This window comes from Kitasatospora sp. MAA19 (assembly GCF_029894125.1).
In the GTDB taxonomy this organism is placed as follows: domain Bacteria; phylum Actinomycetota; class Actinomycetes; order Streptomycetales; family Streptomycetaceae; genus Kitasatospora.
Genome location: NZ_JARXYZ010000005.1, coordinates 56794 through 113016 on the forward strand (window position 1 = coordinate 56794; position 56223 = coordinate 113016).

Consider the following 56223-nt stretch of genomic DNA (forward strand, 5'->3'; position numbering starts at 1 on the left):
CAACGCTTGCCGTCAAGACCCCCGCCGACCTGGACAAGGCCCGCGCGCTCGTCGCGGAACATGGCGGTCAGGACCAGGAGAACCAGGCATGACGAAGCCACAGATCCGGCCCGCGACCGGGGCGCAGTTCTCGCGCATCCTGGGCGTGGGCGGCTACCGCCCGGTCCGGGTGATCCCCAACGCCGAGGTGCTGGAGTGGATCGACTCCTCGGACGAGTGGATCCGCACCCGCAGCGGGATCGCCGAGCGCCGCTGGGCCGGCCCGGAGGAGAGCGTCGCCGAGATGTCGGTGCAGGCCGCCGGCAAGGCCATCGCCCAGGCCGGGATCGCCCCGGACCAGATCGGCGGCGTGATCGTCGCGACCGTCTCGCACCTCAAGCAGACCCCGGCGATCGCCACCGAGATCGGCGAGCGGCTCGGCTGCGGCACCGCCCCGGCCTTCGACATCTCGGCCGCCTGCGCCGGCTTCGGCTACGGCCTGGGCCTGGCCGACGGCATGATCCGCGGCGGCAACGCCGAGTACGTGCTGGTGATCGGCGTCGAGCGGCTCAGCGACCTGACCGACCAGTCGGACCGCTCGACCGCCTTCATCTTCGGCGACGGCGCCGGCGCCGCGGTCGTCGGCCCGTCCGACACCCCCGGCATCGGCAAGCTGATCTGGGGCTCGGACGGCTCGCAGTCCGAGGTCATCACCCAGACCCAGGCCTGGGACACCGCGTTCGCCAAGCCCGGCGCCGTCAACGGCGTGGGCGAGGAGACGAAGTGGCCGGCCCTGCGGATGGACGGCCAGCCGGTCTTCCGCTGGGCGGTCTGGGAGATGGCCAAGGTCGCCCAGCAGGCGCTGGACGCCGCCGGGGTCACCGCCGACCAGCTCGGCGCGTTCATCCCGCACCAGGCCAACATGCGCATCACCGACGCCATGATCAAGGCGCTCAAGCTGCCCGACTCGGTGCCGGTCGCCCGCGACATCGCCGAGACCGGCAACACCTCCGCGGCCTCCATCCCGCTGGCGATGGAGCGCATGTTGGAGAGCGGCGAGGCCCGCAGCGGCGACCTCGCACTGATCATCGGGTTCGGGGCGGGTCTCGTGTACGCCGCAGCAGTCGTTACGCTCCCCTAGGCGCGTTTCGCCCCACTCATTCCGCAAACCTGCGTCCGGCCGCCGGTCGGACGCGTTCAACACCGAAGAGGAGCAGCCAGTATGGCTAAGGACAAGGCCGAGGTCCTGGAAGGTCTCGCCGAGATCGTCAACGAGATCGCCGGCATCCCGGTCGAGGACGTCGCGCTCGACAAGTCCTTCACGGACGACCTGGACGTCGACTCGCTGTCCATGGTCGAGGTCGTCGTGGCCGCCGAGGAGCGCTTCGACGTCAAGATCCCGGACGACGAGGTCAAGAACCTGAAGACCGTCGGCGACGCGGTGGACTACATCCTCACCAACGCCACCGTCTGACCGATCGATCCGTCCAGCACGTCCGGCGTTCCCCACGCCTCGGACGGCTGACTCGTCGACCCGGCTCCCCGAGAGCCGGGCCGACCCGCCGGCCGGGACGCCCCACCGGGCGCCCGGCCGGGCCCTTCCTCGGCTCGCCGCCGACCCCGCACAACGTGAGAGAAGAAGAAACCAGTGACCGCTGAAAACCGTACCGTGGTCGTCACGGGTATCGGCGCCTTCACGCCGCTGGGCGGCGACGCCGCCACCACCTGGGAGAACCTGGTGGCCGGGCGCTCCGGAGTGGCGGCCCTGACCGAGGAGTGGGCCGCCGAGCTGCCCGTCAAGATCGCCGCCCGCACCGCCGTGGAGCCGGGCGAGATCCTCCCCCGCCCGCTGGCCCGCAAGCTGGACCGCTCGGCCCAGTTCGCACTGATCGCCGCCCGGGAGGCGTGGGCCGACGCCGGCTACGAGACCCCGGCCACCGACGACTCCTCCAAGCTCGCCCCCGAGCGCCTGGGCGCGGTCATCGCCTCCGGCATCGGCGGCGTGACCACCCTGCTCGACCAGTACGACGTGCTGAAGGAGAAGGGCGCCCGCAAGGTCTCCCCGCACACCGTCCCGATGCTGATGCCCAACTCCCCGGCGGCCAACGTCGGCCTGGAGGTCGGCGCCCGCGCGGGTGTGCACACCCCCGTCTCCGCCTGCGCCTCCGGCGCCGAGGCGATCGGCTACGCGATCGAGATGATCCGCACCGGCCGCGCCGACGTCGTGGTGGCCGGCGGCACCGAGGCGGCGATCCACCCGCTGCCGATCGCCGCGTTCGCCAACATGATGGCGATGTCCAAGAGCAACGACGACCCCGAGCGAGCCTCCCGCCCGTACGACAAGGGCCGGGACGGCTTCGTGCTGGGCGAGGGCGCCGGCGTGGTCGTGCTGGAGTCGGTCGAGCACGCCGAGGCGCGCGGCGCCCGGATCTACTGCGAGGCCGTGGGCCAGGGCCTGTCCTCGGACGCCCACCACATCGCCCAGCCCGAGCCGACCGGCGCCGGCGTGGCCCGCGCGCTGGCCGACCTGTTCGAGCGCAACGACCTGGACAAGGCCGAGATCGTGCACGTCAACGCGCACGCCACCTCGACCCCGCAGGGTGACACCGCCGAGCTGAAGGCGCTGCGCAAGGAACTCGGCGACGACCTCGACCACATCGCCATCTCGGCGACCAAGTCGATGACCGGCCACCTGCTGGGCGGCGCCGGCGGCATCGAGACCGTCGCCACCGTGCTGGCCCTGTACAACCGGATCGCCCCGCCGACCATCAACGTCGACGAGCTGGACGACGACGTGGACGCGGACATCGTGCGCGGCGAGGCCCGCAGGCTGCCCGAGGGCCGGATCGCGGCGCTGAACAACTCGTTCGGCTTCGGCGGCCACAACGTGGTGCTGGCCTTCCGCACCCGCTGAGCCACCGCGCCGGACCGGCGCATCGAGAGGGGCCGGCGCTCGCCGTGAGCGCCGGCCCCTCTCGCACGTTCTGGGGAGGTCGGCTCAGACCACCTGGTGCAGCCAGCGCACCGGCGCCCCCTCGCCCGCGTACCGGAACGGCTCCAGCTCGTCGTCCCAGGGCTTGCCCAGCAGCCGGGAGATCTCGGCCTCCAGGTCGGCCCCCTCGCTGCGGGCCCGCAGCAGGACGGCGCGCAGCCGGTCCTCGGGGATCAGGATGTCGCCGTGGATGCCCGTGACGGCGTGGAAGATGCCGAGCGAGGGCGTGCTGCTGTACCGCTCCCCCTCCGCCGTGGCGCAGGGTTCGCTGGTGACCTCGTACCGCATCAGCTGCCAGCCGCGCAGCGCGGAGGCGACCTTCGAGGCCGTACCGGGCTCCCCCTGCCAGGAGAGCTCGGCGCGCCAGTGTCCGGGCGCGGCCGGCTGGCGGATCCAGTCCAGGCTCACCCGCACACCGAGCACCCCCGCGACGGCCCACTCGACGTGCGGGCACAGCGCGCGGGGCGCGGAGTGGATGTAGAGAACTCCACGTGTCGTCACCGGGACCTCCAGGCTGTGGACGAGGGTCGCCTTCCCCAGCTGCCTCGTGCCTGCAGTTGATCCGCAGTTACCCACGTTAGCCGACATTAAGCTACTAAATTGAGCAAAACGGACAGGCTTTCGCTCAATGCTAGTCGAATCCTCAACCAGGTCTACCCCTCGGCTGGATCTCTCCCCCGAACGGCCCCATCGCCAGGCGGGACCCACCGTACCGCGCCGCCCCGCACCATGGATGACGCACTTTCGGATCCGGCCGGAATGCGGTAGTGCGACCGATCCCCCTGCGCCCGTACGCAAACCGCCCCGCGCCCGGTGGGGCGGCGGGGCGGGTCAGCGGCTGACGCAGGATCAGCCGTCCAGGCGGACCACCATCTTGCCGGTGTTGACGCCGCGCAGCAGGTCGAGGAAGGCGTCCGCGGTGCGCTCGAAGCCGTCCACCACGGTCTCCTCGGAACGCAGTTCGCCGGACTTCAGCCAGCCGCTCACCTCGGCGACGAACTGCGGCTGCAGCGCCGCGTGGTCGCCGACCAGCATGCCCTCCAGGCGCAGCCGCTTGCCGATCGCGAGCGCCAGGTTGCGCGGGGCGGCGGGGGCGGTGGTCTCGTTGTACTGGGCGATCGCGCCGCAGAGCACGGCGCGGCCGTGCACGGTGAGCGCGCCGATCGCGGCCTCCAGGTGGTCGCCGCCGACGTTGTCGAAGTAGAGGTCGATGCCGTCCGGGGCGGCCTGCGCCAGCTGCTCGGCGACCGGGCCGTCCTTGTAGTTGAAGGCGGCGTCGTAGCCGTAGGCGTCCACCAGCTTGGCGACCTTCTCCGCCGAGCCGGCCGAACCGACCACCAGGGAGGCGCCCTTGAGCTTGGCGATCTGACCGACCATGCCGCCGACCGCGCCGGCCGCACCGGAGACGAAGACCTTGTCGCCCTCCTTGAGGCCGCCGACGGCGAGCAGCCCGGCGTAGGCGGTGAGGCCGGTCATGCCGAGCACGCCGAGGTAGGCGGAGAGCGGCGCGGCGGCGGGGTCGACCTTGACCGCGCGGCGGGCGTCCAGGGTGGCGTACTCGCGCCAGCCGAGGCCGTGCAGCACCGCGTCACCCGGGGCGAAGCCCTCGGCCTCGGAGGCGACCACGTAGCCGACGGCGCCGCCGTCCATGGCCTCGCCGAGCTTGAACGGCGGGACGTAGGAGCGCACGTCGTTCATCCGGCCTCGGATGTTGGCCTTCTGACGAACCCTATCGGAACGCGCCTGTCCCTCCGTGGCAGACTCGAACCCGTGATGCATACCGGCTTCCTCGGCACCGCGCCAGACGGCAGTACCACCCACTCCTTCCATGCAGAGCCCCCTGGGTGGTGCTGTGCGAACCACATCCTGGGGTTGCCGCTGGAGACGGTGAGGATTGGCGCGGCCGCGCACGAGGCGGGCCACTTGGTCGCTGACCTCGTTGTTGGCATTCACGTCACCGACGTGAAAATCACACCCCTCGTGGTCGACCTGGTCTGTGGCCAGGCCTTCGGCGCTTCTGGAGTTACACAGATCGGCCGCTTGAATGTCGGGAGGAACGACTACCTGACGATGCTCGCCGCAGGCGAGCAGGCAGAGCAGCGCTGGCTCCAGGAAGCCGGCCTGTGGACGCCAGCACGATCCTGGGCGGTGGAACGGGGTGCGCTGGATGATGTCGCCAAAGCCATCGAAAAGCTTCGAGAGCAGCACCCGGGACTCGTGGATGACGGATACCGTCAGCTCTTCTGGCGGTACCGCGATCATGCGGCAGCCCTTCTTGATGCCCACTGGAACCGCGTGCTGAACGTCGCGGAACGCCTGGCCGTCTCCGGATACCTGACTGGCGACGAGGCCGCCCTGTATGCAAACCTGCCCAACCCACCAGAGCCTGGCCCAGCGTCCGGCTGACGTACGGGTCGTCAGCCGGACAGGACCGGTCCGACTACTCCGGAAGCTCGATCAGCATCTTGCCGACGTTGTCGCCGCTGAGCAGGCCGAGGAAGGCGTCCACCGCGCTGTCGATGCCCTGAGTCACCGTCTCGCGGTACTTCAGCTCACCCGAGCGCACCCACGCGGAGACCTCCTTGACGAACTTCGGCTGGAGGTCGTAGTGGTCGCCGACGAGCAGTCCCTCCATGCGGAAGCGCTTGGCGATGATCTGCGCCAGGTTGCGTGGGGCCGGGGTGGGCTCGGTGGCGTTGTACTGCGAGATCATGCCGCACACTGCGATGCGCCCATGCAGGTTGATCGAGCCGATTGCCGCTTCGAGGTGCTCGCCGCCCACGTTGTCGAAGTACACGTCGATGCCGTCGGGAGCCGCCGCCTGAAGCTGCTCGGCGACCGGGCCGTTCTTGTAGTTGAAGGCGGCGTCGAAGCCGTACTCCTCCACGAGGAGCTTGACCTTCTCGTCGGAGCCGGCGGAGCCGATCACTCGCGCCGCGCCCTTCAGCTTGGCGATCTGGCCGACGATGCCACCCACGGCGCCGGCTGCGCCGGACACGAACACCACGTCGCCGGCCTTGATCTCCGCGATCCGCGTCAGACCCGCGTAGGCGGTCAGACCCGGCATGCCCAGCACACCCAGGTAGGTGGAGAGCGGCGCGGCGTTCGGGTCCACCTTGACGGACGTCTTGGCGTCGAACGTGGCGTACTCACGCCAGCCGTAGAAATGCAGGACGTAGTCACCCTCGGCGAAGCCCTCGGCCTGCGAGGCGACGACCTGGCCGACCGCCCCACCCAGCATCGGCTTGTCCAGTTCGTACGGTTCTGCGTACGACTTGCGCGCTGACATCCTGCCCCTCATGTAGGGATCGACCGAGAGGTAGGCGTTGCGGACCAGGATCTCGCCCGGACCCGGGGTCTGGACCGGGGCCTCGACCAGGGCGAAGTCGGTCGGCGTTGGCCAGCCCTGGGGTCGGGCGGCGAGGTGCCATTCACGGGCGGTGGCGGGTGTGGCCTGTTCTGCCATGGGAGCACTCCTTAGTGGTTCTGATACATGAAAGGTTGAGCCGATGAATCAATCCTGCACATGAAAGGTTAAGCCAGTCAAGCTTTCGTTGCACCCTACATGGAGGTCGGAATGATGGGGTGTTGACACAACATGACTGCTGGGGCAAGCTACGGGCATGCCAGAAGATCAACTACGTCGAGTCCTGCTTGCAAAGCGCATCTCCGACGACAAGGGGGAGACGTCAGAGTCGGTCGCAGACCAGGACAGGAAGCTCCGCGCCCGAGCCCATGAGGAGGGCGCCATCATTGCGGGCCATCCCGAAGACCTAAGCGTCTCCGGTGATGTCGACCCGTTTCATCGACCGAAGCTCGGCCCCTGGCTACAGGAGCACAACTTGGATCGGTGGGATGAGCTCTGGGTTACGACTCAGGACCGGCTAAGCCGCAGTGAGCCTCACGTGATGGCCCTGGTCTTCGAGGTGTTGAAGTGGGGCAAGCTCATAGTCGTCCTGGATGATCCCGAGTTCACTCGACAGATGCAGACCCCCGAGGGTCGGGCAATCTTGCATGTCAAGAGTCTGGGTCCGCACAAGGAGTTGGAGCGGATCAAACAGCGAGTGCAGGACTCACACGATCGACGCCGCTACACGACCAGGTGGCCCGGCGGGATCGCGCCGTTCGGCTACAAGATCGTCCATCGGTTCGAGGAGGGACGCACGGCTGCCTTCCTGGAGCTTGAAGAGACGGCCGTAGCAGAGCTGCACCAGATGCGTTCCCAAATGATCAACGATCGGAAGGTGACCTTCTCGAAGATTGCTCAACGGCTCAACACGGAAGGTGTCCTGACAGCTCGCGATCGTGCACGGGTAGCAAAGGGCAAGCCCGTGAAGGCCCGCGGCGGCGAGCCTGGCACCCGCGAACAGTGGTCGGAGACATCCATTCGGCTTCTTCTCACAGACGAGGCCTGCTTGGGCTACAAGAAGTACCGTAAGGAGGTCATACATGACGCCCAAGGCAACCCCATTGTGATGGCGCCGGCCATCTTCACCCAAGAGGAGTGGTCGACACTCCAAGCCGCCGTAGGCCGGCGTCGGAACACCACCGAGAGACGGGTTAACGCCACCGCGCCCATGTACGGGGTTGCGTACTGCGAGAACTGCGAGTCAAAGGCCGTTCACAAGGTGACCCACAAGACAACCAAGGCCGGAGGCGAGACCCAGTACCGCTACTACCAGTGCGGCGCCTGGCCGAAGGAGAAGCGGTGCCGGGGCTACACCTGTCGAGCTGAGATCGTCGAAGAGATGGTCGAGATCCACTTCCTCCAGCAGTACGGTCACACAGAGGTTACGAAGAGAGTCTGGATGCCCGGCAGTGACTCCAGCCAGGAGCTTGCCGAGGTCATCAAGCGCACGGATCGTCTTCGGCGTCAGGACGAAGAGGGCGACTGGGACAAGGACCGTGCGGGGTACCGGAGCCGGATGGACGGCTACAAGGCACGGAGAACTCACCTTGAAGCCATGCCCCATGTCCCAGCAGGGTGGGTTGAACAGGGGCAGGGACTGACCTACCTAGAGCAGTGGTCCCAGCTTGACCAGGACGGCAGGCGGCAACAGTTGATTGACTCCGGCTTCCGGATGTTGATCGGCCAGCAGACCGTTCGACTCGCCAAGGCCCCACTGCCTCAGGCCTAGAACGCAAGATGGCGGACCCTCGCAGGCCAATTGCGAGGGTCCGCCTTACTTGTTACTACCAAAGTACTACTTGTGACGCGACTTATGCCGGTTCGGCAGTCCAGCCGGGACCGGAGGCTCAGGAAGGGCCCCAAGGGCCCTGGAGCGGCCCAGGGGCTGCCCAGGGCCACCGAGGAGCCGATCGCCCCCTCTGGGGGCCCCTACGGCGCAGGACTGAATATCCCCGTCTCTGCTGTCAGTCCTCGTCTTCTGTTGCCGCCTCGGTCTCCCCCACCATCTCCAGCTCCCAGTAGCCGGCCGCCATGGCCTGAGCCAGGTCGTGAGGCACGCCGCTGCTGACAGCCCGGGTGTAGATCATCCCTGTGACTTCGGCCAGCTCCAGAACCTCCTTGGCCCGCTTTAGGCGCAGGGCTTCGGCGAACCGGTCCTCAATATCGCCCAGAAGCTCGTCGAAGCCGTCGGTCTCGGTGTTCTCACTCATTCGCAGTCCCCCACTCCGTTGTTCTCCGCACACAGCCAGCACAGGCCGGTTTCGGCGTCGTCCAGGTCATAGAGCCCCGACGCCTCGTAGTTCTGACACCACTCGCAGTCCTCCACCTCCAGGTCTGTTTCCTCGGTCAGTGCTTGCTCCCTTCCTTGTCGAGCACGCTCCCCCAACTCCTCTCTCCGATCTCGCCGTCTGCCGGCACTCGGACTCCGCGGACGGTGAATCCCATGATTTTGGCGGCCTTCTTGGTCAGCTCCTCGGCCCGCTCCTTGGGGAATGAGAAAACGATCTCGTCATGAATTACGAGGCGAATCCAGGGAGTGAACCCGGCCTTGTGCAGCTCCAGAATTCCCCTGACGGTGATATCCCGACTCCCGCTTTGGACGTAGTAGTTCTGGGCCGCGTACGCCCTTCCCCGGTCGACCGGCAGCTTCCGCCCAGTAGCGGTGAGAATGTGCCCGTTCTTCTGTGCCTGCTTGGATAGCTTGTCGGCCAGCTCCCCAACACGGACATAAGTCGAGTTGAAGGCGTCGAGGGTCCTCTTAGCCACCTCCAACGTGACGCCGGCCTGCTGAGCTAGGGCCTTGGGGCCTCCCCCGAACACGGTCAGGAAGTTCGCCATCTTGCCGATCTTCCGGGGTACCTCAGCAGCGTCCGCGGTGATCTGGTGCAAGTCCTTGTCGTGAAGGAATGCATCAATCATGACCGGATCTCCGGACTCTGCCGCCAGAAATCGAAGCTCCATATTTGCGTAGTCGACCGAGACCGTGACGTGTCCTTCTTCCGCAAGGAACATATGCCGTACGTATCCGTCCCCGGCAGGGAATGTCTGTGCCGCAATACTCCCGGAAATTGACATCCGGGCCGTCCTGGCCCCGACGGAATTGACCGACGCGTGCACCCGACCCTTTGAGTCCATCCCCTTGAGGGCGTTCTCAAACCAGGTTGCCCTCCACTTCCCGGCCTTCGAGGCCTTCTTGACTGCCTCGGCCAGTGGATGCGCGATCCCGTCCAGGACTTCCGCGTCCATGGCCAGGTTCCCCTTGGCGGTCCGCTTCGTCAACTTGACGCCGAACCCAGTGAATGCGTCGATAAGCTGCTGGTTCGAGTTGACGTTCTCGACTCCGAAGCCCCGAGCAACCTCCTTCCATTTCTCCTCTTCGGCCAGCAGTTCCGCTATTCGAGCCCTGGCATATGCCTCGTCTACCAGATATCCGGTTCGTTCCATCAGAGCCATGACGAAGGCGAGCCGGTGTTCCCAGCTGAAAAGTCCCTTGCGCTTAGACCGCAGAGGAATCAACGGGTAGAGAACGTGAAACAGTCGATAGGCAAGCACAGGGTCCATACCTGCATAAAGCAAATACTCTTCATCGAAGGTCCAGACCCGAGACCAAATCTCCTCCTTCTTGACCCGATAGCGTTTGGATATTTGGGTCATCGAGCCCTTGACCTCAGTGGCCAGCTCTGCGGAGATGTAGTGCTTGGTCAGCTCCTCCAGTTTCAGGCCCGGCCCTTGCTCCTTGACGGCCCGAGGATCCACAAGGTGGGCTGAGATCTTGGTGCACAGCAGTTTCGGCGAGAGCTCTTCAAGGGTGACCCCGAACGCGACCTCGGCCACGTGTGCATCAAAATTGGCGTTATGAGCGATGACCCGGTGAGCCTGCCGAAGGGCCCAGGCAGCGGCCTCGGCGAACTCCGGGTCAATCTCAACCGGCAGAACCCAGCTCTCCGTTGCGTTGCCGAACTGGGCGAGCCGGCATCGGAAGTCTCGATCCCAGTTCCACCAGTCCAAATTGGTCGTTTCGGTGTCGTACCCCAGGACCGGATTTTCTCGAACCCAGTCGATGAAATCCCAGAGATCCATCAGGGTCTCGGCAACGTTTATTCGGACCGTCTGCCGTTTGATACGGTAGGTGATTATCTGAATGGGTGTCTCCTAGGTTGGTTCCTCCTCGCAGGAGTGCAGTTCGCTTGCATTGATCAAGTCGGCCAGGGTCACGGAATTGTCTTCACAGCAGAAGCACCCACCTTCCCCAGCAAGGCCGTCACAGGGCGTGTGGACGATCACCACGCCGCCGTTGTCCAGGCCCTCCACTACGTACTCCTCAGCGACCATTCAGCGCTCCAGGAGGCAGCGAGTCGGCATGTCGCCGACGCGGGACCAGGACCACAGCGAGCAGGGCGCTTCGGCCCAGACCCAGAGCGAGGACATGAGTAGTGCCAGGACGGCCACGGTGGCGGCAAAGGCCTTAAGCAAGAGGCTCCTTAGGGGCATAGAAGAGGGGGCCGGGTAGAGACCCGGCCCCCGAGGTCACGGGGGAATCCCTCTTCCTACTTGGCCTTGAACGAGCCATCCGGCTGCTTCCACAGCGGCTCGCACTGTGCACCCTTCGGCTGGGCCTGGCAGAACATTGCCGACCAGGAACCCTTGTCGACCAGCTTCCGGCCGTGCTCGCACTGGTCGTCGTCCAGGCCGGCCGACGTCTTGCTGACCACCCGGCCGCCCTCGAACCGCTTCGGGCCCGTAGAGGGAGAACCGCCTCCGCCCTTGTACTGGTCGCGGGTGTACTGAGCCGCCTTCGAGGTGAGATCGATCAGGCCGACAGCCTTAAGTGCGGTCAGCAGCTCGGCACCGCGCTCCGCGGTCTCCTGGGCGGTGTGGCCCCACACGGTAGGAGTCAGCCACTCGGCCTGAAACTCGGAGCTGGCCTTGAGGGTGAATCCGATTTTGAACGGCGCGGGGTCGGCAACGAACTGGGCAGTGGTCAGGTTCTGGGTCACAGGCGCCTCCTGGGCGTTGGGGATGTGGGAGTTTGAGGCCGGGGACGATGGCTCGTCCCACGGGCTTCGCTCTTCGAACGGGTCGGGGTAGGTCACGGGTCTCCTAGAACGGGGCCGGGGTGGAGTACTCGGCTTCGCACAGCATTCGGTTCAGGGCCCGGACGTCCTCGGGCGCGAGAAGTACCTCCAGGACCCCGTTCAGGCTGGAGATCATGAGGTAGGTGTGACTGTCTGGCCGGTTGTCATAGATCACCTGAGCTGTCAGGGTGTCGTCCCCGGCGATCGTCCGGCTGTAGTGCTTGCGGGTCTCAGTCGTCAACAGGTGGCCCTCGCCTTGCTGCGGATGTGGGCGTTCATTGCGGTCGCCAGGGCGTCTACTGCGCGCTGGGCCGTCTTGGCCTCACCTGGCGAGCCCGGCGGTAGGCCGTAAATGTAGGTTCGGGCAACGGCATCGCGGTATTCGGGCTTAAGCTTTCGCAGCCCAGTCGTGGCGTCAATTCGTGCACTCGTGATGTTGTCTGAAATCCGGCACCGGCTTAGATCGTCCTTCCTGCCGATCATCTCGCCAAGCTCCTCATCGGTGTATATGAAAGACTTGAGTGTGGCTCTAACCTCATCCGGGGTATAGAAGTACTGGCCGTCCGCAAGGTCCTTTTGCTGCTGCTCTCGGGACGCGTAGGACTTCGCGGCCCGCCACGCCACCTGACGCAGGAAATCAAAGTCGCTGGCCAGCTTCTCCAGGTGACTCCGCTGTTCCATCATGTGAAGCATAATTTCTTGGTGGACGTCGTCCAGCTCGACCACGGGCCACTTTCGGGACAGCTCGCCGGCCACCTTTCGGGAGATCTCGTTGACCTTCTCCCAGTCCATTTCTGCCACTAGGCAGCCTCCCCTCCCTTTCGTGGTGCGAACTTCCCGCCCACTCGCTTGATTTCCCCATACCGCTCGCCCTCCACAACAAAGGACCCATCCCGCTCCACTGGGATGGCGTGCGGGGTGGCCCCGTACTTTCCGGCATAGAGGATCCCAAACCCCGACTGCCAGTTTGCAGGGCCGTTCTTCAAATACCCCGCCTGCCTCACGTCCATGAGGTGACCGACTTCAAATCCGTAGATCGTGGTCAGTCGCCCGTTGTGGCCGGTAGTGTGAGGCGAAATGGCGAGCCGGTGAGTGTGACCCATGATCACGCTCGTGCCGGCCTTCACGGCCTTGAGCCTGGCTGTGGCTCCCGGGACCTGGCTCATTCCGGGAGATTCGTGTCCGTGGATTGCCACCCATCCGGGAGCAACCGGATAGTACGGATCAACCTTCTCTACCCCGAATGACTGGAAGTCAAGCAGATTCTCGAACCTGTAGAACTGATCCTCTGCCGCCAACGCCGGCGCCCTACTCGCCAGATACTTCCGCGGCCTCTCGTCGTGGTTCCCTTCGAGCACCTTTACCGGGCCGTCGTAGACGTCTCGCAGAGGGTCGAGGAACACCCGCTTCGCGTACTCGGAGTCCCGAATCACGTTGCCTTCGAACTCGGCCTTGGTCCCTGCGCTCCATCGAGACGGGGCCGGGTAGTCCACGAGGTCACCAATTTGCAGGACCTCGTCAGGCTGGTACTCGCCGACGAAGTCGATCACGTTTCGAAGAGCCCGCTTGGACTCAAATGGGATCTGCGTGTCAGAGATTACTACGATTCGCCGCAAGCAGCCTCCTCCTTTTCTAGCTCTCGAATTGCATAGTCGAGGTACCACCGGGCCTTCCGGAGGTCTTCCAGCTTGTTTCCCTTTCGCCCCGCTCGCAGAACGTACTTAACGACGTTGCCGAGCAGAAAGCCCAGGTGCTTCGTGATCTCGATGACCTCAATGGGCAGCCACGTGTAGTGGCCCGGGTGATTAACCGGGTCGTTACTCACTCAGCCTCTAGTTCGTCATCCGCGTAGAAGAACGGCATCTGTTCCGGGTCGTCGTCCAACAGAACGGCAGTGAATGGGAGGTATGCCGCGTAGACCGGTAGGTGAATCTTTCCCAGCCACCCCTTAGTCTCATCGTCCGAGATCACACGCACTCGGGTGCCTTCGCTCCACTTACTGATCAAGTCCCAGCTTCTTTCGGTATGCGCCAACGCCCTTGGCCTGGATGAATGAATTGATGTCGAGACCATCCCCAAGGTAGATCGGGACACCGTTCGGAGTCTCGGCCGCCCGCTTCTCGGCCGCCTTGATGCCGGCCTCGTCGCCATCGGCAACATAGAAAACCTTCTCGTACCCAATCAGCGGCGGGAGGAAATGAGGCTTCCAGGCCCCAGTGCCCTGCGTACCGACGCACGGAACATCGGCCAGCTCCGAAGCCTGGGAGTCAAATTCCCCCTCGGAAACCGCAATGTGGGGGCTTGGCAGGATGAGAGACGGGGTGTTGTAGAGCCGAGGAACATCCCCAGGGAGGGACTGATATTTTCCATGCCCCTCGTGTCTCTCTTTTCGCTCCGGAGCGTAGTAGCTGCCGTTCTCGTCTTTCACGCACGAGTCCCGGATACACCGGAACCTGATGGTCGCTACCCCGTGTTCTCCGCCCGCTGGCCGCCGGTACGGGATGGCCAGCATGCCCCCATACTTCTCATGGCCAATTTGAGCCGAACCGACGAATCCCACTCCGAACTTGGGTGCTATCTCCGCCAGTCCACGGGCGGCCATGTAGGCCTCGGCGTGGCTTCCCCGGTACTGCTGGTGGTAGCTCTTCGCTGCCTCCACCGAACCGTTCACGTGCGAATTGACAGGCGTCCCTGAACCCAATACTCATTTCCCTCCGGATCACATCGATCCCGTCTTCCGAGATGTCACAGACGAAACACCCCCACCGCGCCTTCTCAGTGTTTGCCGAGGCACTTGGATGCGACTCTTCGTGCAGGGGGCAGAGGATTTTCTGCCAACCGGATCGGTCCTGAATCTGGATTCCGTAGAAGTGCGTCAACACGGCGCCGATCGACGGCTTCATTCCTCCCCCTCCTTGGTCTTGTCGAATGTGTACCTTGGCCCGAGTACTCGCCAGGCCGGAAAGTCTTCTAGGTAGTCGGCCGCCCGCCGCAGAACTTCCGGCCGGTCTCGTGCACCTCGGGCGAGGAGCTGGCTGTTGCAGCGGTTACAGAGCAAGCCTCGGATTGCCTCGGTCCGGTGGCAGTGATCAACAGCGAGGTTCCTCCGCCGGGTCTCCTGACAGATCGCGCACCGGCCGCCCTGGGCGGCCAGGAGGGCCGCATACTCCTCGGAGGTCAGACCGTAGGTGGCCACAAGGCGAGCACTTCGGGCCGCCGACCTCCGCCGCCCCTTCTTGCAGGTCGAACAGATTCGGCCTCGGGGACCGGTGAAGAACCGTTCCGCCCGACTCTTCGTACAAGCGGTGCACAGCCGGTAGCCCTTACGCGGTTCAGCCACGCCGCCGCAGCACGGCTTCAAGATGAAGCTGCTGCTGGAGATCGGTCAGGTCTCGGGCGAGGCCCTGGAGGTAGGTGAGCGGGACCACCGCCCAATCCCGTTCGCCCTGATGCCCGCGGATCGAGATCGCGGCGACCTGGAAGCCCTCGCCGAGGCGGAGCAGATCGCGGGCGAGCTTCCTCAGCCGCAGGCGGCGGCGATCCTCCACGGTGAGTACCACGGCGACCAGGCCCCCGCCGGCCTCCCGGATCGCCTCAGCGGTGATGGCCGGCTCTTGGTCCAGGAGCACGTCGACAATCTCCCGGTCGATGGTGTAGCCGCAGGTCATTCTTCCCCCCTCAGAAAGTGGCGTCGGCCGGCACGAGACGCAGGCTGACGCGGTCGAGTTCGTAACTGCTGTAGGTCTGGCCGGAGGAGTCCTCAAACCCCTCCCGGTTTTTGACGTCCGATACGTTCAGGGTTCTCCCGTCCATTCCGTCGATCTCCTTGAAAAGGGTGAGAATCAACGATGGAACCCGGCCGATCTTGCCCTTCACTCCGCTCAGCGGAATTGGCGCGTTGCCGTCCGAGTACTCACCCGTCACGTGGTGTAGACCAAGCACGTGAGCCCGCGTTTCCCTGGCCATCTCCGACAGGTACTCGCAGAGCCCTTCCAGCGAGAAGGTGAAGCTCTCCGCGTCGCCGATGTTCCCTACATCGACATTGGTCACGTTGTCGACCACGATTAGATGCGGGTAGCAGCCGAAAACTTCAAAGTACGCTGCCAGCGTCACTTCCAGGTCCGCCAACGAGGGCCGGGCATGGTAGACGAAGCGAACCCACCACCGCTGTGCGAGGGCTCCGGTGTACTCGTCGAAGTCACCTTCGAGGAGTTGCCGTTTGACCTCTCGCACATCGCTGCCCGTAATGATGGCCGTTGCCCTGCTGACCTGCGTTGCAGCCCCGGAGTCGGCCGAAAAATACAAGACCGGGATGTTGCCGTGGAGAGCCAGATTCAAAGCGAACAAGCTTTTGCCGGTGCCAGGTCCCGCAACCACGAGGGAGAACTCCCCGCGGCGAAACTCGACTTCAAGACGGCTGAGCCCCGTAAACGGGTGCGGAATCGGTTCCCCCGCCACCCCTCTGATGGCTACAGACTGCGCCAGAGAGTACATCGGGCACCTCCCATCACTAGACCCCCCGAATCAAGTTTCAGGCTAAAATTTTTTGCCTTCTCGGCGACGTGGAAGACACTACGGAAGTCGACCCCCCGAATCAAGTTTTTATCGAAAAAAAGAGCACTTGTGCTTCACGTCACAGAACCGGCAGAGAAACCCGGGCCTGGGCTCGAACTTCCCAGCCTTGACGCCAGCATCCATCTCCGCGTACTGCTCGCCTACCTGTTCCGCGGTGACCTGAGTGAGGTCGGCCGGCCTGGACAGGCCGCCTCGCTTCGCGAGGTACCAGTCTCCTCGGTTGACCGCGACACCGAACGCCTCGCGGACGGCAACCGCGTACGTCTCCAACTGGAACTTGCTCTTCATGGCGCCGGTCTTGAGGTCTCGGACCCTCACCGAGTTGTCGGCCTCTGCGATGAGCTGGTCTATGAACCCTCGCACCTGGACCCCACCGATCTCCACCTCGAAGTACAGCTCCAAAGCTTGCTTGCCCTCGCTGGTCTGCCAGATGGCCGGCTGGTGCTCCCGGGACCACACGACGTACTGGGCCGTTTGCTCCTGGCCGAGGGCATAGCGCCGCTCAATGTCGTCAGCGCCACTGCCCGAGGCTGACAACCACCGATCCGTGTTGGGCTCCTGATCCAGGGCCTTGTTCACCAGGGCGCTGTACTGGTCGCTGAAGAACGTCACGGCTTCCTCCTCGCTCATACGCCGACCACTGCGTTCGACAGCTTCGGCGGCACTGTGGAACGCCGTGCCATGGTGCGACCAGGCCGCCGGCAGCGGGGTCACGCGCTCCACGCGTTGGAGGAAATAGCGCCAACCACACTTGAACCACTGCTCAGCCTGGCTAACACTCCGGGGCATGCTTCGAATATCAGACATCAAGTGCAACTTTCGGGCAAAGTCGGACATATGTGTAGGAGGAGCTTGCAGGGAAAAGCGGGTGGGGCCTTGGCTCCTCAATCCGTTCAACCACGAGGTCCGCCAGGCGACTCCCCGTACGAACAAGGAGCCGTTCCTCTAGGTCCACGAGCTCCAGAATCTCAAGCTCGGAAAGGCAGTTGGCGTAGGAGATATCCCAGTACTCCCCCACCCCGCTTGCGATGTGATGGACCATCAGAAGGTGATCCGAACGCACCACGTTGACAGAGATCGTCTCGCTTCGAGCGATCTCGGCCGCAACTCCTGCCACGGTATTTGGCAGGCTGACGCCGACCATTGATCCCCTCCTAGTTTGAGCACCGAGAGTTACACAACCATCGCTGGCCGGCCATCAATTTATCGCACACACCTACGACAGACCCCCCGAATCAAGTGTGTCGTAAATCACAAGCCTCCTTCCATTGACAGTGGCTCCAGCGGAAAATTGTCGCGTACATAGCAGTAGGCCCCACGGAGCCCGCGGGGCCTAAATACTCGATTTCAACGAGCTAGTCAAGAAGTTCCGGGAGCATTAGGACCTCTAGATCGCGGCCGGAAGGCTTTTCAGCACTAGCAGGCCAGCGCAGCGCCAAGCGCCCATCCTCGGGGCGCCGCGGGACATAGGAGAAACCACTGTTCGGATCGTAATCCAGAACAGCCCCTTCCCGCCTCAAGCGCTTCTCAAAGTTTTCCGCTGTAATGCGCTGCCGATCGCTGAGCTGGTCATCCCCCAGCCTCAACCTAATCCAAGCCTTAAGCGATTGCGCAGGGAAGGTTTGATGATGCGACCCTGGCTCTCTTGTGGCCTGCACCTTCCAAGCCATAGCAATCAGGCTGTTGGCCTTGTTGATGATGGGCTCACGCATGATCCCGATCTTCTTCAGCCTAAAATGAACAGCCTGATGAGTCACTTCATAACGGTCAGCAATTTCTTGGTTGGTAAAACCGAGAACGTACAACCTTGAGAGCTCAGCGTCTCCAGGCAGGCTTGCCATAAGTAAGTCCCCTGACGCGTCGTGTGGAAGTTGAGAAGTAGCAATCTGCCTTGGATGCTACAGCCAGGAACCCCCCGCATCAAGTGCAGCCTACACGCCTGGGCCCGTTGCGCCTTCCGTAACGCCCTACGATGTGACCTGTGTCTCACTTCCATGGAATGTGTCCTGGGCCCTACCAGTGGGACACATACGTCTTTAGTGAGAGAACAAACAAGAGAACAAGTATCAAAACATACCAAGATCTTGGTAAAACTTCCCTGGCCTAAGTCAAGGGAACAGAAACCAACCAAACGCCCTGTTTTAGACCTCCCTGTTGAGACTCCAATCTCCGGGAGTGGGTCCAGGGATCGGCCCCGGCTGCCAGACCAGCATCCGGCCGGGGCCGCAAACTTCCAGGAGGTGACCATGCCCAGAGCCGCATCTATCTGCCTGGTGAGCGGGTGTACCTCCCCGACGGCCCGGGATGGTCGCTGCGGCGACCATCAGCTTCGTCGGTCCTGGGACCGGGTGTCGGCCCGCAATGCGAGCCGGCCGGCCGACTGGTCGTCCCGCCGGGTTCGGGTGCTCACCCGGGACCGCTGGCGTTGCCAGCGCTGCGGGGCCCGCTCGGAGTTGGAGGTTGATCACCTGGTCCCGGTGGCCCAGGGCGGAAGCTGGGAACCCGAAAACTTGTGGACGCTATGTCGAGGCTGCCACAGGATGAAGACGTACCGGGACCGTCTCAATGGTTCCGAGCAGACATAGCTCAATTGGTAGAGCAGCGGTCTCCAAAGCCGCGAGTTGGGGGTTCAAGTCCCTCCGTCTGTGCCATGCGGGTCGCTCCCGCAGGTTCCCGAACCTCCCCCGGCCAGGGGATGGACGGAACGGCGCTGGTCGTCTAGCGGTCTAGGACTCCTCCCGGGCAGGGAGACAACACCGGTTCGAATCCGGTCCAGCACACCACAGTCCAACTGCCCGCCCTGGTGGCGGGCTTCGTCGTATCCGGAGGTGGCCGATGACCCGAGGGCCACAGCCGAAGAGCAACGCCATCAGGCGGAACGCCCACCCTCACGCCCAGGAGCTGTCGGCTGGCATCCAGCCCGGCCGGGAACTCCCCCGCGGCCTCGGGATCAGCACCAGCGGCGCCAAGAGGTTCTGGCGGACCTGGGCGACCAGCCCACAGTCAGCGAATTGGGCTGAAACCGACTGGGCTGAGCTGGAGATTACGACTCGCCTGGTGGATGCCCTCTATCAGGGTGACCTCCGGTATGCCGGTGAGATCCGGCAGCGAACGAGCAAGTGGGGCGCCACGACCGAGGACAGGTCGAGGCTCCGGATGAAGATCGAGGACGACCAGGACCAGGAGCAAGCTGAGGACGCCGACCAGGCGCCGGCTGACCTGGACGAGGAGCTGTTCAAGCTCCTGAGCGAGGAACAGCAGAACAACTGACCGGGGGTGATCGGGTGCCGCAGACCGGCAACATACCCCCAGGTGTTCCGCACCCCTCCCGCTCCCTCGGCTACCAGATCATCCGGTGGGCCCAGAAGTACATCCTCCAGCCGGACGGCGAGACCGCCGGCCAACCATTCCGCTTCAGCCCCGAGCAACTTCGCTATGTGCTTTGGATGTATGCGATTGACGATCAGGGGAAGTGGCTCTACCGGTCCGCAGCGCTTCGACGCGCCAAGGGCTGGGGCAAGACGCCTCTCTTGGCCGCGTTGTGTATCGTCGAATTCATCGGTCCTTGCCGATTCTCGCACTTTGACGAGGCCGGTATGCCGGTTGGTAAGCGTGTCCCGCTTCCGCTGGTACAGATTGCCGCGACCTCGTTGGATCAGACGGCCAATACTCGGGACATGATCCGCGGCATGCTCGCGGAATCCCCTGCCGAGGCCGAATACGGCATCGAGATCGGCAAGGGTCTCATCCAGTTCAAGGATGGCCGTCCAGGCCGGATTGAGCCTGTTACGTCGTCTAGTCGCGGGCTTGAGGGGGCGAGGCCTACCTTTGTCTGGCCCCTAGCAGAAACGTTACTGCTGGGGGCCGGGCCATCTCTTCGTTGTTTGCGACGAGGTACACCACTGGATTGAATCAAATCAGGGCGTCTACGTCTGGGAGACCCTGGACCGCAACGTCCAGAAGACGGCGGGTGCCGGTTCTCGCCTGATCGAGACGACCAACGCCTACAATCCCAACGAGAACAGCATTGCCCAGCGGACGCATGAGGCCGTCCTCGCCGGTGCCGGACGACTTCTCTACGACTGCGTTGAGGCCCTTGGGGAAATCGATTTCAAGGACCGCGCCCAGGTCGTTGAGGCGGTGCGTGCCGCCTACGGTGATTCGTCCTGGGTCGACGTCGACGGGATCGCGGATGCGATTCAGGACCCGCGTACTCCTCCGGCGGTTGCCTACCGATTTTATCTGAATCGGATTCAGGAGAATGCTGACGGATGGATCTCCAAGGACGTCTGGTCTCTCTGCCTCTCCGAGGACGATCCTATTCGGCCCGGCGATCAGATTGCGATCGGGTTTGATGGGTCTCTCCGAGGCGATGCGACCGGGGCAATAGGGTGCCGCCTTCGGGACGGCAGGCTGTTTCCGATTCACCTCCAGGAGAATCCCCGAGATCCGAACAACCCGGATTGGGAAGTCGATGTTCTCGCGGTCGAGGCCGCTATCGGCCGGGCCTTTCGGGATTACCGGGTTGAGTGGATGTATTGCGATCCGCCGTACTGGCAGGAGGCCATTGGTCGCTGGTCGATTGAGTACGGCGACGACCGCGTCTATGAGTTCTGGACCAACCGGCCTACTCGGATGGTCCAGGCCACTGAGCGATTCCATTCCGCGGTTGCCGTTCAGGATATCTCCCACGACGGTGACGAGGATCTGACTCGCCACGTGTTGAATTCCGTAACCCGAGAAGTTCCGCAGGGGACTCTCATCACCAAGGATTCCCCTCGATCAAAAAAGAAGATCGACCTTGCCGTGTGCGCCGTGCTGGCCTTCGAGGCCCGCGCGGATGCCATTGCCGATGGCCGGCTCAAGAGGCGAAGGGGGCGCGTCGTCGGATTCTAATGCGAGGTTGAATGATTGTCCCCCCAGGTGGCTACAGTGCCATCGGTCCGCCTGAGAGCCCCGTTCAGTGGCTCGCTTACCTCGCCTCCAAGCTGCCGGGCCCGAACTCCCCGATGAAGGAGTACTCCAAGTACTACGAGGGCGAGCAGCAGAAGCTCGCTTTCTCGCAGATGCGGTACAAGGCGGCCTTTGCCTCGGTCTTCGAGCAGTGGCGGGATAACTTCTGCGGCATGATCGTGGATTCGGCGAATGAACGAATGCATGTTGACTCGTTCTCGCTTCCCGGAGAATCCGGGACGGACAAGGATGCCCGCGAGTTCTGGCAGCGGTCCAGCATGGATGCCCTGTCGACTGCGGTCCACCTGGACGCCATGATCCAGGGCACCGCGTATGTCAAGGTGTGGGAGAAGGCCGGCGAGCCCCTGATCACCCCGGCCTCTGCCGACAGCATGGCCGTGCAGTACCGGACCGGCAGTCTCACTGAGTTGGACGCCGCGGCCCACTTCACCACCGATGACTGGGGCCGGATCGGGGCAACGCTCTGGACACCCACGTACGTCTACGAGGTGCCGTTTGGGGTGACCGACTGGGAACAGGGGAACCGGACCAAGAACCCGCTCGGGGTCGTCCCGGTCGTTCCCTTCGACAACCGGGCCCGAATACAGGGCCGGCCGTTCTCGGACCTGGCGAACTGCATTCCGATCCAAGACGCCATCAATAAGACCGTCATGGACGCGCTGACCGCGTCTGAGATGGCGGCCTTCCCACAAAGGTTTGTCACTGGTCTGGAGATCCAGGAAGATGCTAACGGTCGACCGATCGAGCCCTTCCGGGTCGCAGTGGACAAGATCCTTCAGGCGGAAGACCCGGCGGCCAAGTTCGGCTCATTCCCGGCCGCCGATTTGGGGAACTACGTCACGCTGGTCAGTATGCTTCTCCAACACCTGAGCTCTGTGTCCAGGCTCCCCCATCACTATTTCCTGGTGAACGGTGGTTCTACACCCTCAGGTGAGTCGATCATCTCGGCCGAGGCCGGTCTCATCGCGAAGGTCCGAGAGAGGATGCTTCACTTCGGCGAGGCCTGGGAGCGAGTCATCCGGCTCTGTTTCGCCATCAAGCGCGACAAGCGCAAGGACGCCTTCGCTCTTGAAACGGTCTGGAAGGACCCGGAGTACCGGACCGAGGCCCAGCACATTGATGCACTCCTGAAGCTGCGACAGCTCAACGTGCCCGAGGAACAGCTCTGGTCCGATGCCGGGTACTCCTCCGCCCAGATCGAATCCTTCCGCGAAATGCGTAAGGAGGATGCCAAGGCGGCTGCGGAAGTCCAAAAGCTCGGCCCTCAGCCCCAACACGATCCGACTGCCCTGGCTGCCAAGAAGGCCGCCAGCAAACCACCGCAGGGAAACTCCGGAAACATCAACCGGAAGCTCCATGAAGCCAAGAAGTAAGGAGACTGGATGTCTGATGTCCCGGAGACCGAGCCCACCGACAAGCTTGCGGCGGACGATGCCGATCTGGCGGCGCAGGTCGAGAAGTGGAAGGCTCTGAGCCGCCAGAACGAGAGTCGTTGGAAGGAGACTTCCCGAGAGCTGGACCAACTGAAGCAGGGCCAGATGACCGAACACGAGAAGGCCCTTGAGGCCGCTCGCGCCGAAGGCCGACAGGCCAGCGCTACGGAGTTCGGCCGCTCCCTGATCAAGGCGGAGATCCAGCTTCAGGCCTCCGCCGCCGGCGTCTCTGTTCAGCCTGACTTCCTGGACTTCACGCTCTTCGCCGCCGAGGACGGTACGGCCGACCCGGAGAAGGTGAAGGCCTACATCAACGGCCTTCCGGTCGAGTCGGAGTTCGCTGACCTCCAGGGCGCGGGCTACCACCGCAACCCGGCGCCGTCGTTCACCAGCATGGACCCGAACGAGCTGGCCGACATGATCTCCGGCGGGCGTTTCGTCTAACCCTCTCCCCCCAACTTCCCACAGCCCCGAGGCGCTAGCTCGCCTCGGGGCTTCTCTTATGCCTTGGAGGCCTGCCTATGGCGCCAACTACGCATCACATCAACCTTGACCCGAAGCAGGTCACGATTGCCGCTCTCGGCCTGCTTGACCGACAGCTCACCCTTGGCGGGCTTCCGGCCCGGTATTCCGAGCTGTCGTTCACCGGCGGCCTGGGCGACGTCATCAACGTCAACCGCGAGTCGCGCGGCATTCCGGTGCAGTCGACCGGCATCACGACCCCGATCCAGAACCCGGTGAAGGGTGACAAGAACCTCCTGGCCGCCGCGTCGGATCGGCCGCTGCCGACCGACCCGCGTCTTGCCCCGCAGGGCTTCATCCGTGAGAGCCGGTTCCCGGTTCAGCTGACCACCCTGGCCCAGAACTCCACCGTCCTGAGCATGGAGCAGGTCGCCTTTGACCTCCGGGAGTTCGGTTCCCAGGTCCTTACCAAGCTCAGCCGTGGTTTCGCCGAATACTTCGACGACACCACCGCATCATTCATCAAGTCGAGCATCACCCGATCTGCTCTGACTGCCGCCCAGAAGAAGGCAGTTGGCGGCGACGTCACCGTGACCATCCCGGCCGCAGACGGCACCGGCACCAACATGACGGCGCGAGCCCTGGCACTCCGAACCGCCCTGGTGGATGCTCGCATGGCCATGAACCTTGCGAACGTGCCGACCTCGGAGCGCTACCTGATCGCCGGCCCCGAGGTTGAGGCGATCCTCCTCAAGGACCCCCAATTCGTGGCCGTCGACTACTCCGGCGACACCAACGCCCTCCGCCGGGCGACGATCGGCCGGATCTACGGGTTCGACATCGTGATCCACAACAGCTTCGGCCTTGAGGCCTACCTGTTTCACAAGAGCGCGATGCTCCTGGTGTCCGCCTGCCCAGCCATCCCGCTGGGCGCGGTGAACGGCGCCATCCAGAACGTCAACGGGATCGCCACCCGGATGCTCCTCGACTATGACTACGCCCGTAAGGCGGACACGATCGGCCTGGACACCATGTATGGCCTGGCCACCGTCAAGGAGGACCCGGACTATTCGGTGCGCGGCGTCTCCATCGGCGAGGCCTTCGTTCGAGGCCTCAAGATCTCCATCGCGGAGTCTGGTGCTCCGGCGGGCGGCTGATGAATCGTTTCGCCACTTCTGAGGACGTGGCTGCCCGCCTTGGGCGGCCCGTCCTGACGGACGAACAGCCTCGGGTCGATGCCCTTCTGGATGACGTCTCGGTTCTCATTGCCGCGTACTGCAACGGTAATTGGGACACGTCCGCTCCACCGGCCACGTTCAGGGTGGTTGCCTGTTACGAGGTGATTCGTTGGCTGTCGGTCACGCCCGGTGTGGTCATGGAGAGGACCGGCGAGTTGGAGGTGCAGTTTCAGGCCTCCGCCTCCGTTCTCGGTCTCTCCGAGGCTGCCAAGGCGTCCCTTCGCCGATACCGGCGTTCCCTCTCCTCAATCCCCCTGGCCCGGGAGGTGCAGCCCTGCCCCGATACTCCGAGCCCGTAGAGGTCTGGCGCGCCGCCCTGGTGGCGGACGCCTACACCAACCGGCGGGACTGGGACCACACAACGAAGGTCTGGTCAGGACTAGCCAGCGTCCAGCCTGGTAAGCCTTACACGGTTCGATCGCCTGAGCGGGAGACCACAGTTGATCGGCTGCTGATCTACCTCCCGCCATCCGCCGTCGTGGACTCTGCCGACCAAATTACCGTCCGTGGAGCGGTCTACCAGGTCGAGGACGAGCCCGCCCACTGGCGAGCCGGCGCCCTCAGCCACATCACGGTGAAGGCAGTGCGGGTGAGGCGATGAGCAAGTTCACCCTGCAGATGACGCCCGGGTGGGAGCGAGAGGTTCTGTCGGCTCCTCAGGCTCAGGCCATCGTGGAGTACCACACCGCCCGTATCGCCGAGTTGGCCATCAAGGCGGCTCCGAAGGCCTCGCACCGGTCCAACTGGAACTCGATCAAGCGGAACATCGAAGCCCTGATCACCCTCTATGACACCTGGTATGGCCAGGTGGTCGTGGAGTTCGATCACGACGTCCGCCACGCGATGCTCCAGGAGCGCGGTTACAAGGATCGGAAGGGCCGCCGCCACCCTGGCAGGTACTTCTTGAAGGAGGCCCTGGAACGAGCACGAATCGAATAGCGGATCCGGTCAATGTCGCCTGGATGTACCTGAGTTCGCTGCCTGACCTCCCCGCAGGTTCCGTCACCGGCGACATGGTCGGCCGGCAGGCCGGAGACACCACCATCTACCTCGCCCAGTCCGGGGGCCACCGGATGGTGCGGGACCGGATGGACCGTGCGGACATCGAGTACGACGTCTACCACCCGGACCGCGCCGAGGCCGCGCGTCTGGCCCACGTTGTCCGTCAACATCTCCTTGAGCAGCTGCCCGGCCGGGAAGTCGCCGGGGCCTTGGTGCTCGACGTCGCCGAGATCTCCATCCCCCGGTACTACCCGGACAGCACCAGCCGTGAGCACATGTACGGCGGCGAGATCTCCATTTTCTATATCGAGGCCTGAAAGCCTCTCCAACCAATTCTAGCTAAGCCCTGCGGCCTCACGGACGTGGGGCTTTTTTATGCCCGGAGGAAGCCTTTGACCGATGCCCAGAAGATTCGTTTCGCCCCCAATGGTGGCCTGCATATTGCCCCGGCACCAAATGGCCGTCCGGGCGGCACCCAGCTGCCGACCGATGTAGGTGACGGTAAGACCTCGCCCACCGGCTATAAGAGCCTGGGATACGTGGATGAGGGCGGCGTCACTATCACTCCTTCTATTGAAACCGACCCGATTAATGCCTGGCAGTCCGCGACCCCGGTTCTCTACGTGGTCAAGAGCGCGAGTATCCAGATCAAGGCAACGCTGATTGAGACCAATAATCTCACCACTGAGCTTTTTTGGGGTGCGCCGTGGATCGCTCTTAAGGATAAGGACGGAAAGGAGACGGGCACCTACCGCCTGGATCTCTCTTCGACCCCTGACCTCCAGGAAGTCACCGTGGTCACGGACTGGGCTCAGCGCGGCGTGCTCTACCGCTGTGTGATTCCGCGGGCCATGATTTCGGACCGTGGCGCTATCACCCTCCAGCGCAAGGAGGCCCAGAAGTACGAGCTCACAATCAGTGCTCTGGACACTGCTGGAAATCTCGGTTACGTGCTGACCAATGACGATATCAAGGGGACCAGCGGCGGGGTTGCTCCGCCTGCTCCTTTCTCCGCCTCGGTTGCCGTTCCGGGCTATTCCTCGAATGATTCCGCAAACGCCTCCTGGACCGCCCGTGTCACGGCCACCGGCATTACCAGCCCGGCCACGGTCAAGCTCCTGAACGGCGCCGGCTCCGCCTTCCAGCTCCAGACCACCCTTTCGGCAGACGGCACCTACGACGTGACCGTTCCGAAGGGTCAGGCCACTGCTGAAATCAAGGTGACTCACGTTGGAGTGGATTACTGCTACTCCGTGACCGACAAGCAGCAGATCGGCGTCTCTAAGACCTGCACGGTCGTTTCCGGCTAACGCCGAAGGCCCCTGCCGGGGAGGGCTCATAGTCCCCGGCCCCTTTCCTCTTCCCTAGATGCTGGAGTTCCCCATGCCTGCTGCCAAGACCACCCCGAAGTCGGCCGTCGAGGCCGAGGCCACCGAGACCCCGACCACCTTCGAACACGCCGGGCTGACGTTCACTGTCCCTCCGCCACTGGACCTGCCTCTCGATCTCCTGGACGCCGAGTCCGAGATGGAGGCCGTCCGTCTGATCGTGGGTGACGAGGTGTGGACCAAGTACCGGGCGACCCGGCCGACGATCCGTGACTTCCGGGCCCTGGCCAAGAAGGTCGACGAGGCTGGGGCCGACTCGGGAAACTGATCAACACCGTCCGCGTCGTCCGGGAACACTCAGAGGCCCTGGAGGCCGATCTCCTGGAGTTCTACCGGGTCGATCTTCTCGACCTGTGGCGCGGTCGGCTTTCCCTACGCCGGGTCGGCGTGTTGATCAACTCCCTAATGCACAAGCCGGGTCGGTCCGTGCTCCTGGCAGAGCTGGACGAGTCCACCCAATGGGGCAGCTCGGAACACCTGCTTGCCCGGGTAAGTGACGCTCTTGAACTTTCCAACTACCTCTTTATCAAAGCCAATTCGGACTCGTCGGCTGATCTTCCGATCCCTGAACCGGTTCCACGGCCGGGCATGTCGGCGCCCGAACCCCCGCCTCCTGAACCGCACTTCGCGGACGGTGCGGAGCTTGCTGGCTTCTTCTCGCGAATGAATCAACTCTGACCCTAGGAGGGCTGCATGGCTCCATCCTCTCGCGGCCCGATCAAGGTCGGCAGCGGCTACATCTCCGTCGTTCCACAGATTGATCCCGAGGGCGCCAAGAAGTTTAAGGCCCAGTTGATCAAGCAGATGGAGACCGCTGGCACGGAAGCCGGCAAGGCCTTCGGCGCCGCAGCCACCAAGGGTTTCGAGACCCTGCCGAAGGCCGCTGCCACGGCGGCCAAGAAGGCCAAGGCCGCCATCGAGGCTGAGGGCAAGGACTCCGCGGAGACGTTGGCTCGGATCGAACGAGAGCTCACCGCCCAGTTCGGGTCTGAGGCTGCTCGCCGGTTCAAGGAGGCCCGAAAGCTCGAAGTCGAGAAGCAGGCCCTCGCCGAGGAGACCAGCACGGTCACCCAGCGGGCTCTCCGTGCCACGGTGGCTCAGGAGACTGAGGCCGCAACTGCCCGCAGTCGTGCCACCCAGGCGACCGAACGGGAACGCGTGGCCAGCTTGCGCCGGCAGGCCGAGGCAGCTGCTCAGACTGCACGTGAGGAGCGCGCCAGCCGGCAGCGCGCCCTTGAGGACGAGGCCCGGATCGATCGGGAGATCGAGGCCACCCGGCTCCGCATGGAGCGGGAGACCCAGGCCGCGATCCGGGAGACTGCCCGGGTCCGCCAGCAGGCCCAGCAGCAGGCGATCCGCGGCGAGCTGGCCCAGGTGGCCGCCGTCCGTGACGGGCTCCGCCAGCAGCTTGCCGAGACCCGCACGACGCTCTCTCAGATCTCGGCCTCTCATACCTCTGTCGTAGCGACCATCGGCAAGGCGTGGAAAAAGGGCTTCGAAGGCGTTGAGAAATTTGGCACCGGGCTTTCTGAGGCCGGCCATCTGGTCACCAATAACCTAGTTGCCCCTCTCGGCCTGGCCGCTGCTGCTGCCACCGCCTTTGGCGTTAAAAGTGCCGACTCCATGATTTCAGCTCAGACCGGCCTCCGCGGGATGGGCGTTGAACTTAAGGATGTCAACTCACTTCTCACCGAGATGACCCAGTACGGCATTGAGACGCCATACAGCGTCAATGACATGCTCAAGTACGGTACTCGCTATACGAGGGCGAACGCCGCCCACAACAAGAAGTTTTCATCCTCCGACCCGCTGGAGCACGCGGAAGGTTCTCGGGAAGTAGCTCAGCGGTCTGTCGACATGGTCAAAATGATCGGCGACAGTGCGGCCTATGGCGGCGTCCTCGACCCCAAGATGGTCTCGGATGGCATGTATGCCCTTGAGGTCATTCAGGACATGGGTCGTACTCCATTGCGAAATCTCAAGCAGCTTGAACGCGCTACGGGCATTCCTGCCCAGCAGATTGCCAAGCTGGTCGGTTTCCATGACCGCGCTTTCACTCCGGCTGAACTTGAGGGCCGGAAGAAGATGGCCAAGGATGCGGGCGCCAACCTGGACCCGCCGACCACATATGAAGCCAGTGCCCAGCTCATGGATTTCATGGCGAATGCGAAGGACACCGGCGGCCTGTCCGGCGAACAGCTCATTGAAAAGCTGCTGGAGCACTGGCGCGACCCCAAGATGGGGATCATGGGCTCGGCCAAGCGCATGGGTGGCGCAACGGTCGGCAGTCGCATTGAGAATATGAAGGAGCAGGCCCAGTTCAAGCTTGGCCAGCTCTTTTACAGTGAGGGCGAGGACGGCTCTTACAACTACACCGGTCTTGGCCAGAAGATCATGGGCCACAAGGTCAGTGATAAGGATGGAACCCGCTTTGAGGGCGGGCTCCTTAATGACGTTCAGGACATCGGCAAGGACGTCTTTCCGACGCTCAAGCTGATGGTCGAAAAGTTTATCGACACCCTGTCCAGATTCACAAAGTGGATCAAGCAGGCAGCCGATTATCTGGAGGAACATCCGGCCCTTCGGGACCTGGTGCTCAAGGCCGCCGAACTCGGCGCCGTCCTCGGCCCGCTGGCGATCGGGGCCGGAATCCTGCTCAAGCTGGTGGGCAAGGCCGGCAAGCTGGCCGGCACCCTGACCTCAGTTGCAGCTGCCCCTGTCGTGGCCGCTGGCCGCGGAGTCCGGGGAGCGTCCCGGATCGTTCGACAGGCCCGTGCCGGCGTCCAGAGTCGCGGCGAGGGCGACGGCTTCTTGAGCGGCTACCGCCAGCGTCGAATCGAACTGACCGGCGGAACCTCCGGGGATGACCGCCGAGTCCGCAACGAGATTCAGGCCCTTGAGGCTCAGATCCGCCAGGCGGACGCCAGGACGGCGGAACTCCGCCGGGACCTCCAGGCAGTTAACAACACCCAACTCCGTACTCTTATCGGCGAGTTGTCCGGCAACGGCAACCGTAGTGTTGAAGGGGCCGCACAGGCGGCTCACACGGAGCTGACCCAGGCCCGCACTCAGGGCGTTGAGGCCCTGAACCGGGCCACGCTCAGTGGTCTCCAGCGGGAGCTGGGCGACAGTCGCCAGAAGGCGGCGCTCCTGGTCGCTGAGCTCCAGACCGCTCAGCGTGAGGTCGCCCAGCTCGATGCCAAGCGCCTGGTTGCGTTCAAGGTCCAGGTCGACGGTGCTCACGGTGCCGTTACGGACCTCCGGCTTAAGGTCGAGGAGACCAGCCTCTCCGTCGGCCGCCTGGACGGGAAGAACCTCAACGGCCTTCGGGCCGAGTTCACTCAGGCCCATTCAGCGGCGAACTCCCTGTACGAGAAGATCGGCATGGGCGTCGGGGCAACCTCGGTTGCCGGCCGTGTCGGCCTGCTCGATCAGAGGTCGCTATCCGGGCTCCGGTCCGAGTTCACTCAGTTGCACGGGGCCGCCGACCTGGTCCACGAGAAGGTGGGCCAGGGCACCGGGGCACTCAGTGTGGCCGGGCGAGTCGGTCTCCTGAACCAGCGCTCGCTGTCGGGTCTGAGGGCGGAGTTCGATGCCGTCCACAGCTCCGCTGAGTCGGTCTACACCAAGATCGGTCAGGGTACCGGTGAGGGTTCGGTGGCTGGCAGGGTCGGCCTGCTGAACAACCGTTCGCTCAAGGACATCACTGAGCGAATCGAAAAGCTATCGGCTGCTCTCATGGCGGCTCACGGCCATGCCAAGAGTCTTGACGACTCGATCGACAACATCTCGAAGAAGGCGCCCGGAGGGCATTCTTCGGGTACCCCTTCCAAGCCGGATACTCCGAAGAAAAAATATGCGGCGGGTGGTGTTCTTCCTGGCTATGCGCCGGGTGTGGACTCCATTCCGGCGATACTTTCCCCCGGTGAGGCAATCCTCCGACCGGAGGTCACTGCGGCCCTCGGGCCGGCTCTGATCCACTCGTGGAATGCAGCGGCCCGAAAGGGCCAGCTGTCCCGCTACGCGGGCGGCGGTATTGCGGGCCGGTTCGGGTTCGACGATATCCGCAACGCGATTCAGCTTCAGAACGTTTTCCCCTATGCCACGGCTGCTGCTCGGGTCATGTCTTACTCCAAGACGAGTGACGACATTGGAGGTGACGCTCAGTCCGGAATGCTCGGTGTCGGGTCGAACGCCTCTAGGTGGGTCGGTTCCGGCGTCGCAGACCGGTTCAAGGGAATCTTTGATTTCGTCACCACGGACTCGTGGTCGCTTCTCCGCCGAGTTCCGACCGTTCTCGGCCAGGTAGCGGGAACTCTCGGCGGAAGTATCTCGCCGATCCTCGGCCAGTATTTCTGGGACGACATTTGGAAGGGCGATGGGAACATTCTCCGACGAGGAGAGCGGTTCCTCGGAGACACGTTCTCAACTCACACTCTGACCGAGGCCCTGGGAAACCTTGGCGGCGGCGCGTGGGAATCGCTGAAGGCTGTTGTCGGCGGCGCTAAGGATCTGATCACAGACCCGATTGGAACGGTAAAGGAGGGTATTAACGGGATCTGGGATGTCGCCTCGGCCGAGGTCGATCAGGTCGTCGACATGGTTCAGGCTGTTAAAGGCATCTACGATGCTCCAGGCGATTATGCCGAGTCGGTTCTAGAGGACGTCCTGAGCACAGCCAAGGAGGCCCTGCCGAATATCGATGGTCTTTTCGACTTCTCGTCCGGCTCTAAGGTTTCGGCCACCATCCCGGTGTCCGACCTGGATTTCCATGACATGCTCGGCGGCAGGCTCGATCCCACCGGGGATCAGGTTACCCGCTGGCGCCCGACGGTTCAGCGGGTCCTCGGTGAACTGGGCCTCGACCAGAGTTACACGGATCTGGTTCTGCACCGGATTCAGGTGGAGTCGAGTGGCGATCCTAACGCCGTCAATAATTTCGACTCGAACGCCCTGAACCCGAATATTGGGGCCAGCGCCGGTCTCATGCAGACCATCCCGGCGACCTTCGCGGCCTACGCCGGACCGTACCAGTACCTCGGGCGGTTGAACGGTCTCGCCTCGATTTATGCAGGACTGAACTACGCCATCCACCGTTACGGCGCCGGCTGGCCTCAGGCTCTCTCCGGAAACCAGGGGTATTGGTCCGGAACGCTTTCCGCATCTCCCGGCCTAAAGCTGGTAGGTGAGCAGGGTCCAGAGCTGGTGAATTTCCGAGGAGGTGAGCGAGTCCACAACGCCGGGGACACCCGGCGAATGCTCCAGGGCAAGACCTACGAAATCCACATCCATGAGGCCAAGGCCGAGGACACCACTCAGGCCGTTCTGCGGGCCATGCAATACGCGGAGGTGATGTCAGCAATGTAATCGCGAGGGAGGCCCTATTTGCCGATTCCGGCTATAACCCCAACCGTCAAGGACCAGCAGCCGGCACCCCTGCCGCTGCCCCCTCAGCCGGTGGAGTGGGGCCATACCCATGTCACGATTACGGGCAAAGGAGGTCAGGGGGAGGAGATCTCTCTGACCTCCTTTGCCGCCCAGGAGTGGCCAGCGATCCTGATTCAGGCCGGAGCCACCGGACTCGATATGCCGCCCGTCGAACTCTATGCCGACGACAGTCCGAATCTGGACGGCTCCATTTACCGGGGCAGCCGTGTGGCCGCCCGGCAGATCATGATCCCGGTCTATCTGCACGGGGTTGACCGTCGGTCTCTTCGAGACCTAAAGCGGCGGTTGATCCGGGCCATCAACCCAAAGAACGGCCCGTGCTTGATCAAGGTCACTGAGGCCGATTCCCAGACCCGAACCCTGATGGCTCACTACAAAGACGGTATGCAGGGTGACGAAGGCGTGGATAATGCCGGGTTCCGCTGGTCCAAATACGGCTTGCAGTTCACCGCCTATGACCCGTGGTGGTACGGCCCCGATCTCCAGGTGGCGGAGTGGAGTTTCGGCAGTGGCACGGCCTTCTTGAAGACCAGCAAGGGATTCATGCCGCTCTCCCTGAACAAGGGCGTCCTGTCCAACTCGGCCATCCCTGTGGTGAACCCCGGCGACGTCGAGGCCTGGCCCGTGTGGCAGCTCAAGGGGCCCGTCCGCGGGTTCCGCCTCACCGGACCGGACGGCGGCTCGTTCGGCATCTCTGCCGGGTCCGTCGGGGCACCTGACGTCGTACCAGCAGGACGAACGCTCACCATCGACACCCGTCCCGGATACAAGACGCTCCGGGACGACCAGGGCACCAACTACTGGCCCGGGTTGGACGGCTCCCCTGCCCTCTGGCCTGTGCCGGCCGGGACGTCGGCCGTCTCCGTGGACCTGGCGGCCAGCGGGCCCACCACCTCCCTCCGTCTGACTTTCCGCCCCCGATACGAGAGCTACTGATACCCATGGGATACCGAATCGAGGTCAGGGACCGGAACCTCCGCCGGGTAGGCGAGATCGACACGTGGATCAAGCTCGACATGATCGTACGTTTCTGCCAGCAGGGTTCATGGCAGCTGCTTATCAAGGCCGGGACGCATCAGGCCGCCCTCCTCCAAAAGGGCGGCGGGATCTCCGTCTATCAGGATGGCGTGCCCCATCCCGTCCTTACCGGTCAGATCGAGTTTTTTCAGAAGTACTGGACCACAGTCCAGCACACTGGCGAAGGATCACTGTTCGTCGGCGGGAAGTGCGACAACAAGGTCGCTTACTCTCGTCTCGCATTCCCCGAGCCTTCCGCCCCAATCTCAGAGCAGTACAAGGCGAAGTCGAACCGGGTTGTCTCCGGTCGTGCCGGCTCAGCGCTTCTATGGGAACTGGAGCACGCGGTAGGAGCCTCTGCGCTCCCGGACCGTAGGGTTCCCGGCCTGGCCCTGCCTGCCTCCGCGGACTTCGGTGATCCGGTCTCCGAGGTGCTGCGGTTTGATTCAATCGGCACAGTCCTTGAGAAGTGGACAGATTCCAAGAGCATCGGATACCGACTGGTCTACAACCCCGATACGAGGCGTATTGGCCTGGAGGTCTACACGCCTCGGGACCGGTCCAAGGAAGTACGCTTCTCCCCTGAACTGGGGAACCTCCGGGAATACGTCTGGTCGCTTACCGCACCCAGGATCACCCGAGCCATTGTGGCATGCCAGGGAGAGGGAGAGGAGCGCTACCTGTACCAGCAGATCGATTCTGAGGCCGAAACCGAGTGGGGTATCCAGATCGAACAACTGGTTGACCGCCGCGACCTCCCGCTCAAGACCGACCCAGCCACCGGCCAGCCGGCCAAGGCAAGGCCGGAAACTACAGATGAGGAGTTCGCGAACGCCAAGAAGGTCGTCCGCGATGCCGCTGCCGCAGCCCTCCAGCAGGGTGAGCGAAACGGAAACTTCCAGCTGTACCCGATTGACACGGAACAGATCCAGTTCGGTCGGGACTATTTCGTGGGTGACCTGGTTACCGTCTCAATCGACGGAGTCGACTACGTCGATATAGTTCGTGAGGTCAGCATCACCGTTGAGGATGCCGGAAAGCAGCTCACCATCCGCCCAAAGATCGGCGAGCAGGGTACCGGCGATCCACTGAATCTGTACAAGACCGTAAACGAGCTTCGAGAGAAGCTGAAGAAACTCGAAGCGAGGATGTGATTCATGGCTGAACTCAGCTACCCATTTGCCCAGGCGAATTCCTCGGGCGGCAGTGAGATGGTTTCTCAGATTCAGTGGCAACAGATGGCCCACCTGTGGGGCGGGGACCGAATCGACTACCAGCTCACCAGTAGCACCTATGATGCCGCGGCCCTCCCTTTCGCCTGGAAGGTCATCAACGGTCGAACAATTACCGTCGACCCCGGGAATGCGTGGGTCGGGGGTTTCTACTACCAGCTCACGGCGACTGCTTCTCTGGACGTCGAACCGAATCCGACGGATAAGCCCCGTAAGGACACTTTGGTCATTCGGGCTGATGTCACCAAGGGCAGTGTGAATCTGGCCGTGGTGAAGGGCCAGCCGAGCATTTCCCCGATCGCCCCTCAGCCCCAGCGGGCTCCGGGCCAGCGCTGGGAGATGGTCCTCCTGGAAGTCGATGTGCCGGCGGCCAATGGCGCCCTGGTGGTCTACTCTCGGGGGAATTTCGACATGCCCCGGGCAGTGGCAACGCCATGGAACACGCGGAGTACGGCTGATTTCCTGCCCCGAGGGTCTTTCCTCTATGACCTGGACGTGGACGGTGGAGACAGCCAGTACGAGGCCTACAGCGGTCGTGACGGCTATGTGGTGGCCCGGCACCTGGGCAAGGCCCGACCTTTCACCCCAGGGCTCTGGGGCATGAATTCACAGCCTGCCGAGGTCGATCGCGTGTGCCGCTGGCGGTGGGCGGCCCCGAATCTGGTCCACTTCAACATGCGGATTCGAAACCCCGGGGCCGACATCGTGACCACCGGGTGGTACATGCAGGCCTCCCTTCCCCAGCCGGCCAACGGGCGGACTGCCCAGACGTTCCACGGCTACATTGACAACCCCGGCGGAAACGGCGGGCGCCCTTGGCTGAGCGACGTCCGTGGAATCACCTGGGAGGGAAACAGCACCACGACTGTGAACCTCTTTACCCCGGATTCCACCGGGCTCACTGTGCTCCCGGGTATCCCTGCCCGTTCCACGCTCTATCTGAGCGGTACTTACGAATCCGACGTCTTCGCCGAGTAAGGAGACTTTATGGCACGAAATCTCTTTGGGGGCACGTCCGCTGACGTGGCGGAAAGCGTGAGCGGAGCCCGGATTCCCGGCGCCGTCGGGACCGTTTGGGACGGCCCCAGCGAGGGCGCCCGACAGATCACCGACCTGACCGACTCCTCCGGCGCCCCGGTCCTCCAACTCGTAGCGGACAACCGGGGCATGGTGCCCCCGTTCTACGGCCCTCCGACCGGTTCAGAGCGGCTGTGGGTGGACTTCGGGGCCGGACGCGTCGGACTCCTCGCCACGAACACCGGTGAGCGCCTGGTCCAGCACCAGGCCGCCGCGGACCCTCACCAGGACCGCGCCTACACCAATGAGCGGCTGCTGAACTACGTGCCGATCAACGGGTCGGATCTCAACGTCCCAGCCGGTTCGGACTGGGCTCGGTGGATCGTCGCCTCGACTGCCGACATCAACGGTTCAGCCTGGAAACTCAAGACGGCCGACAACACCGATTACACCCGGCTTCGCAACAGCGGCGCCCTGCTGATTGACACCATTGGAGTGCGCGCCGCCCTCTGCATCGGTGCCCCGGCCTACCCGGCGAACCAGACCGTTGTCAACGTCACCAACTCGAAGGCCAGCACCACAACTACCGCCAGCGTTTTTCGAGTTCAGGGCGACGGTTCGGTGATCTCTGCGGGTACCGTCACGGCCACGAACGTTGGTTCAGCCAGGCTGTTCAGCGGGCCCAACGCTCCGGCGGTCCCTCGGCCTGGAGACGTATGGGTGCAGTATGGCTAACCAGCTTCGTGTCTGGGACGGCTCGGCCTGGGTCGACCGAACGCCGCAGATCTGGGACGGGTCGAAGTGGGCCCCGAAGCCGCCCCTTTACTGGGACGGGGCGGCCTGGATGGACTCCGCTCCGACGCCCCGGGAGTTTCCGGCCTACCGGGGCGGAAGCAGCTCACTCGTCCAGGGCCAGGGCCTGGTGGAACTGCCTCTCCCCCCGACCCGTACGAACGACTGGATCGTGTCTATCTGCGTGGCCGACGGTTCTTCGACGGCGCCCCGTTTACTGAGCCCTGCCGGGGCGATCCCCACCCAATACCGGCTAGGCAGCGGCCTGTTGATGGCGGTTGCCGTGTGGCCCTGGGAACCATCCCGGGGGGCCTCTGTCACCTGGGACGTCGGTGGCGCGCATGCCGCCACGATGAACCTCGTATATCGACTTGGCGATATTTCTAGCGTGGGCCTGACGCCGGTTGTCGGAATCCGGGAGTACAGCGGCACCAACTCCCTCCCCCTGATGGCCTCGACCAGCTACCGCAACTTGTACGCCGCTGTGACCGTCTCCAACTCCCTGACTGGCCTTGCCTGGCCGTCCGGCGTGACGCCTCGGGCTCAACAGCTCGGGACGTGGGGGATGAATGAAATCAGTCTCATGACGGGCGACACTCCGGGGGCCGGCGGTTCCCCTGGGGGCATCCAGTTGGACGCCACGGTCTCCTCTGCGGCAGTGGTCCTGATCTCAATTCCCGGCCGCTCTGACGGCAAGTCGACCTGGATTCTCGGAGACCCCGTTGGGTCTGTTCTCGGAGAGACCACAATTCTGGAGCTATAACTGATCTCACTCCCTCCTCTCAAGTCCTGGACAAGCCGCCAGGTGATCGGCCCGGCCGATCTCAACGGCCAGATTTATGACGTTCACGATGCTCTCTATAAGACAGTCACGGATCACGATAGTTCGATCAACCGGCTCAAGGTCAACCCGGTACTTCATCTCGGCCTGGCCGGGACATTTCAGCTGGCCGCCGATTCGTCGTCTGTCGTGTACTGGGATACGGCCCATCCGATTACCAAGGTCGGGGCCTGGGATCTCTCCAGCACCACCGATATCAAGGTGCCTGAGGCTGGTGTGTACCGGGCGCACATGAGCCTTGGTGGCTGGTCTACCGGGAGCGCAAATGCCAAGGTCAGAGGGTCGTTGAGTGGTGGCGGCCGATCCCATGGCGCCATCATGTACGGCATGCCGGGCTCGGATACGTACGGCGACACGACCACTACTTCTTTCCAGATGATGGCCACCCTGAACGCTGGTGATGCCATTAGCGCAAACATCGTCTCGTGGTGGCAGGGGTTCCGTTCAGATCTTGGGCCAGGTTACGACCGCGACGTTTGGTCATTGCAGATCGAGAAGATTTCCGGGTAAAGGAGGCTAATGACCCCTACTGACATTTTCAGCTATGCCGGTACGGCGGCCTCGGTCACCGCCGCGTTCGTTATGGTCCGCGCATCCTGGCAGATCAACTCTGCGGAAGTCTGGCGCGGTGAGGCTGAGGCACAGAAGACCCGGGCAGACAGGCTCCAGGATGACCTGAGTGAAATTAAGGAGCGGCTTACCCGCATTGAGGCGGAGAACCGTCGACTGGTCGAACTGATCACGACCCTCGACCCGACCAGGATTCGCTCCGACATCTGATTAATTCATTCATTCCCGAGGGGACCGGCCGCCTGGCCGGCCCCTCTCTTTATTTCCTCAGGAGGTTCCTCTGAGTCAGGTTTCCAACGTCCTATCGATCGCAGCCGGCGAGGTCGGCTATCAGGCCCAGCGCGCACCGGGCGAGCGCCCGTCCGGCCACCAGAGGTATTCCGGAGAGGTTCCGGGCCTTGGGTGGAGCAACTATCAGCCGTGGTGCGCAACTTGGGTCAGCTGGGTAGCCATGAAGGCCGGCGTCGCCAGTCTCTACCCGCGTACCGCTTCCTGCTCGAACGCCGTCGACTGGTTCCAGTCCCGGGGCCGGTGGAGCGCCTACCCGGCGATCGGCGCTCAGGTCCTGTACGGGCCCGGCGGAGGTACTCACACCGGAATCGTCTACGCCTACGACGAGACCACCATCTACACATACGAGGGCAACACCAGCACGGAGAACGACGCCAACGGCAACAAGGTCATGCGCCGGTCGCGGCGCCGCCGGGACTCCTACGTCTACGGTTACGGTCTGCCCGTCTTCGATGGGGGCATCACCACCGCGGACCCCGCCCTCAAGGGGCGGGCAGGCTTCGCCTACCAGGCGTCCGCCTCCGGCCCGGCCGGAAACTCCGGCTCGACCTCCGGTAGCACCCGCACTGTGACCGTGCGAGCCGGCCAGACGCTCACCGCGATTGCTGCTGCAGCCGGGATCAGCCTGGCCGCACTCCTGGCGGCCAACCCGGGTGTGAAGGACCATTCCGACCAGATCCGTCCTGGTGACACCGTCACCGTGCCAGCCGTCCCCGGCGACCAGGAGCCAGCCCAGTCCAACCCCGAGCCGGCTCCGAATCCCGACCCGATTCCCCCGCCGGCCACCAACTCCTTTCCGGGTGTCGACAGGTTCGGTCCTGGCGCCAACAACGTCTCGGTGACCAAGCTCGGTCAGCTCCTGGTGCAGCGCGGTGGGGCCCGCTTCTACTCCGAGGGCCCAGGCCCTCGCTGGGGTGAGGCCGACCGTCGGGCGGTCCAGGCATTCCAGCTGGCTCAGGGGTGGTCGGGCAGCTCCGCGGACGGCATTCCCGGTCCGCAGACCTGGGACTACCTGATCAATGGCAAGGGTCAGAACATCAGCTCGACCACCTCAACGCCGACCGCTTCGACCTCCAGCTCGTTCCCGGGTCGCCAGGCCTTCCGTCCTGGTGTCAGCAACCCGAGCGTGACCGCCGTCGGCAAGCAGCTCGTCCGCAAGGGTTACGGCTCGTTCTACCGGGTTGGTCCTAGTTCTCGATGGTCGGAGGCAGATCGGCGCGCTGTCGCGGCCTTCCAGCGTGCTCAGGGCTGGTCCGGCTCCAACGCCGACGGCTACCCGGGACCGGTCACCTGGTCCCGCCTCATGCGCTGACCTCATCTCGCTCTGAACGAATCAAATCCCAAGGGAGACACATGAATTCATTCATTTCCACTCACGCTGTCCGGGTAGTGGCCGCCGTTGCGGCCCTGATCCCGCTCCTGACCGCCTGGTACCCGCAGATCCCGTGGGAAGCCCTGGTGGCTGCCGCTGCGGCCCTGGTTGGTGCCGGTGAACTGGCTCAGCGGCACGAGGACGGCAAGACCGTTGCGGCTCTACACGAGACCTCTCCGCAGGACCGCGCGGCCGCGCTCCAGGTCGAGCTGACCAAGCTGGAGGCCGACCAGACCACCTGATCCAGAACGCAAAGAAGCCCCTCCCCTTCTGGGGAGGGGCCTTTTCGTGCTTCCGGGCCAGCGTGCTGGGTGGGGCCTCGCCGGTGATCAAGCAACCGTGGTCACGTGCGGAGCGCATTGTACGATCACGCGCCGCTCCAAGGTGGGCATTTTCCCCTAATAGCTGCAAGTGCCTGAAAGCAAGCGACCGCTCGGTTACCGTCGGTTCTGTGTTTGCAGCAGAGCGTCGTCAGTTGATCATTGAGATGGTGCGCGCCAACGGGGCGGTCTCGCTCCGGGAGTTGGCCCGCGTCGTTCAGACCTCCGAAGTGACCGTACGTCGCGACGTGCGGGCGTTGGAGGCAGAAGGACTCCTCGACCGCCGGCACGGCGGCGCGGTGCTCCCCGGCGGCTTCAGCCGCGAACCCGGTTACTCACAGAAGCCCCTCATTGCCCCCATCGAGAAGAGCGCCATCGCCGATCTCGCCGCCGACCTGGTCCAGGAGGGCGACACCATCATGGTTGGCACGGGGTCCACCACCTTGGAGTTCGCCCGGCGTCTCATCCGCATCCCCGACCTCACCGTAGTTACCAACTCGCTGTCGATCGCTCAGGCCCTGGCGCACGCCAACCGCGTTGAGGTGGTGATGACCGGTGGCACCTTGTCTCTCGGCAACGCGCTGGTGGGCAGTGAGGCCCAACAGGTGCTACACGAGCTGCGCGCCAGCAAAGTGTTCCTCTCCGGCGGTGGTCTCACCGCCGAACGCGGCCTCTCCACCGCCAACATGCTCTGTGCGAGCGTGGACCGGGTGATGGTGCAGTCGGCCGCCAAGGTGATCGTTCTCGCCGACCACACCAAGCTTGGCGCACAATCCATGTTCCAAACGGTACCCACCGAGGCCATCACCAGGCTGGTCACCGACCGGCACGCCACCGTCGACGACCGGACCACCAGCGAGCTGGATGCGTTGGCCGACTGCGGGGTTCAGATCGACCTGGCCCCCGTCGGCCCGGCGGTCGAACCGCCCATTCACGACCAGGCAACGCCCGTCACCCAGCCCCGCTTGGTCCCCCTTCCCTCGCAACGCCGTTCCGCCCACGGGCCGACACGTCGCAGGTAGGCTCTCGCCGCGCCCCAGCCACCTGTCCAGGCGAGGGGCGCGGCAATAGCGTCGATTTTAAAGAGCCGAGGGAAGAACCCCCCGCGGGATACGACCGAGCCAGAACGCCGCCGTCGACGTCGCCACATGGCTCTGTGCGATACCGGTTGTGGACCCGTCATGTACCAGCAGCTCCGTGGGAGCGACGTAACCCTCTCCGGGGTCGATACGGATACGCAAGCACTCCATGGAGCCACGTGCAACGAAGGCTGACACGTCGTCCGTGTGTGGGTACCGTTCGGCAAAGTCCGTGGGGTACAACTTCCGACAGATTGTCACTGCGTCGAACTCGCCGACCAGCAGGTAGCGGGACAACGGACCGAGGTTCACCGTGAGCCTGCGCCGCGAGTCCAACCGGTCAGCACAGGTCTGCTGATCCCAGTTGTCCAGGTGCAGCCCGATCCGCAGGCCGCCGTTCTCCGGGTCCACCGTCGTCGTCAGTGCGTCCCCTGCACAGCTCATCGCACCCCAATACGTGGCGTCGGCGGACGGCAATACCGGAATGTCCTTGCGACCCAAGCCGGCCTCGGCGAGGACGGCGAACGTCTCGTCGGGAAGCCGGACGACTTCGACCATCCGGCGCTCGTCTGTTGCACCTCGCAAGAGCTCTGCATGGGACGGGGTCAGCGGTCGCCAGTCGTCGGTCGGTACGACGGCTCCGGTGTCGTAGTTCTTGTCATCCGCGCTCACCAGCCGTGTGCCGCTGACGTGACACCGTTCAAGGATTCCGCCGACAGTCGCATCGGCGGGGAACAGTCGCATGGCTTTCCTCTCGGTGGATGTGAACGCGGCGGCCTACCGCCCCGGTCCGAAGACCTGGGCGGTAGGCCGTCACATGCGTGTTGTTACTTCTTCTTCGCCCAGTTGGCCCAGCCGAAGCCGGAGAAGCGCTCATGGGTGCCTGGGGTCTCAACGTCCTCAGCGGCCCCGCCGATCTCCACCAGGTCGTCAACCACGGAGGCGTCCGCCTTCAGGGTGTCGAAGATGTCCTCGTTCATGCCGTGTTCTCCTTTACTGTGGCTTTCTCCAGCGCCAGAACCAGCGCCTGTTCCGTGTTGCGGCAATAGCCCGTCTCCGCGGCCTCGAAGCTGCCGTGCTCGAAGAATCGGTTACTGGCCTGTGATCCGAGGCAGAAGCTGTAGAACTTGCAGGTCCGCTCGCACGTGTCGAGCGCCACCAGGAACTCCTGCACGTAGCCCAGGCGGTGGGCTTCGTCAATGATCGACGAGATGTCCTGCCGCAGGACGTTGCCCGCCACGAAGTCCCCGTATTTGGGGGCCTTGTGGCCGGCAAGCTCAGGGGAGAGAAGGACCACGTCCCCGGTCACGGAGACCGTCGGGATGGGGTCCACGCGGTACTCGTTGCGGCGGCGGGCTCGCTCCTCCGGGGATGCTCGCAGGTACTTGCCCAGCCTGTCGACCTCTCGGACACGAATGGCATTCGGGCCCCGTTCGCGGGCCCAATCGATGACCTCGGTCCAGAACTGCTGTACGCGGTCTTTGGGAAGCTGCGGGCGGTCCTGGTTGAGGCCTTCGGCTTCCTCGATGTTGAGCCCAATGCCGTAGGCTCCCAGGGACGCGAAGAAGTCCAGGATGTCCCTGGTCTGGCTGATGCTCTCCTCTGTGATCACAGAGATCACGTCGAAAGGCACCTTGCGTTCACGGAGGCGCCCAATTCCGCGGACGATCCGGTCGAACGCCGCCCGGCCCTTACGGTCGACCCGTTGTACGGTGAGATGGGCCGGACCGTCGATGCTGACACCGAGGTCGATGTGGTGTTCCTCGATCAGGTCGATCCACGTGTCCGTGATCAGAGTGGCGTTGGTCTGCATCCCGTGCGCGACAAGGCCAGCATCCACCAGGGGGCGGAACGGTTCCAACAACTTGGCGAACCTCTTCACTCCGAGGGCCATCGGCTCCCCGGCGTGCCAGACCAGGTCCACCGGCCTGCCATCCGAGTGATCCATCGCCTCGATGGAGGCGGCTACCGCCCCAGCCACCTCCAGGCCCATCGGCGTTTTGGCGTCCTTGTCCGGCAGGTAGCAGTAGGTACAGGCCAGGTTGCAATACCCTGTGGGCTGTACCACGACAGTGCGGGGCTTCCTGGCGATGCGCCGTTCAAAGCTCGGCTCGCCAGTTTCGGACGCGGTCACGCGGCGGCGGGGTCGAAGTCGGCGAGCGCCTTTCGGTTCCCCATCTCGTGTGCCAACCCCAGTTCCGTTACGAAGACCCGCAGCTTTCGGCGACCGGAGGCATCCGCCTCATCCCGGCGGAAGCCTCCGTGCCTTTGCCAGTAGTCCTTCTGGATGGTCGCCTTGGCCGCTTCCTTGAGGTTCACCCTCAGCTCCGCAAGACCCATCACTCGAAGCTGGTGTTTCAGGCCGATGAAGGTCAGCACGCGATTGGCGCGCAGATCGGCCTTGCGGGCCTCGTCAACCTGCGGGTTGACGCTCTCGGCTTCGACGAGCTGTTGATGCCCGAGGCCGAGGTCCAGCTGTACACGTTCACGGTGCTGGAAGTACCCGACCGCCGTCTGTACGGCAACAACACCGGCCAGGATCAGGACAGCACGACTGCTCTTCATGATAGCTTCTCCCAACTCTGAATGAATTCAGTGGATTTGATTCATTCGTGGATGCGCTATCGGATCCAGTTCTTGCAGGAGGCGTTGTTCGGCGCCCCACAACCGCAGTCGCACCCGTGCGGCCCCTGGCGCTCAACCATGTTCATCTCCTCGGTAGTTCGCTGATTCTGAGGCCCGCCCCGGGCGTGAAATTGTCACGTGACGCACCCGGGGCGGGAGCTGTGTGGCCGCCCCTCTCCCCCGTACGTCGACACAGGGTGGAGGGGCGGCGCGTGCGCTCAACAGGGGACTCCTGGACCCCGGAGCGCCCCCCGGCATCGCGCGGTGCTCACTCCCGCGATGCCGGGAGTTCTAGGCCCGCCCTGGTTGTCCGTCCGTGACGTTTAACGGCTCCAGGGCGGGGGTTCCGGTCAGAAGATCAGGACTCCACCGACCGGTGATCAAGGGGTGGACCGCTCCCCGCCAGTGCGGGTTCTGACGGGGAGCGGTGTGGCTCAACAAGGGCTGCTCGCCAACGCCCTCGGAACCAACCGGCAGGGGAGGTCAGCCTGCCGGCGCCCATCCACGACCGTCTTCACGGACGGGCGTTGAACCCCGCCGCCGTGCTGGTACGACCTCGCAGCACGGGGGCGGGAGCTTGTCAGTCCGGCTCGCGGTTCAACCACAGGCCGGAAGCGATGTTGCCCTCCCAGTCCCCTCGACAGCGGCGGGGCAGCCGCTGACCACGGTGGTCCGGCCCGGCCCACAACTCCCGGTGACCGCTTCGCACGAATCCCTCGGGGCCACCACTGACGGCCAGCATCAGCGCAAGCTCGGCGTCCAGATCATCCGACGCCCGTTCAGTGGGCTCCATCATTCCCACCCCTCCCCCTTCGACGGCAACGTCGCCCGCAGGGCCGTCTTGTGGACGTGCATTACGAACGCCTCGTGGTGGTCCGCGCAGGCCGGGATGCTGACGTACTGACCGTCACCCCGAAAGTAGAAGAGTCCCGGGGCAACGAGTGTCCAACGCCCCTTGCACGGCACACACCGACCGAGCTGGTACAGGCGCGGGGACGGCATCTCAGTGACCACCGCGTTCTCTGCCCCAGGCGCGGCTGGCCGCGCCACAGCGGCGAAGCCACCGACCGCCAACGAGCTGACATGCAGCCCGGCGATCAGCATCTCCCCGGAGGTCACGCCGACTCCGGGAACATCAGCCGGCGCCGCGGGTTGCCTCCGGTGCCGGGCGCGATCTCCCTGGGATCACACGGTTGCAGCTGATGAGGTCGGGTCGTCCACTCACGGCCCCCGCCCAGCGGCCTCAAGAAGGCCGCCCCGCAGAGGATTTCCACGAAGGCCCCCTCCCTCGGCTTGCCGTCGGCGTCACGGTGTTTCAGGTCCCGAACGACCTCGTGGGGGACGAGGTTGGACAACACAGATTCCGGGTCTTCGGACATGGGGGTCTCCGTAGCGCTTCGCTCTTGGCGTCTCACTTGGTGTAGCCATGGTGGACCGATCGCCCCTACCATCGGAAGGCTTTCCCTCTTGACAGATCTTGTGTGGGACTCAGAAGGCAACGGAGGTTTGACTATGCGTGAGACCGAACTCAATCCGTCCGCATCTCCACTGAAGGCCTTCGGTGCACAACTCCGCAGGCTGCGTAAGGCGGCAGGGCTCACACAGATAGAGCTCGGAGAGCTCACCAACCTAAGCGACAGTCAGATCTCGAACCTCGAACGAGGCACCCGCATTCCCACACTTGACTGGGTCAAAGCGGCCGACCAAGTCCTAGGGGCTGGTGGGACACTAGAACTGACGTACTGGAGCCTCAGCGGCGGCGGCTCCCTCCTGGAGGGGTTCCCCGAGTACGCAGTGCAGGAGTCCAAGGCCATTGAGCTGCGACAGTTCGAACTTGGGGTGATTCCGGGGCTGTTCCAGACCAAGGCCTACGCCGAGGCGCTGGCTGCGGCGGACGTACGACGAGGGGCAATCACAGCCGAAGAAGCCGAGACTCGGGTCTCATACCTGCTGACCCGCCAACAGCGGCTCGACAGCAATGACGCGCCCGTTATGCACGCGGTGCTAGATGAGAGCTGCATCCGAAGGCTTGTCGGAGGTGCGGCCGTCATGCGCGAACAGCTCGAACACCTGGCAGAGCTGGCAGAACGTCCGAGGACTATCATCCAAGTGGCGCCGTTCTCCATGGGTGAGCGCCGGTCTCTGGCGCTGCCGGTGGTACTGCTGACCCTGTCTGATCGCAGCCTGCTGGGATACACCGAGTCGCAAGAACGAGGGTTCCTGACCAGAGAGACCGGGACCGTCACCTTGTGGTCCCACGACTACGATCGCTTGCAAGTGGGAGCCAGTTCGGATGTGGCGTCCCTCGACATGATTCGCGCAGCTCGGAAGGACCTCCGATCATGACCCGCACTGACCATCTGACTCTCTCCGACACCGTCTGGATCAAGTCCAGCTACAGCCAGAACGGCGGCAACTGCGTCGAGGTGGCCCCCGGTGTCCCCGGCGTCATGCCTGTCCGTGATTCCAAGGACCCCGAGGGTCCTGCCCTCGTCTTTCCGGCAGGGGCCTGGGAGTCCTTCGTCACCGCCGTCCAGGCCGGCGAGTTCGGCGAGGTCTGAGCCCAGGACCAAGCGAGGCCCCCGCCCTGCTGGGCGGGGGCCTTCGTGCTATTCCCCGCCGGACAGGGTCACGGGCTTCATCTCCTCGCGCCACACCCCATCCCGCCATCGTGCGATCAGGGCAGCAAAGCGCCCCCGGACCGGGGTCCGGGGGCGCTGTCGCTGAGGCATCACCCTCGGGGTCACCGACCCCACGACTCGACCTTCCGACGCCACCAGGCCCGTGCCGTCGCGGAGTGTGCTTCCTCGGCCATCCACACCCAGTTCTCCGGAACAGGTCCCCGCGGACTCGACTTCTCGGCCGGCTCGGGAGTGGGCTCGGGCTCCTGGTCCTGGTCCTGGTCCACCGCAGCCTCCCCGACCTCCCCCGGAGGGTCGACAGGGGCAGCCCAGACCTGCGACATGCTGTGGACCGTAGCCACCACCCCGTTAGTGTCGACGTCTCGCAGGTAGTTGGTGCCCTTCTCGGACTCTCGCCAGGTCAGCGACACCAGCACGCCTACCGGATCAGCCGCGCCGTCCTTAACCACACCGCCGAACCAGAAGTAGCTGGGCCGATCATCCCAGTCCACGAACTTGTTGAGCCGGTGCTTCTCCCACTTCCGGGCCTCGACCGTGGGCAAGGCCTCCTCAGGTTCGACCGCCAGTTCCTCTGGCTCCTGGCCGGCTCCCTCCTCCAGGTACTCCGTGATGAGCCGACCAGTCTCCTCCCAGGCAGGCCGGTAAGTCGCGATGAACTTCTTCCCCGCCCGCTGCGCGGCCGAGCTGTCAGAGCGCACGTAGCTCTCCGCCCGCTCCAACAGCCACCCCATCGTCTCGTACGTGACCCGACCACTCCCCCCGGCGCTGGTCCAGGAGCACGCCTTGAGGTCGGCGGCGATCTCCGGCAGGTCCTTCAACATCCACATGTGGCTAGGGACCCCGGCAATCGACTTGGGCATCTTGAACTCGTGCCGACGCTCGCGCGGGTCCTCAGGGACGTATTCCATCTCGTGGTTCTTGAGCAGCGTTCGCCCGGCCTGAATCTCGTTCCCGTTCTTGCTGTGCCGCCATTCCCGGGCAATCTCCAGCGCGGCGCCCAGGGCGACGTTGGTCAGGCCGATGACGCTGGCGGAGTTCGACCGTCCCTCGTTCGCCGCCTTGCACAGCGTGCTCAGCTCGTGCTGCCCATCCGTGTCGGGTACCAGCTTGTACACCGCGAACTTACGAAGCTGGGCGGGCATTTCAACGGGGATCAGGTGAGAGGACATGCGGTCTTCCCTTTCGAGTTCTTGGCTGTCCACCAGCCACTTGAGCGCCGGTAGGTCGAGGTCTTCGCGGCACACGTCGCAGTCGCAGATGTGCTGCACGCAGATGCACCCAGGTTCATCGCACAGCCGGTCCGGACCGTGTCCGGTGCCTCGGTCGTACGAGATCGGGTAGAGGATGTGCTCGCGGTCATATCGGTGGCCGTGTGGCAACAGCTGTTCAAGGCAGGGCTGTTGGGCCCGCCGGGCCGACTCCCTGTCCAGGAAGCCGGCCCGGCATTCGGTGCACTGGAGATGCCCTTGAGGGCGCCTACGGAGCTGGTGATTCACAGCAGGTCACGGAAAGGGTTAGCCGCCCTCTTCGCCGCCGCCTTGGGCTTCGATGCGGCCTTCCGAGCGGGGACCGGGGCGGACGCTGGACGCTCCCCGGCGACCACCGTCCACTGAGGTTTGGCCACGACCGCCTTCTTCCCGGCCTTCTTCGCCTTCGCCTTCGTCGCCTTGATCGGCTTGGATTCGACCACTGACTGAACCGTCCGCACCGGCACCGGCATGACCGACTCCACCGCGCGCTCCCCGATCGGGGCAGGCGCCGGCTTGGGTCGCTCGACCACTGCGGGCTTCGGGTCGGCCAGGCGGTAGATCGTCGCGGGCGCCCCCCGACCGCCGATCCGCTCCCGAACCATGTCCACGTCGTCCATCTGCTCCACCGCAGCCTTGACACCGGCCGCGTTGGCACGGGAGCCGAGCGCGCGCAGGAGCACGCTGGACGTGGCTTCGCCGCCGTACCGCTGGAGCGTCTCCCTGATCACGTCGGGAAGGGGCTTCGCCGGTCGACGGCCAACCGAATCTGCCTCGCTCGCCAGGCGCCTGATGCTGGCCACCGAGTAGTCCACGAAGGCGCGGGCCGCCTCCCACGCCCTCACGCTCACAGCGGTCTTGCGCTCGGCAGCGGTGAGGACGCAGGCGATCCGAAGGACCTGTTCGTCGGCCCGCTCGATCATGCAGGACAGTTCCTCAGGCAGATCCATCAGCTGGTCCTCCAGCTCCGCGCGGTAGTTGTCGTGCCGCTCCGCCGCCGCGTCGGACAAGGCCATTACCCGGGGCTCGGCCCGGGCCCACTTGTAGGCCCGGGTGAGCGCGGGCGTCTCCTGCACGTTCGCAAGTGGCTTCTTGATGCGGGTGGGCAGCCTCTTCGTCTGTTCCACCAGCACGGGGCACAGGCGGTTGAAGAAGCCTCCGAGCGCTGCATCAGGCCGCACCAGCCGCACCCACCTGCCGGGCTGAATGTGCCCGTGGAACCCCAGAAGCGGGTGGTCCACGCGCTGTTCCTCGCGCTTGCCCGCCTTGCCCTTGGTGGTGTTCACCATGGACTTCCCGTCCCACGCACAGATCAGCTGGTCGAAGTAGGAGTCGTCCCGGTTGGCCCGGCGAAGTTGTGTCGCCCACTCGTCCTCGACCATGAGAACCCGGCCGTCCTCGCCCTCTTCGGAGAGGGCCGTCTCCTGGACCACCTCAAAGAGGGTGTTCACCAGGGCGGGGCCGCTGGAAATGCCCTTGCGCGTCCGCTTCTCCAGAAACGAACCGATCGACGGGGCAAGCGCCGCATACGCGGTGTCCAGGGCGAAGCCCTTCCGGCCGACCTTCGACCGGCCGACCATCGCCGTCCACACGACCACCGGCCGCCCATTCGGCTGGACCACCGATCCGGATATCGCGCTGGACCACATGCTCAGTGCCGCAGCGAAAATTCCCACCGGATCGCCCTCGGACCACTCACGGGCGTTGTCCACGGCCTCACCGAGCGGGCCGTACTTCATCTCGTCCCAGGTACCCATTTCCCTACTCCTGTTCTCGTTACGCGCTGATGGCCATGGGCTCATCGATGTCCAGAACCTCGCTCAGCATTTCGCCAAAGCGGTCCCGATGTTCCTCGCACAGGTCCCATCTCAGGGACCCGAGGGTGAGCCGTTCCACGGCATCGACCTCGACCCCCTTTTTGTTCCAGCACGCGTTGCAAAAGATTTGCACAATCCGCTTCGTGGCCACTATTCACTCCTCCTTATGTACGGGTGTTCATGGCAAAGGCCGGGCCCCCGAAGGAACCCAGCCCTCACCAAAAGCAACCGCCGCTAGCTCCAGCTGTCCCACCAGCTCTTAACCTCAGCCACCGTGTGGGTTCCCCCGTACTCAATTTCCACGATGTCCGCGAAGTCGACTTCGGGGTTTCGCAGCGCCTTCTCGAAGGCAGCTGTGAAGAGGTCCATCAGGTCCATATAACTGGCGCTATCAGTCAGCTCCCCCTCTATGGGCGCCCTGGCATTGTCGAGCGCAAGCGCGATTTCAAGGCTGGCGTAGTAGCCGGTCATTACTTACCAAGTCCCATCTCTCGATACAGGCCGTTCATCGGGTAAACTTCAACGCACTCAGCCGGAGCCCAGATAAGCCGACCGTTGAACCAGACCGAGAACAGGCCTGCCTGAGGTCCGCCGGATACCTTGCCCGCGCCCTTTATCAGACCGTCCGAGCCGTACACGATCACGTAGTCATGCGTCCGAATGTCCTGGCTCACGCGGCCTCGCCCAGCTCAGCCCGGATTCGCAGACGCTGCCGTTCGGCCTGGAACTCCTCGGCTACGACACCGGTCAGGCGGCCGACCACCCCAGCGGGCCGGGCGTAGGTCAGGGCGAGTTCCCCGCACGCCTCGAAAAGGAAGCTCAGCGCGATTCCGCGCTCCGTGTCATTCTTTATTCCGGCGATCTCCACCGCCGCAATCCGCAGGGCGCCCGTGTCCTCGATGAAAGTCTTAATCATGCTCAAAGCTCTACTCCTGTCGCTTCCCTGTATGCCTCGCGGACGACCTTCGATATAGATCCACGCGCTCCTACCGTGAAACCCTTCTTTCGGCCCCATTCGCGGCACCTCTTCATGTGAAGGGCGTGATGTTCCGCCCGCTTGCGGGACTCGTCAGCCCTTCTCCACTGCTCGTCCATGCGTTCCTGAGCAGCCCTCTCACTGGCCTTCCGAGCGTCATGAGAGGGCTTGTAGTTCTGGAAGTAACGGACTTCCGGTGGCGTTATATCTGAGGTGTTATCGGGATCACGCAATCCGCTCTCCACCATGAACGCCCGCACTTCGTCATCCGTCGGCACTACCGCCTCAGAATCGGCTTCGAGGTGGCATCCATAGCCGGGTTAGAGACCAGCTCGTCAGCGCACGGCTCACAATGCGGGTACCTGGCGAAAAACGGTTCCCCGAACCGCTCGATTCCGACCCAATGGGTTGCCTCTCGACCGCAGTTGTTCGAGCAACCGCCCTGAAAGTTATTCGGGTAGGGCATTGGCCGTTCCTTTCGTCTAGTGGCCAGCGCCACCACCAGGCCCCCGCGGCCGGCCACTGGGCAGACCTCTCCCTGGGACCTCAGCCGACTTGGACCTGGTGGCGACGCAAGCGACTAGCGCGTGGTGTCCTCACGGGCGACGTCGAGCGCCGAGCGGTACAGGCGCGAGTCCGGGTCCCGACCCTCCGCGTACGCGGTGGACTCGTGGGTCCTCCGGAAGGACACCCGGCACTCCTCACACATGAACTCGCGGCCGTCGGGTGTCCGGGTGTACGGGCCCCGCCGCTTCTCCACCTCAATGCACGGGCGGCAGAGACCGGTGTCGGGCTCGATGACGTGTTCCGTGTGCGTCACCTGGTGACGCCGCCAGCAACCAGCGCAGAGACCACCACCCGCGATGTGCTCGAAGACAGCGACAGCCTTCCCGGTGGGCAGGTACCGGCCCCACACGCGGCCGTGCGGCAGCGTGGCTGCCTTGGAGTAGGCCGTGGCCCACTCACCCCCGGGAACGGTGCCCACCTGTTCCCAGATGCCGCATGACCCGTCGTGTTCCTCAGGCAGGGTGTATCCGCAGTTGCACACCCACACCTCGCACTCCCAGGCATCCACTAACTTCTCCTCATCTCTCTTGAAGGCCCGTTGCACCGAGCCATGCGAAGGGCCGCCCTCGACCGAGGGCGGCCCGAAAGTGCACCGACTAGCTGAGTCCCTGCTGTCGGTGCCGGATCGCGTGCTCGCTGGCCTCCGTGATCCGTTCCACCATCAGGTCGTGAAACCCGCACTGCCCCGTGGCCTGGCACCACGGGCCCCGACCCCGGAAGCGGCTCATCGCCCTTCGGATCGTGTGCAGCTCGGTCCGCGTCAAGGTCCAAGGGCCCTCATGCGGCAACTGGTCTTGCAACTCCCGTGCCGCATTCACGTATTCGGTACCAGCCCACACCGGTTCTTTCGCCGCCAACGCCCGCCGAAGAGAACTCAGCACGTGGCCGGACGCACAGGGGCCGTCCGTAATTACCACCCACGTCTGTTCGCCGTCGTGGAACGGCCCCCGTCGACCGCCGCTCATCGCGGTGTTCTCAGGGTCGATGCCCCACTCGGCGAGGTAGGTCGAAATGGGAGTCCACGCCCAGGAGGGGTGGACTTCACTGTGCGCGGGGCAGAAGAGCGAGTGGATCCGCCTTTCGGTCCTGAAATCAGCCCACCGGACACCCGTAGCGTTCTCCGGACAGTGCCCGACCTCCTTGCTGACCCATGCCTCACAGAGGTATCCAGACCGCCGGAAACCGGCGTGGATCTCCAGGATCTCCCGTGCCGAATTCTCCGTAGCAGCCCGGGCCAGATAGGCGGTGACCCCATTCCGGTCATCCCACGCGTAGACGTACCAGTCCTCACCTTCATCACGAACGTTGATCACGTACCCCTGGTAGTCGGGGGTGTATTCCGCTCCGAGCCGGGCAAAGCCCTCCCGGGTACCGGTCCAGCTACTCAACTTCTCGCCTTTCGGCTAGGTGTTGGCTGTCGACTGACAGGCCATGACCGGAGCCGGACTACCGGCCCCGACCAAAGCGCGTCAGGTGAGGCTTGCAGCCATTTCGTCAGCGAGACGCCCGGCAGCTTCCGCATAGCGGGTGATCGGGCAACGCGGGAATCCGTGGTGCCACATGTCGCGAATTGCCTGCCTAGCCTCATGCTCAGCGGCAAAGGCTTCAATGACTCGATCAGAGGTGTTGTTCATGTTGTTCCGTCCTTTGGGTTGTCGACTGACAGGCCATGGAAAGGCCGGGCAGAGCCCGGCCGAACCAAAGCGGGTCACTCAGTTCAGCGAGATCCAGTCACAGGCAGGCTGAAACCCCTTATCGCAGTTGTCTTGCTGGGCGTCTGCAAATCCGTCGTTGAAAGCCGGGACGAGTTCATTCGCCTGATCCTTGAACCAGTCACAAGCCGACTGGAACCCAAGGTCACAATCTTCGGCCTTGGAATCGGCGAACCCTTCCCCGTACTTACTGGCAAGCGCTTCCCGTGACACCGTGGCATTGGACGTCGGCTTGGCTTCTCGGGAATAGTCAGCTACCGTACCGACCCAATAGGAGAGCACTAGAGCCGAAATCAGGGCCACGCGGGCAAAGGCATTTCGTGCGGTCTTGCTCATCTCAGTTCTCCAGTCCCATGAGAGCGATCAATTCATCTGTGGTCGGCGGGAGTTCGCTGGAGAACAGGTCGAGCTGCCCGGCCACCCTCCATGCCCGAATACCCCGTCGGTAACGCGCCACGGCCGCCGCATGCCTCGACGCAGCCTCAGGCGAGAAGTCAGCACGGGTGTACTGCCACCATTCCCGACGCCCATAAAGCCGACGGTGCATTTCCATGCGATCAGCGTCCGTCATATCCACCCAGCCATTGCAGTACTGGCACCAGTAGCAATCGGCAGTGAGGCCTATTTCCCCGCCTTCGACACCACCCCACAACTGTTCCCGGCAGGAATGAGTATTCGCCTCACACCTGCAGTCCGGGTCTTCTGAGTAGCACTCGTGCTCGGAGGGGTGGTTTTCCTCGTACTCCAGCTCATACTTGCGTGTCTCATTGAGAGCGCCATCCCCCAAGGCGGCCTCGATATCTGCAACCGCCTGAACCATTTCCGGGCGGTCCGCATTGAAGACATACGAGTCCCCTGGACCGTGGGCCCACTCCAGGCCGTCCGCGACCTCATCGAGGATTCGTTCAATCTCCTCGGCGTTACTCGCGTGCAGGGCCCACGTACTGGTGACGTACTGGTAATGACGACTATCTGCCTTGCAGCTGACCGGCGAACCCATCAGGTCGCAAATCATCCCGATAGACGTCCACCCGTTTTCCTCGGCAGTGTGCTCGAAATTCCCCGGACCATAGGTGTAGTTCTGCCGCGTGTACTCCTGGATTGCCCCAGAGAGAGCAATCTCGACTACCTCAGTGGTCATATCCGTCTCCCATCATGAGTTTCCTAATTGATCGGCCAGGCATGACCGCCCACGGCTCCGGCCGTGGGCGACCAAACCCCTCCGACCCCCCGAATCAAGTTTTTGGGCAAAAAAAATGGTCCTAGGCTGCTGCCTGACGCCCCTTGCAGATCCCACAGGGATTGCGGGCCGCACAGCAGTAGGCACGGGCCTGGTTGCACCCAATGGCCTCGAAGTGCCAGCGCTCCCAGTTCACGCCACGTCGTGTGAACTCCGTCCGGGTAGCCCCGATCGCACAATCCGGGGAGTCGGCCCGAACATCAATGGCGTCTACGAGACCACCGCCGTTACCCGTGATTTCTACGGTGTGGACGAGATAATCAAAGGTGTGGAATCCTCCTCGAATCACGCAACCGCACTTAGTTTTCACAAGCGTTTCGGACATACTTCTCCCTAGGTCTGATGCCGGCCTGAATCTGGACCCACTCCGGGCAGGCCCATCGAGAGCCGCGCAGGTATGACCCGACGTGGCCCTACAGGGTGGTTTTGGCGCTCCCTGCCGCGCTGTGCCTCACACGCTTAAGGCCAGTGATCCCGGAGGGCGAGTATCAGTCACCCATCCTTCGCACTGCCGGACACGTGGTGTCGGCTGATGGTGCAGTGATCTATTCATGCCGGGCGATCAGGTCCGGTTATCAGGCAGTCTCGCTTTCCCGTGCTCCGTAACCGGCCACCTAGCTAGGTGGCATGTGGTCGGGCGATCAGCGTTCATCCCACATCTATTCGCTTCAGTGGGCATGCCTCATGTCTTGTGTTAGCGGTTGTCCGGTCGCTGCCGGGCCGTTGCTTCCCCCTTGTGGCGCCGTGACGCCCCTCCACAAGGGTTCTCGCTATTCACTTAGTGGGTTTGGGAGGGGCGCTTTCACCCTCCGCCGGTCCGACTTCCCTACTTGCCTGACAGCCTCTTCCCGATCCCCCGCTGTATTGCGGTGGGCGGTACTCCCGGCCGGGCTTTTCGGTGTTGCTCTTTCCGACACCCAGAACACTAGGGAGACAGACCCCCCGAATCAAGTTCTGTTTCACAACGCTCCCATTCGATAGCCACTCACAGTGCGCCACCGAGGGCCCTTATAGGTACTAAAGGAGAGGCATGGTGCACATATAGACCCAAAGTGGACACATGACGGATCGTCACATAGGCCAATGATTACTCAAAGTTACTATTGCATCGTTATCTCAGTGTTACCAATTTCACGAGAATCCTGTCCCATGTCCACATAATAGACACATCTGAGGACCCGTTGGGAGTGCCGGACGCTCCCCCGCCACCCCTCGGGAGGCCTTCCCTGACGTCCCGTCAGAGATGCCCTCTCACCTGCTCACTTGAAGGAATCCCCTGAATGAATTGAGTCCCCGCTCCTGTCATTTCATTCATTCCCATACCACACATCACACGGGGGTAACACATGCACGCGTTCAGAGAGGACCCACCGGGGGTGCTGTCCTCACCCTCTGTACGGGTTTGAATCTTTCGAGGGACTGGAGGGCATCCAGGCCGGCCTGACGGCCAACAGGCCTCCCCGGAACTGCTCGGGGGCTGTTTCCGGGCCTCCTGGGGCCCTTCTGGGGCCTCTCGGGGCTCCGGATGCCGCTCCGCGGGCTCACTGAAGGCACTGAATGAATGAAATGAGGCCTCTGAACGTGATGCCGGCCACTCTTTGGGCCAAGGTGTCCTCAGGCGCAGTCAGCGGACACATACATCTATTTTGTAGGGGGGTTATATACCCCCCGTCAGAGTGACTTCTCTCTACCTTCTTCGAGTCTCTTCTTTGGCAAGACACAAGTAGGCCCCCTCTCTAGCGAGGGGGGCCTCTCTGGTTCGGGCATGAAGTCTGTTCTTGAGGTTAGATACCCCATGAAGAGACGAGTTAGCGAGTACCGGCAGGCTTCCTTTCAGCCCAACACCAACCCTGCTTGTTTGATCGCATCTTTCAACTGAACCCGCTTGAGACGCAATGACACCTTATCGTCGCCGAGCAAGGCTGGGACCAACACGTCAGCGGTGCTAAGTCTGGCCAGAAACCTTCCAAGAGCTGCCAGTTCAAGGTCTTTTACGCCGAGATCGACGTAAGCATCCGGAGGCACTCGGCGGTCTACTTTAATATCTGGCCCACAGAGACACTCGCACCTTTCCTCGTCATAGATCCACATACAGGCGCACTGAGGTTCATCTGGACACTGAACATTGCAGATGCAGTCATCATGGGGGATTGTTGTCATTGGGCTGCCCTTCTTCGGCCTGATGGTCTATTTGAGCCAATTGGTCTCAGGCTCACGAAGGCGGGATCGGGATGCTGTTAAGGAGGCCTTTGCCCCCTCATGTGCGGTCGCACATGTTCTTCTTCAAGAATGCACGCCTGCCTCACCCAATGCATCTTCGGGGCCCTTCTCGCCCGCCAGATGGTCCCGGATCAGGCCCAGGCAAGCCGCTTCTAAGGTGGCGATCCGCGCCATCGTGCCTCACTGTCGAGGTGTGGCAGGGATCATCGTCCTCTTCGAGCTGGACCAGGCCCAGGCAGAGAGCCCGGAGGGCGAGCCGGCCGTGCTCCTGGTGCACGCCGCCGGCCAGGACCCCGACGTTCCCGAGGACCCTCTTCCGCGGACTCTCTGCGGGGAGGACACAGGGCCCATGGAGCACTCCCATTACCGGCCTGGGAGGCCCGGGGAGCCCTGGTACCCGGTCTACCTGCGTGACAGGCGCTGTCAGGCTTGCGAGGACGTCCTGAGGCGGCTCTGAGGCCAAGCAAATCCCGTGGCCGCTGTCAGATGTCCGCCCTAGGCTTTCGGGTGTGAACGAACAGATAGACAGTGGTCCGCCGTCAGACCTGGTCGAAGCAGGTAACGAGCTGCATCAGGCCGTCCAGTACTTCCTTGAACACCGCGACGATCCCAGTGCTGCCCATGACATCTACTACGCCCAGGAGAAGCTGTCTTTGGCTGTCACGGGCTGG

Annotated in this window: 63 protein-coding genes, 2 tRNA genes and 1 pseudogene (2 of these 66 cut by a window edge); 30 read left to right on the forward strand and 36 right to left on the reverse strand. The window is 63.7% G+C overall.

Annotation, left to right across the window (positions count from 1 at the left end; all coding sequences use genetic code 11):
- From P3T27_RS10400 to fabF, 4 genes are all read left to right on the forward strand, one after another.
- Positions 1–92 carry the 3' portion of an ACP S-malonyltransferase gene (locus P3T27_RS10400; protein WP_280676758.1) on the forward strand. Its footprint begins 859 nt before the window's first position, so only the last 92 of its 951 coding nucleotides appear in the window; its start codon lies off the left edge, out of view; its stop codon occupies positions 90–92.
- Positions 89–1120 carry a beta-ketoacyl-ACP synthase III gene (locus P3T27_RS10405; protein ID WP_280676760.1) on the forward strand — a complete coding sequence of 344 codons (1032 nt, stop codon included), beginning with the start codon at positions 89–91 and terminating at the stop codon, positions 1118–1120. Before P3T27_RS10400 ends, P3T27_RS10405 begins: the two co-directional genes overlap by 4 nt.
- 81 nt (positions 1121–1201) lie before the next feature.
- A complete protein-coding gene (locus tag P3T27_RS10410; RefSeq protein WP_280676763.1) occupies positions 1202–1453 on the forward strand; it encodes an acyl carrier protein in 252 nt (83 codons plus the stop codon).
- A 174-nt stretch (positions 1454–1627) separates the two neighbouring features.
- Positions 1628–2893, forward strand: coding sequence for a beta-ketoacyl-ACP synthase II (gene fabF, locus P3T27_RS10415; protein WP_280676765.1), 1266 nt, complete (start codon positions 1628–1630; stop codon positions 2891–2893).
- 84 nt (positions 2894–2977) lie between these two features.
- Here the strand turns inward: fabF and P3T27_RS10420 are convergent, their stop codons facing one another.
- Together P3T27_RS10420 and P3T27_RS10425 are read right to left on the reverse strand one after the other, a co-directional pair.
- Entirely contained in the window at positions 2978–3472 is a 495-nt protein-coding gene (locus tag P3T27_RS10420) for a DUF3145 domain-containing protein (RefSeq protein ID WP_280676767.1), read from the reverse strand.
- A gap of 348 nt (positions 3473–3820) precedes the next feature.
- Positions 3821–4681, reverse strand: a pseudogene (locus tag P3T27_RS10425) (NADP-dependent oxidoreductase); the annotation flags it as partial.
- A 60-nt stretch (positions 4682–4741) separates the two neighbouring features.
- On the opposite strand from P3T27_RS10425, the gene P3T27_RS10430 reads away from it, so the two are divergent.
- Positions 4742–5377, forward strand: coding sequence for a hypothetical protein (locus tag P3T27_RS10430; protein ID WP_280676769.1), 636 nt, complete (start codon positions 4742–4744; stop codon positions 5375–5377).
- 34 nt (positions 5378–5411) lie between these two features.
- On the opposite strand, the gene P3T27_RS10435 is transcribed toward P3T27_RS10430, so the two are convergent.
- On the reverse strand, positions 5412–6437 hold the full coding sequence (locus P3T27_RS10435) for an NADP-dependent oxidoreductase (protein ID WP_280676771.1): 1026 nt from the start codon (positions 6435–6437) through the stop codon (positions 5412–5414).
- A gap of 157 nt (positions 6438–6594) precedes the next feature.
- Between P3T27_RS10435 and P3T27_RS10440 the strand changes: the two genes are divergently transcribed.
- Positions 6595–8109: a recombinase family protein gene (locus tag P3T27_RS10440; RefSeq protein ID WP_280676773.1), complete on the forward strand. Its 1515-nt coding sequence runs from the start codon at positions 6595–6597 to the stop codon at positions 8107–8109.
- Positions 8110–8344: 235 nt separating this feature from the next.
- Here the strand turns inward: P3T27_RS10440 and P3T27_RS10445 are convergent, their stop codons facing one another.
- The 15 genes from P3T27_RS10445 to P3T27_RS10515 form a co-directional block, all read right to left on the reverse strand.
- On the reverse strand, positions 8345–8590 hold the full coding sequence (locus tag P3T27_RS10445) for a hypothetical protein (RefSeq protein ID WP_280676775.1): 246 nt from the start codon (positions 8588–8590) through the stop codon (positions 8345–8347).
- A 136-nt stretch (positions 8591–8726) separates the two neighbouring features.
- On the reverse strand, positions 8727–10460 hold the full coding sequence (locus P3T27_RS10450; RefSeq protein ID WP_280676777.1) for a DNA polymerase: 1734 nt from the start codon (positions 10458–10460) through the stop codon (positions 8727–8729).
- 252 nt (positions 10461–10712) lie between these two features.
- Complete coding sequence (locus tag P3T27_RS10455) at positions 10713–10853, reverse strand: hypothetical protein (RefSeq protein ID WP_280676779.1); 141 nt, start codon at positions 10851–10853, stop codon at positions 10713–10715.
- A gap of 74 nt (positions 10854–10927) precedes the next feature.
- Positions 10928–11377, reverse strand: a complete 450-nt coding sequence (locus P3T27_RS10460) for a hypothetical protein (RefSeq protein WP_280676781.1) — start codon at positions 11375–11377, stop codon at positions 10928–10930.
- Between the two features lie 103 nt (positions 11378–11480).
- Positions 11481–11696 carry a hypothetical protein gene (locus P3T27_RS10465; RefSeq protein WP_280676783.1) on the reverse strand — a complete coding sequence of 72 codons (216 nt, stop codon included), beginning with the start codon at positions 11694–11696 and terminating at the stop codon, positions 11481–11483.
- The gene (locus tag P3T27_RS10470; protein ID WP_280677218.1) at positions 11693–12247 is read right to left on the reverse strand and encodes a hypothetical protein; all 555 of its coding nucleotides are present in this window, start codon (positions 12245–12247) and stop codon (positions 11693–11695) included. Before P3T27_RS10470 ends, P3T27_RS10465 begins: the two co-directional genes overlap by 4 nt.
- Positions 12248–12255: 8 nt before the next feature.
- The gene (locus P3T27_RS10475) at positions 12256–13005 is read right to left on the reverse strand and encodes a metallophosphoesterase (protein ID WP_280676784.1); all 750 of its coding nucleotides are present in this window, start codon (positions 13003–13005) and stop codon (positions 12256–12258) included.
- A 50-nt stretch (positions 13006–13055) separates the two neighbouring features.
- Positions 13056–13280: a DUF3310 domain-containing protein gene (locus P3T27_RS10480; protein ID WP_280676786.1), complete on the reverse strand. Its 225-nt coding sequence runs from the start codon at positions 13278–13280 to the stop codon at positions 13056–13058.
- A 171-nt stretch (positions 13281–13451) separates the two neighbouring features.
- Complete coding sequence (locus tag P3T27_RS10485; RefSeq protein ID WP_280676788.1) at positions 13452–14126, reverse strand: topoisomerase; 675 nt, start codon at positions 14124–14126, stop codon at positions 13452–13454.
- Between the two features lie 228 nt (positions 14127–14354).
- A complete protein-coding gene (locus P3T27_RS10490; RefSeq protein WP_348534078.1) occupies positions 14355–14795 on the reverse strand; it encodes an endonuclease VII domain-containing protein in 441 nt (146 codons plus the stop codon).
- Positions 14788–15123 (reverse strand): hypothetical protein, encoded by a 336-nt coding sequence (locus tag P3T27_RS10495; protein WP_280676792.1) that lies wholly within the window; start codon positions 15121–15123, stop codon positions 14788–14790. Before P3T27_RS10495 ends, P3T27_RS10490 begins: the two co-directional genes overlap by 8 nt.
- A gap of 10 nt (positions 15124–15133) precedes the next feature.
- Entirely contained in the window at positions 15134–15949 is an 816-nt protein-coding gene (locus tag P3T27_RS10500; protein ID WP_280676794.1) for an AAA family ATPase, read from the reverse strand.
- A gap of 108 nt (positions 15950–16057) precedes the next feature.
- A complete protein-coding gene (locus P3T27_RS10505; protein ID WP_348534079.1) occupies positions 16058–16867 on the reverse strand; it encodes a PD-(D/E)XK nuclease family protein in 810 nt (269 codons plus the stop codon).
- Complete coding sequence (locus P3T27_RS10510) at positions 16830–17174, reverse strand: hypothetical protein (protein ID WP_280676798.1); 345 nt, start codon at positions 17172–17174, stop codon at positions 16830–16832. The genes P3T27_RS10505 and P3T27_RS10510 overlap by 38 nt, the downstream gene beginning before the upstream one ends.
- Positions 17175–17385: 211 nt before the next feature.
- A complete protein-coding gene (locus P3T27_RS10515; protein WP_280676800.1) occupies positions 17386–17871 on the reverse strand; it encodes a hypothetical protein in 486 nt (161 codons plus the stop codon).
- Between the two features lie 734 nt (positions 17872–18605).
- Between P3T27_RS10515 and P3T27_RS10520 the strand changes: the two genes are divergently transcribed.
- From P3T27_RS10520 to P3T27_RS10535, 4 genes are all read left to right on the forward strand, one after another.
- Positions 18606–18681 (forward strand) — tRNA-Trp (locus P3T27_RS10520).
- Positions 18682–18737: 56 nt separating this feature from the next.
- Positions 18738–18813, forward strand: a tRNA-Ala gene (locus P3T27_RS10525).
- A gap of 52 nt (positions 18814–18865) precedes the next feature.
- A complete protein-coding gene (locus P3T27_RS10530; RefSeq protein WP_280676802.1) occupies positions 18866–19300 on the forward strand; it encodes a hypothetical protein in 435 nt (144 codons plus the stop codon).
- Positions 19301–19314: 14 nt separating this feature from the next.
- The gene (locus P3T27_RS10535; RefSeq protein ID WP_280676804.1) at positions 19315–19941 is read left to right on the forward strand and encodes a hypothetical protein; all 627 of its coding nucleotides are present in this window, start codon (positions 19315–19317) and stop codon (positions 19939–19941) included.
- A 1-nt stretch (position 19942) separates the two neighbouring features.
- Here P3T27_RS10535 and P3T27_RS10540 read toward each other — a convergent pair whose 3' ends face one another.
- Complete coding sequence (locus P3T27_RS10540; RefSeq protein ID WP_280676806.1) at positions 19943–20749, reverse strand: hypothetical protein; 807 nt, start codon at positions 20747–20749, stop codon at positions 19943–19945.
- Positions 20750–21039: 290 nt separating this feature from the next.
- Here P3T27_RS10540 and P3T27_RS10545 point away from each other — a divergent pair, with 290 nt between their 5' ends.
- The 17 genes from P3T27_RS10545 to P3T27_RS10625 all read left to right on the forward strand — a co-directional run bounded on the left by P3T27_RS10545 (position 21040) and on the right by P3T27_RS10625 (position 40449).
- Positions 21040–22377: a phage portal protein gene (locus P3T27_RS10545; RefSeq protein WP_280676808.1), complete on the forward strand. Its 1338-nt coding sequence runs from the start codon at positions 21040–21042 to the stop codon at positions 22375–22377.
- Positions 22378–22386: 9 nt separating this feature from the next.
- On the forward strand, positions 22387–22881 hold the full coding sequence (locus tag P3T27_RS10550) for a hypothetical protein (RefSeq protein ID WP_280676810.1): 495 nt from the start codon (positions 22387–22389) through the stop codon (positions 22879–22881).
- 77 nt (positions 22882–22958) lie between these two features.
- Complete coding sequence (locus P3T27_RS10555) at positions 22959–24056, forward strand: hypothetical protein (RefSeq protein WP_280676812.1); 1098 nt, start codon at positions 22959–22961, stop codon at positions 24054–24056.
- 678 nt (positions 24057–24734) lie between these two features.
- Positions 24735–25076 (forward strand): hypothetical protein, encoded by a 342-nt coding sequence (locus tag P3T27_RS10560; RefSeq protein ID WP_280676814.1) that lies wholly within the window; start codon positions 24735–24737, stop codon positions 25074–25076.
- A 23-nt stretch (positions 25077–25099) separates the two neighbouring features.
- Positions 25100–25456, forward strand: coding sequence for a hypothetical protein (locus tag P3T27_RS10565; protein ID WP_280676816.1), 357 nt, complete (start codon positions 25100–25102; stop codon positions 25454–25456).
- Positions 25457–25531: 75 nt separating this feature from the next.
- Positions 25532–26449, forward strand: coding sequence for a hypothetical protein (locus tag P3T27_RS10570; RefSeq protein WP_280676818.1), 918 nt, complete (start codon positions 25532–25534; stop codon positions 26447–26449).
- Positions 26450–26522: 73 nt separating this feature from the next.
- Positions 26523–26795 carry a hypothetical protein gene (locus P3T27_RS10575; protein WP_280676820.1) on the forward strand — a complete coding sequence of 91 codons (273 nt, stop codon included), beginning with the start codon at positions 26523–26525 and terminating at the stop codon, positions 26793–26795.
- Between the two features lie 425 nt (positions 26796–27220).
- Positions 27221–31894 (forward strand): transglycosylase SLT domain-containing protein, encoded by a 4674-nt coding sequence (locus P3T27_RS10580; protein ID WP_280676822.1) that lies wholly within the window; start codon positions 27221–27223, stop codon positions 31892–31894.
- 18 nt (positions 31895–31912) lie between these two features.
- Positions 31913–32911, forward strand: coding sequence for a phage tail domain-containing protein (locus P3T27_RS10585; protein WP_280676824.1), 999 nt, complete (start codon positions 31913–31915; stop codon positions 32909–32911).
- A 5-nt stretch (positions 32912–32916) separates the two neighbouring features.
- Complete coding sequence (locus P3T27_RS10590; RefSeq protein WP_280676826.1) at positions 32917–34146, forward strand: siphovirus ReqiPepy6 Gp37-like family protein; 1230 nt, start codon at positions 32917–32919, stop codon at positions 34144–34146.
- 3 nt (positions 34147–34149) lie between these two features.
- Positions 34150–35202, forward strand: coding sequence for a hypothetical protein (locus P3T27_RS10595; protein WP_280676828.1), 1053 nt, complete (start codon positions 34150–34152; stop codon positions 35200–35202).
- A gap of 9 nt (positions 35203–35211) precedes the next feature.
- Positions 35212–35976 (forward strand): hypothetical protein, encoded by a 765-nt coding sequence (locus tag P3T27_RS10600; RefSeq protein ID WP_280676830.1) that lies wholly within the window; start codon positions 35212–35214, stop codon positions 35974–35976.
- A gap of 862 nt (positions 35977–36838) precedes the next feature.
- The gene (locus P3T27_RS10605) at positions 36839–37384 is read left to right on the forward strand and encodes a hypothetical protein (RefSeq protein WP_280676833.1); all 546 of its coding nucleotides are present in this window, start codon (positions 36839–36841) and stop codon (positions 37382–37384) included.
- 9 nt (positions 37385–37393) lie between these two features.
- The gene (locus P3T27_RS10610; protein WP_280676835.1) at positions 37394–37654 is read left to right on the forward strand and encodes a hypothetical protein; all 261 of its coding nucleotides are present in this window, start codon (positions 37394–37396) and stop codon (positions 37652–37654) included.
- 97 nt (positions 37655–37751) lie between these two features.
- A complete protein-coding gene (locus tag P3T27_RS10615; RefSeq protein WP_280677220.1) occupies positions 37752–39047 on the forward strand; it encodes a peptidoglycan-binding protein in 1296 nt (431 codons plus the stop codon).
- Positions 39048–39124: 77 nt separating this feature from the next.
- Entirely contained in the window at positions 39125–39349 is a 225-nt protein-coding gene (locus tag P3T27_RS10620) for a hypothetical protein (protein ID WP_280676837.1), read from the forward strand.
- Between the two features lie 209 nt (positions 39350–39558).
- Entirely contained in the window at positions 39559–40449 is an 891-nt protein-coding gene (locus tag P3T27_RS10625) for a DeoR/GlpR family DNA-binding transcription regulator (RefSeq protein WP_280676839.1), read from the forward strand.
- 57 nt (positions 40450–40506) lie between these two features.
- On the opposite strand, the gene P3T27_RS10630 is transcribed toward P3T27_RS10625, so the two are convergent.
- From P3T27_RS10630 to P3T27_RS10655, 6 genes are all read right to left on the reverse strand, one after another.
- On the reverse strand, positions 40507–41250 hold the full coding sequence (locus P3T27_RS10630) for a hypothetical protein (RefSeq protein ID WP_280676841.1): 744 nt from the start codon (positions 41248–41250) through the stop codon (positions 40507–40509).
- Positions 41251–41333: 83 nt separating this feature from the next.
- Positions 41334–41486, reverse strand: a complete 153-nt coding sequence (locus tag P3T27_RS10635) for a hypothetical protein (RefSeq protein ID WP_280676843.1) — start codon at positions 41484–41486, stop codon at positions 41334–41336.
- On the reverse strand, positions 41483–42640 hold the full coding sequence (gene amcB / locus P3T27_RS10640) for a cyclophane-forming radical SAM peptide maturase AmcB (RefSeq protein ID WP_280676845.1): 1158 nt from the start codon (positions 42638–42640) through the stop codon (positions 41483–41485). Before amcB ends, P3T27_RS10635 begins: the two co-directional genes overlap by 4 nt.
- The gene (locus P3T27_RS10645; protein ID WP_280676847.1) at positions 42637–43071 is read right to left on the reverse strand and encodes a DUF6082 family protein; all 435 of its coding nucleotides are present in this window, start codon (positions 43069–43071) and stop codon (positions 42637–42639) included. The genes amcB and P3T27_RS10645 overlap by 4 nt, the downstream gene beginning before the upstream one ends.
- Positions 43072–43711: 640 nt before the next feature.
- A complete protein-coding gene (locus P3T27_RS10650; RefSeq protein ID WP_280676849.1) occupies positions 43712–43927 on the reverse strand; it encodes a hypothetical protein in 216 nt (71 codons plus the stop codon).
- Between the two features lie 319 nt (positions 43928–44246).
- A complete protein-coding gene (locus tag P3T27_RS10655; protein ID WP_280676851.1) occupies positions 44247–44510 on the reverse strand; it encodes a hypothetical protein in 264 nt (87 codons plus the stop codon).
- A 133-nt stretch (positions 44511–44643) separates the two neighbouring features.
- Between P3T27_RS10655 and P3T27_RS10660 the strand changes: the two genes are divergently transcribed.
- Together P3T27_RS10660 and P3T27_RS10665 are read left to right on the forward strand one after the other, a co-directional pair.
- Entirely contained in the window at positions 44644–45477 is an 834-nt protein-coding gene (locus tag P3T27_RS10660; protein WP_280676853.1) for a helix-turn-helix transcriptional regulator, read from the forward strand.
- Positions 45474–45692, forward strand: a complete 219-nt coding sequence (locus tag P3T27_RS10665) for a DUF397 domain-containing protein (protein WP_280676855.1) — start codon at positions 45474–45476, stop codon at positions 45690–45692. The genes P3T27_RS10660 and P3T27_RS10665 overlap by 4 nt, the downstream gene beginning before the upstream one ends.
- Positions 45693–45874: 182 nt before the next feature.
- On the opposite strand, the gene P3T27_RS10670 is transcribed toward P3T27_RS10665, so the two are convergent.
- The 11 genes from P3T27_RS10670 to P3T27_RS10720 all read right to left on the reverse strand — a co-directional run bounded on the left by P3T27_RS10670 (position 45875) and on the right by P3T27_RS10720 (position 53233).
- Positions 45875–47041, reverse strand: a complete 1167-nt coding sequence (locus P3T27_RS10670) for a hypothetical protein (RefSeq protein WP_280676857.1) — start codon at positions 47039–47041, stop codon at positions 45875–45877.
- A gap of 224 nt (positions 47042–47265) precedes the next feature.
- Positions 47266–48777 carry a DUF3987 domain-containing protein gene (locus tag P3T27_RS10675; RefSeq protein WP_280676859.1) on the reverse strand — a complete coding sequence of 504 codons (1512 nt, stop codon included), beginning with the start codon at positions 48775–48777 and terminating at the stop codon, positions 47266–47268.
- A 19-nt stretch (positions 48778–48796) separates the two neighbouring features.
- Positions 48797–48988 (reverse strand): hypothetical protein, encoded by a 192-nt coding sequence (locus P3T27_RS10680; RefSeq protein WP_280676861.1) that lies wholly within the window; start codon positions 48986–48988, stop codon positions 48797–48799.
- A gap of 83 nt (positions 48989–49071) precedes the next feature.
- Positions 49072–49308 (reverse strand): hypothetical protein, encoded by a 237-nt coding sequence (locus P3T27_RS10685; RefSeq protein WP_280676863.1) that lies wholly within the window; start codon positions 49306–49308, stop codon positions 49072–49074.
- 199 nt (positions 49309–49507) lie between these two features.
- On the reverse strand, positions 49508–49753 hold the full coding sequence (locus tag P3T27_RS10690) for a hypothetical protein (RefSeq protein ID WP_280676865.1): 246 nt from the start codon (positions 49751–49753) through the stop codon (positions 49508–49510).
- Positions 49754–49755: 2 nt separating this feature from the next.
- Positions 49756–50073: a hypothetical protein gene (locus P3T27_RS10695; RefSeq protein ID WP_280676867.1), complete on the reverse strand. Its 318-nt coding sequence runs from the start codon at positions 50071–50073 to the stop codon at positions 49756–49758.
- Positions 50074–50393: 320 nt separating this feature from the next.
- Complete coding sequence (locus P3T27_RS10700; protein ID WP_280676869.1) at positions 50394–50924, reverse strand: hypothetical protein; 531 nt, start codon at positions 50922–50924, stop codon at positions 50394–50396.
- A 52-nt stretch (positions 50925–50976) separates the two neighbouring features.
- Positions 50977–51768, reverse strand: a complete 792-nt coding sequence (locus P3T27_RS10705; RefSeq protein ID WP_280676871.1) for a hypothetical protein — start codon at positions 51766–51768, stop codon at positions 50977–50979.
- An 81-nt stretch (positions 51769–51849) separates the two neighbouring features.
- The gene (locus tag P3T27_RS10710; protein ID WP_280676873.1) at positions 51850–52014 is read right to left on the reverse strand and encodes a hypothetical protein; all 165 of its coding nucleotides are present in this window, start codon (positions 52012–52014) and stop codon (positions 51850–51852) included.
- Positions 52015–52092: 78 nt separating this feature from the next.
- Positions 52093–52428, reverse strand: a complete 336-nt coding sequence (locus P3T27_RS10715; RefSeq protein ID WP_280676875.1) for a hypothetical protein — start codon at positions 52426–52428, stop codon at positions 52093–52095.
- Position 52429: 1 nt separating this feature from the next.
- On the reverse strand, positions 52430–53233 hold the full coding sequence (locus P3T27_RS10720) for a hypothetical protein (RefSeq protein WP_280676877.1): 804 nt from the start codon (positions 53231–53233) through the stop codon (positions 52430–52432).
- Between the two features lie 2828 nt (positions 53234–56061).
- On the opposite strand from P3T27_RS10720, the gene P3T27_RS10725 reads away from it, so the two are divergent.
- Positions 56062–56223, forward strand: the 5' portion of a protein-coding gene (locus tag P3T27_RS10725) for a hypothetical protein (protein WP_280676879.1). It continues 132 nt past the right edge of the window; only the first 162 of its 294 coding nucleotides appear in the window; its start codon is at positions 56062–56064; the stop codon falls past the right edge of the window.

Bases quoted from the DNA above. Each gene is read 5' to 3' on its own strand.
- P3T27_RS10405 (WP_280676760.1), top strand. From the start codon at position 89: ATGACGAAGCCACAGATCCGGCCCGCGACCGGGGCGCAGTTCTCGCGC.
- P3T27_RS10410 (WP_280676763.1), top strand. From the start codon at position 1,202: ATGGCTAAGGACAAGGCCGAGGTCCTGGAAGGTCTCGCCGAGATCGTC.
- P3T27_RS10435 (WP_280676771.1), bottom strand. From the start codon at position 6,437: ATGGCAGAACAGGCCACACCCGCCACCGCCCGTGAATGGCACCTCGCC.
- P3T27_RS10440 (WP_280676773.1), top strand. From the start codon at position 6,595: ATGCCAGAAGATCAACTACGTCGAGTCCTGCTTGCAAAGCGCATCTCC.
- P3T27_RS10445 (WP_280676775.1), bottom strand. From the start codon at position 8,590: ATGAGTGAGAACACCGAGACCGACGGCTTCGACGAGCTTCTGGGCGAT.
- P3T27_RS10450 (WP_280676777.1), bottom strand. From the start codon at position 10,460: ATGGATCTCTGGGATTTCATCGACTGGGTTCGAGAAAATCCGGTCCTG.
- P3T27_RS10470 (WP_280677218.1), bottom strand. From the start codon at position 12,247: ATGGACTGGGAGAAGGTCAACGAGATCTCCCGAAAGGTGGCCGGCGAG.
- P3T27_RS10495 (WP_280676792.1), bottom strand. From the start codon at position 15,123: ATGACCTGCGGCTACACCATCGACCGGGAGATTGTCGACGTGCTCCTG.
- P3T27_RS10500 (WP_280676794.1), bottom strand. From the start codon at position 15,949: ATGTACTCTCTGGCGCAGTCTGTAGCCATCAGAGGGGTGGCGGGGGAA.
- P3T27_RS10505 (WP_348534079.1), bottom strand. From the start codon at position 16,867: ATGTCCGACTTTGCCCGAAAGTTGCACTTGATGTCTGATATTCGAAGC.
- P3T27_RS10510 (WP_280676798.1), bottom strand. From the start codon at position 17,174: ATGGTCGGCGTCAGCCTGCCAAATACCGTGGCAGGAGTTGCGGCCGAG.
- P3T27_RS10515 (WP_280676800.1), bottom strand. From the start codon at position 17,871: ATGGCAAGCCTGCCTGGAGACGCTGAGCTCTCAAGGTTGTACGTTCTC.
- P3T27_RS10530 (WP_280676802.1), top strand. From the start codon at position 18,866: ATGACCCGAGGGCCACAGCCGAAGAGCAACGCCATCAGGCGGAACGCC.
- P3T27_RS10545 (WP_280676808.1), top strand. From the start codon at position 21,040: ATGAAGGAGTACTCCAAGTACTACGAGGGCGAGCAGCAGAAGCTCGCT.
- P3T27_RS10550 (WP_280676810.1), top strand. From the start codon at position 22,387: ATGTCTGATGTCCCGGAGACCGAGCCCACCGACAAGCTTGCGGCGGAC.
- P3T27_RS10555 (WP_280676812.1), top strand. From the start codon at position 22,959: ATGGCGCCAACTACGCATCACATCAACCTTGACCCGAAGCAGGTCACG.
- P3T27_RS10560 (WP_280676814.1), top strand. From the start codon at position 24,735: ATGAGCAAGTTCACCCTGCAGATGACGCCCGGGTGGGAGCGAGAGGTT.
- P3T27_RS10565 (WP_280676816.1), top strand. From the start codon at position 25,100: ATGTACCTGAGTTCGCTGCCTGACCTCCCCGCAGGTTCCGTCACCGGC.
- P3T27_RS10575 (WP_280676820.1), top strand. From the start codon at position 26,523: ATGCCTGCTGCCAAGACCACCCCGAAGTCGGCCGTCGAGGCCGAGGCC.
- P3T27_RS10580 (WP_280676822.1), top strand. From the start codon at position 27,221: ATGGCTCCATCCTCTCGCGGCCCGATCAAGGTCGGCAGCGGCTACATC.
- P3T27_RS10590 (WP_280676826.1), top strand. From the start codon at position 32,917: ATGGGATACCGAATCGAGGTCAGGGACCGGAACCTCCGCCGGGTAGGC.
- P3T27_RS10595 (WP_280676828.1), top strand. From the start codon at position 34,150: ATGGCTGAACTCAGCTACCCATTTGCCCAGGCGAATTCCTCGGGCGGC.
- P3T27_RS10600 (WP_280676830.1), top strand. From the start codon at position 35,212: ATGGCACGAAATCTCTTTGGGGGCACGTCCGCTGACGTGGCGGAAAGC.
- P3T27_RS10610 (WP_280676835.1), top strand. From the start codon at position 37,394: ATGACCCCTACTGACATTTTCAGCTATGCCGGTACGGCGGCCTCGGTC.
- P3T27_RS10630 (WP_280676841.1), bottom strand. From the start codon at position 41,250: ATGCGACTGTTCCCCGCCGATGCGACTGTCGGCGGAATCCTTGAACGG.
- P3T27_RS10635 (WP_280676843.1), bottom strand. From the start codon at position 41,486: ATGAACGAGGACATCTTCGACACCCTGAAGGCGGACGCCTCCGTGGTT.
- P3T27_RS10645 (WP_280676847.1), bottom strand. From the start codon at position 43,071: ATGAAGAGCAGTCGTGCTGTCCTGATCCTGGCCGGTGTTGTTGCCGTA.
- P3T27_RS10650 (WP_280676849.1), bottom strand. From the start codon at position 43,927: ATGATGGAGCCCACTGAACGGGCGTCGGATGATCTGGACGCCGAGCTT.
- P3T27_RS10655 (WP_280676851.1), bottom strand. From the start codon at position 44,510: ATGTCCGAAGACCCGGAATCTGTGTTGTCCAACCTCGTCCCCCACGAG.
- P3T27_RS10660 (WP_280676853.1), top strand. From the start codon at position 44,644: ATGCGTGAGACCGAACTCAATCCGTCCGCATCTCCACTGAAGGCCTTC.
- P3T27_RS10665 (WP_280676855.1), top strand. From the start codon at position 45,474: ATGACCCGCACTGACCATCTGACTCTCTCCGACACCGTCTGGATCAAG.
- P3T27_RS10675 (WP_280676859.1), bottom strand. From the start codon at position 48,777: ATGGGTACCTGGGACGAGATGAAGTACGGCCCGCTCGGTGAGGCCGTG.
- P3T27_RS10685 (WP_280676863.1), bottom strand. From the start codon at position 49,308: ATGACCGGCTACTACGCCAGCCTTGAAATCGCGCTTGCGCTCGACAAT.
- P3T27_RS10690 (WP_280676865.1), bottom strand. From the start codon at position 49,753: ATGATTAAGACTTTCATCGAGGACACGGGCGCCCTGCGGATTGCGGCG.
- P3T27_RS10710 (WP_280676873.1), bottom strand. From the start codon at position 52,014: ATGAACAACACCTCTGATCGAGTCATTGAAGCCTTTGCCGCTGAGCAT.
- P3T27_RS10715 (WP_280676875.1), bottom strand. From the start codon at position 52,428: ATGAGCAAGACCGCACGAAATGCCTTTGCCCGCGTGGCCCTGATTTCG.
- P3T27_RS10720 (WP_280676877.1), bottom strand. From the start codon at position 53,233: ATGACCACTGAGGTAGTCGAGATTGCTCTCTCTGGGGCAATCCAGGAG.